The organism is Chitinophaga sp. YIM B06452, assembly GCF_039655965.1.
Lineage (GTDB): Bacteria > Bacteroidota > Bacteroidia > Chitinophagales > Chitinophagaceae > Chitinophaga.
This window is the reverse complement of the sequence record NZ_JAWLKY010000002.1, coordinates 1210340-1268010: the sequence shown is the minus strand read 5'-3', so window position 1 is coordinate 1268010 and position 57671 is coordinate 1210340. Positions and strand designations below refer to the sequence as shown.

Sequence of the window (57671 nt, the reverse complement as noted above, 5' to 3'; positions counted from 1 at the left end):
CTTACAACAACAAATACACCTTCAACGGGAGCTACCGCTACGACGGTTCTTCCATGGTGCCTGAGAATAACCGCTGGCACGGCTTTTACTCTGCGGGCGTAAGCTGGGAAGCCAAGCGTGAAGCATTCCTCGCTGATGTTGATTTCCTTGCAGCCCTGCGTTTCAGGGCCAGCTACGGCACCACCGCCAGCCAGTTCCTGAACGATTTCGCGTATCTTGCCACCTTCGAAAGGGCCTCCTATGGCGGTAATCCGGCCATCGTGCCCAATCAGCCCGGCAATGCGGACTATGATTGGGAATACGCGAAAGAGCTGAACATCGGGTTCGACATAGGTCTAACCCGCAGCAACCGCATCCGCCTGACCGCCGAATATTACAACCGCATCACCAGCAACCTGTTCATCGACCAGCGCCTTTCCTTCACAGCGGGTGTGCCTGACGAAACGCTGCCTATCAGCTCCGGCAAAATACGCAACAGGGGCGTGGAAATAGACCTGCAGGGAGACATCGTGCGCAGGGCCGACCTCACCTGGACCGTAGGCGTGAACATGGCTTACAACAAAAACAAAGTGCTGGATCTCGGCGGCGCCGATGAATTTGAGAATGGATATACCGGCATCATCCGGGTGGGCCTGCCTTTCGGAGCGCATTACGCGCCCAAATGGGCCGGTGTGGACCCGGCCAACGGCGACCCGCTGTATTATGACATAAACGGCAAGATCACCACCGACTACGACGCTGCGACTATGAGCGTTGCGGAGTTCGGCACATACATTCCTGAGCTGACCGGCGGTTTCAACACCGCAGTGACCTGGAAGAACTTCTACGCCAACGCGCTGCTAAGCTTCAACGCCAAAGTGATGCGCTACAACAACGAAGATTATTTCAACGAAAACCCCAGTTTCATCACCAGCAACCAAAGCACCCGCCTGCTGTACGACCGCTGGAAAAAACCGGGAGACAATGCCATACTGCCGCGCATCAGCGCAGACCGCAACTTCACCTCTCGCGACATACAGGATGCATCGTTCCTGCGCCTGCGCAATGCAAACATCGGCTACAACCTGCCGAAACATGTGCTCGGCAGCCTGCGTTTCGTGAAAGGCGCAACGATCTATTTACAGGGCCAGAACCTGTTCACCTGGACGAAATGGAGAGGCTTTGATCCTGAAAATGGCAATGAATACGCCCGCTTCAGCTATCCCACTCCCCGCACTTATGTGGTAGGCTTAAACGTTAACTTTTAATCTTGCGCAGCATGAAAAAATATTTGCTTTATATAACCGTCATAACCTTTGCCGCTACAGCCTGCAACAAGCAGCTGGACCTCCGCCCTTCGGATTACATTGATCCCAAAGGCGCTTACCAGAGCGTGGAGGATGTGAACCAGGGATTGCTCGGCGCTTATTCCGCGCTGAACTATTATTCCAGCATCCGTTACACCTCTTTGATCACAGACGAAAACATGCTGCCCTCCGAAAACAGCACCGGTTCTGGCTTTGCCACGCACCGCTGGCAGTACGACGGCAGTTTCCTGCATGATGCATGGAAAGACAATTACATTGCCATCGACCGGCTGAACAGGGCGCTGAGCGCTTCTTACCGCGTTGCTGTAAAGCCTTCTGAACATGAAGCGCTGGCGCAGTACCGCGGCGAGCTGCTGGCTTTGCGGGCTTATTGCCACCTGGAGCTGGTGCGCAACTTCGCGGAGAAATACGAACCCGCCGCCATGGGCGTTCCGTACATGGACAGTTCCTTCATCGGCAAGCCCGCCAGGCTGAGCTTTGCTGAAACCATGGGCAGGATCAACGAAGACCTGGCCGCTGCGAAAGGCATGATCCCCGCCGGGTTCGACGATCGCACGAGGATCAACAAAGCCGCCGTGGCCGCCTTGCAGGCGCGTGTTGCGTTGTATGAAAAGAACTGGGACAATGCCATCACCTACGCCACCGAAGCGATCGGTGCACTGCCGCTGGCCAACCGCACACAGTTCCCGCAGATATGGAAAGACAACAGCACCGCCGAAGTTTTCTGGAAGCTCAAACGCGTGACCGGCGACGAAGAGATCGGCAACTTCTACACACAGGCGGGCTTCCTGGACAATCCTGCCGGCAGGAGACTGTACTATGCCGCTTCCTACAAGCTCACCAATCTTTTCGACAAGACCAACGACATCCGTTTTTCTTCTTACATCAAGATCGATGCGGGGCGCCAGGCGGCGGGTAATGTGCCTAACGCCGTGGTGAAATATATCGCCGCGAACGCAGCCAGCAACCTGGTGGACATCAAACTGCTGCGCACCGGCGAAATGTACCTGATCCGCGCGGAAGCATATGCAGAAAAAGACCAGCCCGGTCTTGCCGCCAATGACCTGAACAGCCTGCGCGCCGCCCGCATAGCGGGTTATACGCCGCAGACCTTTGCAGACAAAGCGGCCATCATCGCCGCAGTATACAACGAACGCTTTAAAGAACTGGCTTTCGAAGGCCACCGCCACTTCGACCTGAGAAGAAGGAATTTAAATATTTCCCGCAACCCCCAGGACGCTGTGAATGCGCTCGGCGCCGTGCTGCTTACACCCAACGACCCGGAATACGTGTTCCCGATCCCCAACAGCGAGCTGCGCGCCAACCCGAATATGAAACAGAACCCGGGGTACGTGAATAAATAAGACAGGATCAAAAAACAAAGACAGGCATGCAAAGATTACTGGCAATTATTTTGATAGGGCTTTCCGCGTATGCGCAGGCCCAGACTGTAAGGCCGGCGCGGATGGTGAGCGGAAGGGTAGCGTCGCTGGGCGTTACCGGAGATACGGCAGACGTAGTAACCAAAACCCGCGGCGGCGTAGCCCTGGTGGGCGGCGGCGGCGATGTGCCCGGCGCTTTCAGGTGGATGATAAACAGGAGCGGCGGAGGAAATGTAGTGGTGATACGCGCTTCCAGCAATTATCTCTACAACAACACGATAGACAGTCTTGGCAGGGTCAGCTCCGTGGAAACCCTGCTGATCGATTCCCGCGAGCTGGCCAACAACCCGGAAGTAGCGAGAGTGATCAGGAACGCGGAAATGCTTTTCATATCCGGCGGCGACCAGTCCAACTACATGAACTTCTGGCGCGGCACCAAAACCGCTGAGGCCATCAATTACCTGCTGAATGAAAAGAAAGTGCCCGTAGGCGGCACCAGCGCGGGTTGCGCCGTGCTCACCGGCATGTACTACAGCGGCGAGACCGGCAGCGCTACCGCCAAAGCACTGCTCAATCCATACGACAGCCTAGTGACCCTTTATAACAACGATTTCCTGCAACCGCCTTTCCTGCACAACGTGATCAGCGACCAGCACTACGTGGCCCGCAAGCGGCAGGGGCGGCATATGGCTTTCCTGGCCCGCATCATCACCGATTGGAAAGTGTTTCCCAAAGGCATTGCGCCGGATGAGCGGACAGCCGTATGCATAGACGACAAAGGGAATGCGCGGGTATACGGCGAAGGGAAAGCCTACTTCCTGGCCACCAGCACCAAACATGCGCCTGAGCAATGCGCGCCGGGCAAACCCGTGGAATGGTCTGCCAACAGGGAAGCCGTGAGCGTGTATGAACTGCAGGGCGCGGAGAATGGCAATGGTCATTTTTCTGTAGCAGATTTTAACCCGGCCAAAGCGAAAGGAGGGAAATGGTATTTTTGGTGGGTGGAAAATGGTAACTTAAAAGAAAGAACAAAATAATATGCGCAACAAATATTTCGATACGATATTCTTCCTCGCATCAGCCGTATTGCTGGGCGCCTGCATGCAACAGAAGCCGGTGAGCCAGGCGGGCAATTACGTACTGGTGATCCACGGCGGCGCGGGCACCATCCTCAAAAAGAACATGACGCCTGAAAGGGAAGCGCTGGTGAGGGCTGGTCTCGAAGCCGCGCTCAAAAAGGGCTACGGCGTAATACAGGCCGGCGGTTCCAGTCTTGATGCGGTGGAAGGCGCCATCCGCATACTGGAAGACGACCCAATGTTCAACGCCGGCAAAGGCGCCGTGTTCACGCACGACGGCCGCAACGAGCTGGACGCTGCCATCATGGACGGCAGTACGCTGGCAGCCGGTTCCGTGGCGGGCGTGCGCACCATCAAAAATCCCATCTCCCTTGCAAGGGCTGTCATGGAAAAATCGGAGCACGTGATGATGGCCGGGCGCGGCGCGGAACAATTCGCTGCAGAGGTGGGAATAGAGATCGTGGACACTTCTTATTTCAGGACGGAAGAGCGTTGGCAGGGCCTGCGCAAAGCGCTGGCGGAAGATTCCGCGAAATCGAAGCTGGATCACAGCTACATTCCGCCGCATAAACTGGGCATTGTGAATATCGATAATAAATTCGGGACCGTAGGCTGCGTAGCGCTCGACAAAAAAGGCAATCTCGCCGCTGGCACTTCCACCGGCGGCATGACGAATAAAAAATACGGCCGCATCGGCGACGCCCCTATTATTGGTGCGGGCACTTATGCGAATAACCAGACGGTAGCTGTTTCCTGCACCGGCTGGGGCGAATTCTATATCCGCAACGTGGTGGCTTACGACCTTTCAGCGCTGATGGATTACAAAGGACTTACCGTGGAAGAAGCCGGCAAAGCCGTGATCAAAAAAGTAGGCGACCTTGGCGGCGACGGCGGATTGATCGCGCTGGACAAGAACGGCAATATGGCCATGCCTTTCAATACGGAAGGCATGTATCGCGGCGCTGTTACGAAAGATGGAAAAATTGAGATACTGATATACAAAAACTAACCTGCAAACTGGATAAAGGCCAGCCGTTCCCGCTTAGCGGGACGGCTTTTTCTTTGTTACCAGATGAATGCGGTGAGCCCCAGCCCGAACACAAAGTGATTGAAGCGCACTTTTTCCTGCCCGATATTCTTGAACAGGAATTTCCCGCTGGCATCCACATCGTCTACGATGTCGATATCAAAATCATGGTCTGAATCGAAATAGTTCGCATAGGCTTTAATGCCCAGGTTACGCGCGATGCGCTTTTGTATGCCCACTCCCAAGGACCAGCTGAACGTGGCTTCCGGCTTGTACCGCAGGTAAGGGAATTCGTTCATCTCCAGGAGGTCCTTCCAGGTTTCATTGAGGATCAGCACCACATTTCCATCCGCGCCCAGCGAGGAGCCCGCCAGCGCTTTACCCGTAATGAACCAGTTGTGGGGAAGCGGTACGCTGAAGAACGGCCCCAGGTGCAGGTAACGGATGCCCATTGGCTGGGTATAGTGCGCGTCGCTTATTTCGGTGACATCGGGGTCGTCTATCACAAGCCCGTCGTCGTTGATGGGAAAGCTGGTGAATGCAAATTCGCCGCCGATGCCAATGTTCCGGTGGGGGAACCATGCGCCTTCCAGGCCGAGATTGAAGCCCCGTTTAGCTTTCACCCCGTCCACTTTGCCGGTAAGGTCTTTGGTGGTAGCGGTGGCGAAGCCCATGCGCATTTCCAGGAAGCTGGGCTTGCCATCGACAGGGATGGGGTCTTTGTGCAGCACGGGCCGCTCGCCTTTGTCCTTGTATATTTTTTCAGCAATGAGGTAACCAAGTTCTGTAGAGAGAATGCCGATGCCTGCGCCTGCCAGCACATCGCTCACCCAGTGCCGGTTGTTCAGCTGCCGGCCGATAGCCGTGGCGGTAGACATGGCGTAGCCGCCTACGCTGTACAGCGGGTGCCGGTACTGCCCGTATTCCTTGTGCAGGAAAGTGGCGTTCATAAACGAATTGGCGGTATGGCCGGAAGGGAAGGAGTTGGCTTCCGAGCCATCGGGCCTCTCCACTTTCGCGGAGTATTTGATGGCATTCACGGTAATGCCCATTATAACCGCGGAAAACGCATAGGAAAAGAACGCACGCTTCAAGGTATGTTTCCCCTTTATGCCGGCCGCATTCAGCCCAAAAACGGCCACCGCGGGCACGTATTGCATATAGTCGTCGAAATGATAGCGGAAGGTCGGGATGTAACGGTTGCGCAGCTCCCGGATATTTTTTCGTTCGCCCCAGGTACTGGCGCTGCCGGCAAAGAGGATGATGGGAACGGTGGAGATACGCACGGCTTTACTTTGCCAGAAGCCTTGCGGTGCGGTGCTGTCTTCTTCCATGAGCCCCCGGGGGAAGAGGAAACTGCCGGCCTGTGCGGGTTGTGTGAATGAAGATATGCCAGGCGTCTGCTGTGAAGAGAATCGAAAAGCCTGCAACGCTGAAGCGCTGTCTGCCTGAATTTCCTGTGCGAAGGAAGACAGTACGGCAGCGGCGGCAAGGGCAGTAAGGAATAATCTTTTGCTGGAGCGGATGATCATGCGTTTTGACGGATAAGGGTTAGTAAGTAATCTGGGGATCAATCCTTAGACTTTATGGAACCGCCGCATACATCGCCTTCGTCCCTGCCTTCAAGCCATTGTTTCAGGTATTTGGTCCGGTCGATGGTGACAGCGGCTTTAGAATTATTGTAACACATCGGGCCTGCGCTTCCTCCCAGAGGATCGGGCGGATACATGGCATCGAGGTCCGCGTCTCTCAGCTGCAGCCATAGCCGCTGGGCTGTTTTGAGGTACCTGGTAAAGGCAGTGTCCGTTTTATATTGGGCAAGCACTTTCTGGTAAACCGCATTCAGATCCTTCTCCGCTTTTTGCAGGTCCTTTAAGCTGGAAGCGGTCAGATCGTATTGCGACTGGGCAAAACAAACCTGGATGGAGACCAGGAACAGGGCGGTCATTGACAGGGTTTTTAGATGCAGCATATGTAGGGTTTTCAGGGATAACAATGAAATTCCAGGATTGTTGAGCGGCTGCGCCTTCTTTTTGAAAGATGTGATCCGTCATTCCAGCACCCCTGCCGTTCACTTCAGCCCGCTTCCCTTGCAGGCCCCGCCTGTATTCAGGAGCTTTAGTCCTTTAATCACGCTTATTATGAAGAAATATTGTTTGCTTTATTTGCTCTGCATGATGATGGCGCATGCCTGCAAAAAATCCCCCGCAGGCTCCGGCCTCGTATCCCGGCCGGAGCCTGTCATATCAGGAAAAGGTATTCCCGAAGGCCCGCCTGTCCGTAAGATCATTGGCTCTGCAGGAGGATCGCTCGTGAATGCGGACGGCTCGGTAACGATCACCGTTCCCGCTGGCGCGGTTGCTGCAAATACTGAATTCGGCATTCAGCCCATTTCTAATACCCTTGGCGATTCAACCGTGCTCAACTACCGCCTGACGCCTGAAGGAACCACTTTCCCGAAACCGGTTCGCGTGGCTTTCCGGTACGACCAGCCCGGGCTTTCGGGTATGGCGGAGAACGGGATATACCTGGCTTATCAAACTGCAACCGGGGCGTGGAAAGCCGTGCCTTCCGCGCTGAACAAACAGGCTAAAACAGTGAGCGTTGCCACTACGCATTTCAGCGACTGGTCCATCGTAGGCTCGCTGAACCTTGTTCCCGGCAAAAAAGAGCTGGTTGCAATGGAGGAAACACATTTTAAGATCGAAGGAATGATGCCGATAGGAGAAGCAGATGACCTGCTGGCCCCGCTTTCCAAGATCGATCTCGACGGCTGGGTACACAATATCCGCAACTGGCGGCTCATTGCAGGGAACGGCCTGCTGAGCGATATTACCAATGAACCGCTGGTGAAAGTATTCCGTGCGCCGGAAACCATATCCACTACGCAGGTCGCGGAAGTACAGGTGGAGCTTACCGGCAACATGTGGGCGCCGGACAGTACGGCTCCCGGCGGAAGAAGGACCATCGGGCAGGTGATACTGCTCAACAGCGTTACCGTGCTCGGCGGCAATTACATGACGGGTTCCCTCGTTGAAGCCATCAATACCGACCAGGTATTTGCCTTGTATTCAGGCGGCAAGATCCATATTACAGGCCACATGCCCTGGGGTTACGTGGGGTTTGAGCTGAACGGAAGCTCAGCCCGTGCTTATGCCTGTGGAGACAGGAACCTGCCCGGCACCTGCTTTGGTGTCGTCGTCCGCGATAAAGACCCCCTGTATGGCTATGCATCGCAATATACGCGTTGCGACCCGCCGCGGGACATTGTGTATTCGGAAGGAACCCTGAACCTGAAAAAATGGGGCGGGGTAGGAGAGCCGGTGGAAGGGGAGTTCACCGGGAAAATGTATAGCGATCACTGCGATGATTTCAAGGAAAAAACGCTGAAACTGAAGTTCAGAACGATACGGGCGATGTGAGTTTCCCAGGTTAATGGAATCGCTCCGCAGCCGGATTTACCGTTGTATAGCGGCTTATGGAACAGCTGTAATGGGATTTTACTTTCGCCTGCAAACAACCGTGTAATTTCCGGAAAACAGCCATGGTTGAACTTAGAGAGGCCCAGGATGAGTGGAGTTGACGGGGACTTGATCAGGACTTGATGTGGGTTAATATTCCACCAGGAACCCTGCCCGGATTCCAAAATAAGGCACAAATGGAAGTTTTAATTTGGAATTCAGCAATTTATTGCGTAATATTGCACCCCGATTGAGAGAAATTGCCGAATAGTATAACGGTAGTACGACAGACTCTGACTCTGTTTGTCTTGGTTCGAATCCAGGTTCGGCAACTGAAGCTGGTCAAATAGTTTAAACACTGTTTGACCAGTTTTTTTTATGCCCGTACCTCAACTTTTGGCCCCTTGCCTAAAATCATCTTGTTCCCGTTCCAGTATCGTATTATCCATTAAAATCCAAGAATAACCCATTGCGCTGGCTTCCGCGGCATACTAATTTTGACCGGCATGCTATAGACAATCTTTTCACGGTATTAATCAGAACAACCAAAATAATGACATGAAGCTACCCGCTACCAACCGGGCAAGACGCCTGTTTTATCATCCCGGCCGCATGATCACAAAGTTACTTTGCTTAATTGCATTATTACTGACCTGCTCGCTGGCCTATTCCCAACAAAAAGAAAAGATCAAGATCTCCGGCACCGTAAAAGACACTGCCGGCACCGGCATCCCGGGCGTAAGCGTTTACCTGGCAGACAACAGGAGCGTGGGCACCGCCACCGACGAGAACGGCAAGTTTGTGCTGGAAGTGACGCCCGGCGCAAAGATCACGCTCTCGTCCATCGGCTTTGCCGACCAGACATTTACCGCGGATGCGCAGAACCGGCAGATGATGATCGTGCTGCGCGCCAACGAAGGCAAACTATCGGAAGTGGTAATAACGGCTTTCGGGAAAAAAGAAAGGAGGGAAGCTATTGTCGGCTCTGTAACCACCATCAGTCCCGGCAAGCTGAAGATACCTTCCAGCAACCTCACCAATGCCATGGCAGGCCAGATAGCCGGCGTAGTGGCCTACCAGCGGAGCGGCCAGCCGGGGCTGGACAATTCCTCGTTTTTTATCCGCGGCGTAACCACCTTTGGTTACAAACAAGACCCGCTGATATTGGTAGACAACGTGGAGCTGACGGCTACTGATCTCGCGCGTTTACAGGTAGATGATATCGCCAGCTTCTCTATCCTCAAGGATGCCAGTGCCACCGCGCTCTACGGCGCCCGCGGGGCGAACGGCGTTATTCTCATTACTACCAAAGAAGGGGCGGAGGGAAAAGCAAAGATCAACCTGCGCTTTGAAAATTCCATTTCACAGGCCACCCAAAACCTGGATGTGGCAGACCCGGTCACTTACATGAAAATGTACAACGAGGCCATCACCACCCGCAACCCGCTGGGCGTGCCGTTCTTCACGCAGAACGATATCTATAACCGCGAACAGACGATGGCCAACGCGCCGGGCAGCAATAAATACGTGTATCCCGCGGTGGACTGGATGAAGGAGCTGTTTAAAGACCGTACGAACAACCAGCGCCTCAACGCAAGCGTGGGCGGCGGCGGAAAGATCGCACGGTATTACATTGCAGGGTCTTACAACGTGGACAACGGTATCCTGAAAGTAAGCCCTGTCAACAATTTCAACAATAACGTGAAGCTGCAGAACTACCAGCTCCGCTCTAATATCAATATCAATATCACCCCGACAACGGAAGCGATCGTGCGTCTATCGGGCAACTTCGATGAATACAACGGACCGATCACGGCGGACGGTTCCTTCTCGTCTGACCTTTACCACAGGGCGTTACATACGAGCCCTGTGCTTTTCCCGGCGTTCTTTCCGGGCGATTCCTCCACTTTCAACACGCACATCCTGTTCGGCAACAGCGCAATGGGTACCGGCAGCGCGGGTGAAGTGGGGTATGTCAATCCTTATGCTGAAATGATGCGCGGGTACAAGGCGTTTTCCCGCTCCCGCATGTCTGCCCAGCTGGAACTGAGCCAGAAGCTCGATTTCATCACAGACGGGCTGAATTTCAGGGGCATATTCAATACCAACCGCTATTCCTATTTCGACCTGACCCGCCGCTACAACCCGTTCTATTATTCCGTGTCCGGCTACGACCGTTTCACCAATCAATACAGCCTCCGCTGGATCAATAACCAGCCGGGGCAGGCTACGGAATACCTCAGCTTTGAAGACGGGTTCAAGGATATCAATACCTTCATTTATTTCCAGGGTGTGCTGGATTACAGCAAGCAGCTCAGCAAAGAACATTTCGTGAGCGCGGCGCTGATCGGCACCCGCCAGGAACGGCTGTATGCCAATGCCATAGACCCGGCAACATCCCGGCCGAGCCTGCAATATTCGTTGCCTTACCGCAATATCGGCTTGTCTGGCCGCGCATCTTACGCATACGACAACCGGTATTTCCTGGAATTTAATTTCGGCTACAATGGTTCCGAACGTTTCGCGGCAAAGAACCGCTTCGGATTTTTCCCCACTATCGGCGCTTCCTGGGTGGTTTCAAGGGAAAAATTCTGGACAGAGAATATCAGCGCGATCATCAGCAAGCTGAAGTTCCGCGGCAGTTACGGCCTGGTGGGGAATGATGCCATCGGTGCGCAGCGCTTTTTTTATTTATCCAACGTGAATCTCAGCGGCGGAAATCCCGCGTCGTTCGGGCAGAACAATGGCGTATCGCGGCCCGGTGTGAGCATTACGAATTATCCCAACGAAGACGTGACCTGGGAAACTTCCCGGCAAACCAACCTCGCGATGGAGATCAGCTTGTTCAACAGCCTGAACATCATCGCTGAAGTATACAAACAACACCGCTATAACATCCTGATGGAAAGAGCCTCCGTTCCTTCCACCATGGGCCTGGAATCAGCCATCAGCGCTAACCTTGGCACAGCGGATTCCAAAGGCATGGACCTCTCCGCCGATTACAGCAAAACATTCAGGAGCGGTTTCTGGCTTTCCGGCAGGGCGAATTTTACATTTTCGCAAAACCGCTATGGACAATATGAACAACCCGCTTACCACGAACCCTGGCGCATCCTTTCCGGGCAGAAGATCGGCGTGAGGTGGGGTTACATCGCGGAAAGATTGTTTGTAGACGATAAAGAAGCCGCTTCTTCCCCCACGCAACTGTTCGGCTCAGGCTCCAACCCTCCCAGGGGCGGAGACATCAAATACCGCGATATGAATGGCGATGGAAAGATCACGGAAGCAGACCAGGTGTTCCTCGGCCTGCCCACCACGCCCGAGATCGTTTATGGCGCGGGCATTTCCATGGGATTCAAAGGAGTGGACCTCTCCGCATTTTTCCAGGGCTCAGGAAGAACCTCGTTCTTCATCGATCCCTCGGCAGTAAGTCCTTTCCTGGACAACCGGCAGGTACTGCAGGTGTTTGCAGACAGCTACTGGTCTGAAGAAAACCAGGACCTGTATGCAAAATATCCCCGCCTCGGTATTTCCCGCACGGATATCAACAACAACCTTCAGACCAGCTCCTGGTGGATGCGCGAAGGTTCATTCGTAAGGCTGAAGTCGCTCGAAGTGGGCTATACAATCCCTCAGAAGCTTGCCAGCAGAGCGTTCTTCACGAATTGCAGGATCTATTTCTCCGGCCTGAACCTGCTGACGTTCAGCAAATTCAAAGACTGGGACCCGGAGCTGTCCTCCAACGGCTTCAGCTATCCCCTGCAAAAGGTTTACAACATCGGCATCAATGTTAACCTTTAAACGAACAACCAAATGAAACACTTAACCAGATTATTGATCGGTATCTTAATATCATCTGCTGCTGCATCCTGCAAAAAATACCTGGATGTAACGCCGGACAATGTGGCGACTATTGACTATGCTTTCAGGAACAGGAATGAGGCTGAGAACTACCTGTTCACCTGCTACAGCACATTACAATCAATGAGCCGTTCCATCAGCGATCCGGCTTTTACCACTTCCGGCGAGATCTATTTCCCCGGCACATTAACGGAAGCCACGCTGGGCAGCCGCGACAATGAAATGGGTTTCCACCTGATCCGCGGTACGCAAACGGCAGACCGGCCCGCGCTGAACTACTGGGACGGCGAGCAGCTGGGCCAGCCATTGTTCAAAGCCATCCGCCGCTGCAATATCTTTTTGGAGAATATCCACAAACCGGCTGATCTCCCGCAATACGAAAGGAACCGCTGGGTGGCTGAGGTGAAATTCCTGAAAGCATATTATCACTATTACCTGCTGCGGATGTACGGGCCTGTTCCGCTTATACGCGAAAATCTCCCCATCAATGCAGGTACCGAAGAAGTAAGGGTAAAACGTCAGCCGGTAGATTCCGCATTCAACTACATCACAGAACTCCTTAACGAAGCCATCCCCGGGCTTCCGCCGGTGATACAGGACAATGCGCAGGGCCTCGGCAGGATCACGCAGCTCGCCGCACTGTCTGTAAAAGCCGAAGTGCTCACCACCAGGGCCAGTCCTTTCTTTAACGGCAATCCTGACTATGCAGGTTTCAAGGATAAGAACGGCACGCTGCTGTTCCCTGCCTCCTACGATGCAGGCAAGTGGAGAGACGCCATGGAAGCCTGCCGCGAGGCCATAACAGCCTGCGAAGCACGGGGTTCGGAATTGTACCGCTTCATTGCGCCGGGTAATTTGCCCGCACTGCCGGAGCCGTTAAAAAAGGTGATGGACATCCGCGGCAGCATTACCGAAAAATGGGAGCTGAATCCTGAAGTGATCTGGGCGCTGAACCCTGAGTTCGGTTTCCAGAATATGGCGATGCCCCGGCTTACCAGCGAAATGGTGCAGAACATGGGCGGCGCACCCGGAAATTTTGCCGTGCCGATCGTTATGGCGGAACTGTTTTACTCCGCCAATGGCGTGCCCATCAACGAAGATCGTACTTACGATTTCCGCAACAGGTACAGCATCATGCCCGTGCCTGCGGAAGAAAAGTATCATCTCCGCGCGGGTTATCAGACCATTAAAATGCACATGGGCCGCGAGCCACGCTTCTATGCCGCGCTGGCTTTCGACGGCAGCAATTATTTCGGGAACGGGCGTACCAATCCAGAGGATATGTACTACGTGCAGGCCCGTGGTAACACGTCTATGGCGGGACCGAAGGACAATATCCGTATCAACGTTTCCGGTTACTGGCCGGTGAAGCTGGTCAACTATCAATCCGTATTCGGTACGGAGGTGGTGGGCAGCGGTTTCCGTATTCCCCTGATCCGTCTCGCGGGTTTGTACCTGTTGTATGCGGAAACATTGAACGAAGTGAACGGGCCTTCGCCGGATGTTTTTAAGTATGTGGACATGGTGAGGGAAAGAGCCGGGCTGAAAGGAGTGGCGGAGTCGTGGAATACTTATTCCACCAATCCCGGGAAGATACAGACAAAAGAAGGCATGCGCCAGATCATCCAGCAGGAGAGAAGGATAGAGCTGTGCTTTGAAGGACGCGCAGGATGGGACCTCCGCCGGTGGAAGATCATGCAGCAGGTGTTAAGTTCCCCGCTGCAGGGCTGGAGCATCCAGGAATCCGATCCCGCGGGGTATTACCGCCAGCGCAACCTCGCCGTTCCCGTATTCGGCCTCAAAGATTATCTCTGGCCTATCAAGAACGATGGGCTGATCATCAATCCCAACCTGGTGCAGAATCCTTATTGGTAATCCATAAGACATAATACTATGCAAATAGCAAAACATACTTTCCAATTCATTTGCCTGGCCGTGCTCTTTTTTTCCTGCGGGAGAAAAGACAGCTTCAACGATATCGTGTTGCAGGACCCGACACGACCGGGCCAGGTAACCAATGTACAGGTGACCAACTATGCAGGCGGCGCGCTGATCTCCTACACCCTGCCTAAATCAAAGAACCTGCTGTATGTGATGGCGGAGTACCGCATCAATGACAGGGTGCAGCGCCAGTCCAAAGCGTCCTATTACACAGACACGATCCGCGTGGACGGGTTTGAAAAGAGCGCGATATATGATGTGACGTTGTATGCCGTGTCCAGGGCGGAAGTGAGGTCGGAGCCGGTGGTGGTGAAAGTGGAGCCGCAAACGCCGTCGTACCTGGAAGCATTCGGTACCGTTGCGATCCAGCGGGATTTCGGCGGTGTGAATGTTGCCGTGCGCAATACGAAGAAGCAGGCTATCGGTGTGATCGTGATCACCGACGATGAAACAACCGGTAAAATGCTGCCCGTAGAGCAATATTACACGGAAGCGGAAAATATCAACTTCAGCGTACGCGGATTCGATACGCTGGAACACCGTTTCGGCGTCTATATCACAGACCGCTGGGGTAATATTTCCGATACCCTCATCCAGGCTATCAAACCCATCTACGAAACACTGGTGCCGAAAGAACGTTTCTCCGAATACCGTCTCGCCAGCGACTCCCCGCTGGGCGCCACCGGCCTGGGCTGGAATACCGCCCGCCTGTGGGACAATATCCTCACCGACCCGGGATGGCATACAGAAGCAGGTCAGGGCAAGCCGTTGCAGATATGCACTTTCAGCATGGGCGCCGGCGTAAAACTCAGCCGTTATAAAATATGGGAACGCGGCGAAGCCTATGGCAACGATTATTCCTACGGCCACGGTAATCCCAAACAATGGACGCTGTGGGGTTCCAGCGCCGCCGCTCCGCGTGATGCAGAACTGCCGCTGAATTCCAATTACGGCGATGTGGTAGGCGACTGGGTGAACCTCGGGAACTTCGACTGTCCGCCGCCGCCATCCGGCAACCCGCCCGGGCAAACTACCCCGGCCGATCTCGCCGCCGTGAAAGCAGGATTTGAATTCAACATACCGCTGGACGCGCCGCGGGTGAAGTTCATCCGCCTCGCCGTGAAAAACACCTGGGGTAACGCAGACTTCGCACACGTGATGGAATTATCCTTCTGGGGAAATACCAACTAACCTTAAAAGCTGATCAAATGAAACTGAATATAATTTCCGCACTTCTCCTGCTGCTTTTTTACGGTTGCACCAAAGAAGCCACCAAATACCGCGATTACCTGCAGGGCGAAGAAAAAATTTACCCCGGCCTGCCGGACAAGATCAATGCTGCGCCCGGCAACTACCGCGTAAGGCTGTCGTGGCTCCCCAGCCCCGACCCCAGCGTGAGCAAATACCGGATATTCTGGAATAACGGCGCCGATTCCACGGAAGTGGCAGCCAACTCTCACGCACCGCAGGATACCGTAGCAGTAACGGTTTCCGGCCTGGTGGAATACACCTATTCATTTACCGTTTATTCCTACGACGAAGCCGGCAACCGCTCCATTCCCATCGAGGTGAACAACATCAAGGTATATGGAGACAGCTACCGGCAGAGCCTCACGAACCGCTTCCTGAATACGGCCAGGCCATACGAGCTGGTGCCCGGCGGCATCGTACTGTATTTTGAAACGCCTGATACGATCAACACCGGCACCAGGATCCGCTTTACCGCTACAGACGGCGCCGTGCGCACCGCGAATATCGGGCCTGAGGAAAGTTCCATCCGGCTGGACGGTTACAAGGCGGGAACGAAGATATATTATCAATCAGGCTATGTGCCCGTGCGCGCAGCGGTAGACACTTTCTACACGGCCGGGCCGGATTCGCTGGCCAATATTATTTCACCGCTCGATAAAAGTCTTTTCGCCGCATTGCGCCTGCCGAATGATGTGGGCACCTACGGCAGCAACACCGGCCTGAGCAACCTCTGGAACGGCAACACCGTGCCCACCGGCTACCCTGCTATCTTCCACAGCGACGCCAGCACGGCGCTGCCGCATCATTTTACATTCGACCTGGGGCAGGTGTATGAAGGGCTGGCGCAATTCGAAATCATCGGGAGGGATTGCTGCAATAACCCCGTGCGGTTCGAGATATGGGGGATCAATGATCTGACGGGCGCGGCCACCACCACACCGTCTAACGCGCCCGGCTGGAAAGAGGAGTCGCTGGCGAAAGGCTGGAAGCTGCTCGCTGAAGTGAACCGCGCAGACGACGGCGTTGCGCCTTTCAAAACCGCGTTTCCCGACGGCACGCCGGCGGTGCGTTACATTCGCATCCGCGTGATAAGCGTTGCCAGTGGTGATGCTTATTACAGCAACATCAGCGAGATTACTTTCTGGAAAAAATAAATACCGATCATAGTGAAACCATTAAAGCTTAGTTTATTGACGGCGCTCGCTTTCAGCTTCCTGACAGGCATGGCGCAAAACAAAACGGCAAAACCGTTGCCGCAGCTGCAACAGGAGTTTGTGGATCTGGCCTTTGGCATGTTCATCCACTACAACATTCCCACTTACATGGAAGACGACTGGGCGGACCCGGACGCGTCTCCCTCCATTTTCAATCCCCGTAAACTGAATACCGATCAGTGGGCGGAGGCCGCAAAATCAGCGAATATGTCTTACGGCTGCCTCACCACCAAACACCACAGCGGTTTTGCGATATGGGACACCAAAACGACGCCGTACAACGTGATGAACAGCCCGTTGAAACGCGATGTGGTAAAAGAATACGCCAACTCATTCCGCAAGCAGGGCCTCAAGGTAATGCTCTACTATTCCATTCTTGACACGCATCATAAGCTGCGCCCCGGGCAGATCACGCCTGAGCATATCCGGATGGTCAAAGCACAGCTGACGGAGCTGCTCACCAATTACGGCGAAATATACGCGCTGATCATAGACGGCTGGGACGCCCCATGGTCACGTATTTCATACAACGATGTGCCGTTTGAAGAAATCTACCGCCTGATAAAATCTATTCAGCCCAATTGCCTGGTAATGGACCTGAATGCCGCCAAATATCCTGCTGAAGCATTGTTTTATACAGACATCAAATCGTATGAACAGGGAGCCGGCCAGCACATTTCGAAAGAAAGCAACCGCCTGCCTGCCCTGTCGTGCCTGCCGATCAACCAGAACTGGTTCTGGAAACCTTCTTTCCCGACAACGCCCGTAAAGGATGCCGGAAAGCTGGTGAATGAGAACCTGGTGCCTTTCAACCAGGCGTACTGCAACTTCATCCTGAACGTAGCGCCCAACCGCGACGGCCTGATCGATGATAATGCAGTGGCGGCATTGAAAGAAATTGGCCGCCTGTACAAACGTCCTTCGACGCTGCCGCAGCTGCCTGCTTTTGACGCGCCTGTTATTTCACCGAACCTCGCCAAAGGAGCCGCGGCCAATTCCAGCTGGAGCAACGACATGGCCCTGATGGACTTTGCCAACGACGACGATTTCAGCACCAACTGGCATTCCCACGGCAGCATAAAAGAACCCTGGCTGGAAATAGATCTTAAAAAAGAAACCGGCTTCAATACGATCGTGATCACCGAGAACAGGGCTAACGTTTCCGCATATACGCTGGAATACCGTGTGAACAACCAATGGTACCCACTGGCGGAAGGCTCGAATGCCGCAAGGATCAAGGTGCACCGGTTCAGCAGGGTGTGGGGAGACAGGGTGAGGATAAAATTCAGATCTTATAAAAGGCCGCCCGCCATCGGCGAGTTCGGCATATATAACGAAAGACGCTAGTCATTCTTTTTCCTTAGTAACCTGTACTGTTCGGGCGATACGTCCATCAGTTTCTTAAACAGGCGGGAGAAGTAATAAGGGTCGTCGTACCCGATCGCCTTCGCAACGTCCTTGATCTTGATGGAAGCGTCGTACAGCAGCTGGCATGCCTTCTGGATCTTCAGTTGAATGAAATAATCTATAGGAGACATGCCGGTTGCTTTCCTGAACAGGTTGGAGAAATGGGAATGGGAAAGCTGGTACCGCAGGGCGAGATCGTCTACCGCCAGTTTTTCGTCCAGCCTGCCGCGCATGTAGAGGATGGTTTCGGTGACCATATCAGGGGCGGCGGTATCCGTTTGTTTTATGTGTTTGTCCGGGTACAGGAAAGTAGCCAGGAAATGATGCAGGCAGAGATTGGCATTCATCAGGTTGTCTTTACTGTAGCCCATTTCAAGGCTTTCATAAATATTCCCCCATATCTGGATGGATTTTTCATTGAAAGCGATATCCCTGGCCCCGTCGCGCTCGGTGATCTTCAACATGGTGTTGAAAGCGTTCATATCGGGGCCGGTGAAATGCACCCAGTAGATCGTCCAGGGATCATTGTCATCCGCTCCATAGCGCAAATACTGTGTGGTAGCCGGGATGTGGATGAACTGGTTCGGGCCTACAGGGTATTGTTTGTTGCCGATGGTGAACCAGCCTTTGCCGCGCAGGCAGTATACCAGGATATTGTCTGCACAGCCATTGCGTCGCTCGCGGTAATGATAGGCTGCTTTGGGAAAATAACCGATGTGTGTGATATAGATCTGGTGAAAGGGAGGATTGGTTTTATACACTGTATTGGGCAGGCTGATCAGCTTTTGCCCTTCGAACCCATCCTTTCTTTTCTGTGGAAGCGTATGCATTAAAAATAATGTTATAATCTGGCCGGTCTAATGTAATGTTTTGGCAACTCATGGCAGAATGCTTGCTGGCATTGGGTTGCGTCTAAAAGTAAATAAAAATCCGGAGATGTGAGTACCGCTCCTGTAAAACCGGATAATCCATCAAGGTTGGCGAATACTCTATTTTACAGGTCGTGTTTCAAAGATATCTTAGCGGATTCTAATTCCTGTTATGATAAAGAAGATCGAAGTTTACGACAGGCGGTTCCCGCTGAACAAGGGCGCAGGCAGCGATGCTATTCACCGCGACCCGGTATATTCCTACGCAGTTACCGAACTGCACGACAGCAGCGGGATAAAAGGAACCGGTTTTGCCTTTACCCTGGGCGAAGGGAACGACCTGGTGTGCAGGGCTGCGCAGTTTTACGCCGCCCGGCTCCAGGGGAAGGATATTGAAGAAATAATGGCAGACTTCGGGAATATTTTCCTGCAGCTTTCCAACGAACAGCAATTCCGTTGGCTCGGCCCGCACAAAGGTGTTGTGCATCTCGGGCTGGCCTCCGTTACCAACGCTTGTTTCGACCTTTGGGCGAAAAAAAGAGGGCTCCCGCTCTGGAAGCTGCTTACCAGCCTCAGCCCCGCGGAGATCGTACAAACGCTGGACCTTTCTTACCTGGAAGATGTAATGACGAAGGAAGACGCTCTTGCGCTCCTGGAAGATCACATGCATAGCAGGAAAGACCGCGAACAGATCACCGTCACCGGCTACCCGGGATATGATACTTCCGTGGGCTGGTTCAACTACTCAGACGAAGAGGTGCGGGAAAATTGCAAAAAAGCCGTGGACAAAGGTTTTACAGCGATGAAATTGAAAGTGGGGTCGGCAGATGCCGAGCGCGATATCAGGCGGGCGCACATCGTGCGCGAAGCGGCCGGCGGCCATGCCCGCATTATGCTGGACGCAAACCAGCAATGGACGCTTCCCCGCGCGCTGGAAGTCTGTAAAGCGCTGCAGTCCATGCAACCATATTGGATAGAAGAACCTACTCATCCAGATGACATCCTGGCGCACAGGGTGCTTGCGGAGCAACTGGCGCCCACGAAGCTGGCCCTTGGAGAACATGTGCCCAACAGGATCATCTTCAAGAACTACCTGCAAATGGCCACTGCCGGGTTTATACAGGTAGACGCCGTACGCGTGGGCGGCGTCAGCGAATTCATCACCATCAGCCTGCTGTGCCGTAAATACGGCGTGCCGGTGGTGCCGCATGTAGGCGATATGGGACAGCTGCACCAGCACCTCGTACTGTTCAACCACATCGCGATAGGGCATGAAGCCCTTTTCCTGGAGCATATCCCTCACCTGAAAGAGCATTTTGTGCACCCGGTGAACATACAGGATGGAAAGTACATCACACCCACTGATATCGGCAGCAGCTGCGACCTGAAAGCATAAACACACCCGCTATGATAAGTAACCTGGACCTCACGATCGCCGCTCTTTATATCCTCGCCATCCTGGCCATTGGCCTGTGGGTGGGCATGAAAGGGCGCGCGGGCGCCAACGAATATTTCCTCGCGGGTAAAAGCCTTAAATGGCCGGCTATCGGGCTGGCGCTGTTTGCTACGAATATTTCTACCGTGCATCTCGTAAGTCTTGCCCAGAGCGGATTCGATTCAGGCTTACTGAACGGAAATTTTGAATGGATGGCGGCTTTTGTGCTGGTAGGATTAGCATTGCTTTTCGCGCCATTCTATATCCGCTCGGGCGTTTCCACCCTGCCCGATTTCCTCGAACGGCGGTACGACAAAGCCTGCCGTGACTGGCTGGCCGGTATTTCCGTCGTGTCTGCCATTGTTGTGCATATTGCCTTCTCCATGCTGGCGGGCGGTATTGTGCTGAAAACATTGTTCGGGATGAACATGTACCTCAGCGTGATCATTATTTCGCTGATCACCGCGGTGTATACGATCACGGGTGGCCTTAAAGCCGTGGTGATCACCGAATCGATACAGACCGTGGTACTGCTGGCCGGCGCGGTGATCATCAGCATTGCCGCCTATTACCGGATGGGCGGATGGAATAACATGACGGCCGTGCTCGCGGCAGGAGGTGAAATGGAACGCCTGTCTATGCTGAAACCGCATGGCGACAGCAGCAATATGCCATGGTACGCCGTTTTTCTTGGGTATCCTGTGATCGGTATCTGGTATTGGTGTGCAGACCAGACGATCGTGCAGCGGCTGCTCGGCGCGCGCAGCGAAGATCATGCCCGCACGGGCGCATTGTTCTGCGGCTTCCTGAAGATATTGCCGGTGTTCATTTTCGTGTTACCCGGGTTGCTGGCATATACCCTGGCAAAATCAGGACTCCTCGATTTAAGCAGTATTACCACATTCATCAACGGGAAGGAAGTAGTGGAAAGTAAGGGCATTTATACGCTCATGATCACACAGCTGCTGCCTGTCGGGCTGACCGGCATCCTGGTGGCCGCGCTTTTATCAGGGCTGATGAGCCAGGTGTCCGGCGCGCTGAATTCCATTTCAACCATTGTGACCTATGATTTTTACCAGCGCTACCATCCTTCGGCAAGCGATAAGAAACTCGTCAGGACGGGCCGGCTGGTGGCGGGAGGGGCGCTGCTGGTATCCTTGTCCTTATTGCCGCTGTTGAACAGTTATGAAAGTATTTTCGTGGGCCTCAATGATATCATCGCGCATATTGCGCCGCCTATTACCTGCGTTTTTGTGCTCGGCATTTTCTGGGAGAAAGCCTCCGCCAGGGCTGCCAGGTATACCTTGTGGGCGGGCTCCGCATTGGGCGTGGCGGTGTTTGCCGTGAATAAACTCTATCCATTTACAGCGCTGGCGCAGGTGCCGTTTATGATGATGGCCTTTTATCTCTTTTGTTTTTGCGCAGTGCTGCAGGTATTATTGTCATTCCGTTATCCCGTGCGGCACACAGCAGAAAGCGCCGCGCTTTTCTGGCGTTCGCCGCTGGACCCGCTTCGCTCACCAGGCTGGCGCGGCCTTGCGAACTACAAGGTATTGTCTGCCGCGCTGCTTACCCTGATGATCGTATTATACATCGTTTTTAAATAATAGATGATGAACAGGAAATATTTATTGGGTTTCATTTGCATAAGCCTGCTGGCTGTAGCACAGGCTTGCAGCACGGATACAAAGGCCCGGCGCTTCGGTTCCGTTACCGGCCTGAAGCAGGAAAAGATGGCCTATTACAAAGAACTGCACGCCAAAGCCTGGCCGGGCGTGCTCAAGACCATCCGGGAATGCAACATCCGGAATTACTCGATCTACCTGCAAAAGATAGACAGCGCATATTACCTCTTCAGCTATTTCGAATATACCGGGAAGGATTTTGAAGCGGACATGAAAAAGATGGCCGCCGATACGCTGACGCAGCGCTGGTGGAAAGAAACCGCGCCCTGCCAGCAGCCGCTGCCCGAAGCGGCGGCAGCCGGCAAAACGTGGACAGACATGGAAGAAGTATTTCACACAGATTAGGACGAACAACTTATGCAACAGCTGAAAGATAAAATAATACTGCTGACCGGCGGTTCCATGGGCATAGGGCATGCCTGCGCGCTCAAATATGCGGAAGGCGGCGCAAAAGTGGTAGTGGCTGCAAACGACCGCGGGTCGCTGGATCACACCATGGAAATACTGGGAATGGATCACCTGGGGATTTTCTGCGACGTCACCAACGCTGATGATGTGAAAGAGGCTGTCCGCAAAACGCTGCAACGTTATGGCCGGATAGACGCCATTCACAATAACGCGGGCATTGCCCAGCCCTCCAAGCCGCTGCACGAAACCAGCGAAGCAGAATGGCAGCAGGTGCTGGATACGAACCTGAAAAGCGTGTTTCATACCTGCCGGTTTGGAATTGAAGCGCTGAAGCAGACGAAAGGTTCCATCCTGAATACCAGCAGCCTGGTGGGCACTATCGGCCAGGAGAACCATGCCGCCTATTCAGCCACCAAAGGCGCTATGGATGCGCTCACGAAATCCATGGCGATCGACTATGCCGCCTGGCAGATAAGGGTGAACGCCGTGGCCCCCGCCGGCGTATGGACACCCATGCTGCGGAAATGGAGCAGGGAACAAAGCAACGGCGCTTCCGGCGAGGATTATCTTAATAATATCCATTTACTGGGTTATTGCCCCGAGGCGGATGTGATCGCAGACGCCTGTGTGTTCCTGTTGTCGGACAAAGCCCGTTTTATAACCGGGCATATAATGCCGGTAAGCGGCGGGGCAGAGCTGGGTTACCGGAAAGTAATGCCGCGTTAAAAAAATATTGCCCCTGTCGGTTTTGTTCTATTTTCCCGCTTACCGCCGTCCTAGTTTTGTATCATAAAATTTACAAACCATGATAGCAATTACAGGAGCCACCGGCAATTTAGGCAAAGCCACTATTTCATTTTTACTGAAAAAAACAGCGCCCGCCAATATCGTGGCGGTAGTCAGGGACGCTGCAAAAGCGCAGGACCTGGCGGATGCAGGCGTACAGGTGCGGGTAGCGGATTATAATGACCCCGCCTCGCTGCGAAAGGCATTCGAAAATGCAGACAAAGTGTTGCAGATATCAACCGCCAGTTACGGGGAACCGGCCATGCGCGAAGAAAGCAATGTTGTGCAGGCCGCGAAGGACCAGGGCGTGAAGCACATCGTATACACCAGCACGCTGAAACCAGGCGAGGACGTACATTTCCTGGCCGCCCGCACCTGCAACAATACAGAGCGCGCCATTAAAGCTTCCGGCATGGATTACACCATTTTCAGGAACAGCATGTATTTTGAGACCATCCCCCTGTTCATCGGCAGCGCCATGGAAGACGGGCAGGTATATTATCCCGGCGGCGCGGGCAAAGTGAGCTTCGTGTTCAGGCCCGATATCGCGGAAGCGCTTGCCAATGTGCTTATCAGCGAAGGCCACCGGAACAATGTATACAATATCACCGGCAGCGAAGCCTGCAGCTTTGGCGACATTGCAGACCTGCTGCGCGCTGAAAAAGCCATGGATGCCGCGTATTTCGACATCCCGGCAGACGCTTACCGGGCGGAGCTGGTGAAATTTGAAATGCCCGTTTCCGAGATCGACTTTTATATGAGCATGGCCCACAGCATCAAAGCGGAAGAATTCTCACAAACGGACGACATGCTGGAAAGGCTGCTGCAGCGCCCGCGCCTCAGCATCCGCGAGTTCATCCGGGGTATCTGATTCATTTAGAATATAGACCGGGGCTGCTTTACAGGCGTAAGGCGGCCCTTTTTCATTACGACAACGATCCCACTGGTTTTGTCGTGAATTGTATCTTTTGCAGGAATGGATTTGCTGTTCCTTTGCCGTCAAATAATCACCCCAAAAAATGCAAAAGATATTCAACCCCCGGATCATTACCCTGCTTATGCTCATGGCGGTTTTCAGCTGTAAGAAATCCGCGAAGGACGATGCACCGCAGCCGGACCTTCCATCCAAAGGCACCGTTTACCCCAAAGGCACGCCGGACGGTGATCCTGCTCAGAAAACCATCGGGCCGGAAGGCGGCACACTGGCCATAGAGAGCGGGCGGCTTACGCTTACGGTGCCTCCCGGCGCAGTGGCCGCCGCCACGGTGTTTTCCATGCAGCCTGTTACCAAAACGCTGCCGCACAGTCCCGGCAAGGGTTACAGGCTGCTGCCCGAGAATGTGACTTTTACCAAACCAGTAACGCTCACGATGCAGTACAACGATGAAGACCTTAAAGGAACCGCCCCGCAGGCACTGTTCCTGGCCTTCCAAAGCAACGACGGCATCTGGCGTTACGATCCCCTCACCGCGATCGATGAAACAGCTCGCAAGCTCACCGTGGAAACCACGCATTTCAGCGATTGGGGTATTTTTGCGGAATTCGAGCTCACAGTGCCCAGAACGGTAAAGCCCGGCAATAGTGTTGAATGTATGTTGTGGAGCCCCTTCGCGATACCGCCGCTTGGCGTTGAAAAACCGCATCCGCTGGAGATCTATGACATAGGCCCGCTGAAGAACCCGGCCAATATCCGGAACTGGAAATTATCCGGTGAAGGCGCGCTGAAACCTGGGGCAAACAAGGTGAACGCTACTTACACCGCTCCTGCAAGAGTACCGCAGAAAAACCCAGTTCGCATCAGCGTGGAAGTATGGAATTTTATTCCTCCGCAGTACCGGCAGCGCACGGGCGGCACCGGAAAGGCCATTATCTGGGAAGACGTAATGATCGGCGAAGAAACCTATTTCAGGGGGCAGCTGGATGGCGCCGCTTTTAGCCTGCATCCGGAGAAAATTCACTTTACGCGTGCAGACGACCTGATTATCGTGCAGGGCATCTTTGAGGATGGCAAAACACTTACCTTTTCAGGTTATATCAACGGTAAGATCGAGAGAAGTTATCCCTTCAGGGTAGATGATGATCCCGGCAGAGCCGTCGGGGTATTTGTTGAAGGGCCTAACAAGGCGTATTTCCACCGCTGGTATCCCTGCGATGCAAACCCGGTTGTTTCCCCCGGTTCCGTTACCCTCATTAAGCTGACCAGCTCGGATAATGTGGAATACCTGGAGGGAGAATTCAGCTGTACGCTTTACCGGGAATTCGGCAGTTGCCCTTTCAGGTTTGCCGTTGAGCGTAAAATATCGGGCCATTTCAAAGTAAGAAGAAGCGGGTGATCATTTAAGATCAGGCTAATCCAGGGCGGCCGGGTTGCATTACCCGCGCCGTCCTTTTCTGTTGTATAAAATCTTTGCCCTGATGTACATAAAAACGAACAAACCCTGCGGGATGCTTGTTTTGACTATATTCCCGCACAAATTCACGCATACATTATGGGACAACTGATCACCGGCATCCACCACATTACGGCAATGGCCGACAGCTCGCAAAAGAACATTGATTTTTATACCGGCATCCTGGGGCTCAGGCTGGTAAAGAAAACCGTGAACTTTGACGCACCCGATGTGTATCATTTTTATTATGGAGACGAGGCGGGCAATCCCGGCAGCATACTCACCTTTTTTCCTTTTCAGGGCATCAGCAAAGGCCGCCGTGGCAAGGGAATGTTGAACACCACCGCTTTTTCCGTTCCTGTGGCTTCATTGGGTTATTGGCAGGAAAGGCTGGCCAAATTCGGCGTTACCGCAAAGCCGCCGCAGGAAAGGTTTGAAAAGGAAACAGTGATATATTTTGAAGATCATGACGGCCTGGGCCTCGAGCTGGTGTTCAACGACGCAGACGCACGCCCCGGTTTCACATACGGCCATATCCCCGTGGAGCATGCCATCAAAGGGTTTTACAACGTGGAGATATGGGAAGAAGGATACGAAAGAACAGCCGCGCTGCTCACAGAACAGATGGATCACAAGCTGATCGCTGAAAGCGGCAACCGCTTCCGTTTCGCGGCCACCGATTCGCCGGGGAATTATGTGGACATCCTCTGCTCCCCGGACAGCCTGCGTGGTCTTGGCGGTGGAGGCACCGTGCATCACATCGCTTTTGCAACACCCGATCACGCAACGCAGGAAGCGGCCCGCGAAAAGCTGCGCATGATGAATCCCACACCTATCCTGGACCGCAGCTATTTCACCTCCATTTATTTCCGCGAACCCGGCGGCGTATTGTTCGAAGTAGCCACTTCAGGCCCCGGCTTTGCCATCGATGAAACAAAGGAACATCTCGGGGAAGCGCTGAAACTACCGCCGCAATATGAGCCCATGCGCCCTGAGCTCGACCAGTCGCTGCCGCCGGTTTTCATTAACATCAATAATTTCAGGTGATATGCATCAGAAGAAGATATTTACAGGCGGAAAAAAATTATCCGAAGCAAAACGTGCGCTCGTGCTGGTACACGGCAGGGGCGGCAGCGCGGAAGATATCCTCACGCTGGCGGATCACCTGGCCGTAAAAGATTTTGCGCTGGTAGCGCCGGAAGCCTCCGGCAACACCTGGTACCCCTATTCTTTCCTGGCGCCGCCCGCACAGAACGAGCCCTGGCTGTCGTCTGCCATCGCGGTGCTGGGAGAAGTGGTGAACGATATTGTTGCGGAAGGGATAATGAAAGAAAATATTTACTTCACCGGCTTTTCGCAGGGCGCCTGTCTTACGCTGGAATTTGTAACGCGTAATGCCTCGAAATACGGAGGGGTAGCGGCTTTCACCGGCGGTCTCATTGGCGACCGCATCTATCCTGAAAATTATAAAGGAAGTTTTGAACAAACGCCGGTGTTCATCGGCAGCGGCGATCCGGACGCGCATGTGCCGGTAAAAAGGGTCGAAGAAACTGTTGCCATCATGGAATCTATGGGCGCGAAAGTAACGCTGCAGCTGTATCCCGGCCGCGCGCACACCATCAGCCTCGATGAGCTTGCATTGGCAGATAAACTCGTGTTCAATACTGCATCATAAGCTCCTGGAAACATTCCAGGTATTGGCCCACATGATACCCGTCCATCAGCGCATGGTGCACGTGGATAGACACCGGCATGCTGCGCTGGCCGGCCGTTTCCGTCATTTTTCCGAAAGAGATCTTGGGAATGCTGTCCTTAAAAGAAAAGCTGCGCGCATGCGACAGTGCCGTGAATTTTACCCAGGGAATGGAAGAATAGTGGATCACATTCTCGCCGGATACCGCGGGGATGAGGCCGGTGCTTTGCTGCACTTTTTCTATTTCCTGCTGCGCGGAAGCCAGGAATACGGCAAAGTCTTCATGGTAATCCATATAAGCAAAACCAAAAGTGCCGTCCGGCCGGTTGATAGTGGGAGAGGCGTGCACCGCGTCATATTCCCACACTTCCCCGTCAGTGATCCGGTAGCGGAAAGGCGCTACCTGGTTGGCTGCTTTCAGCGAGCGGTGAAGGTAATACAGGAAGAAGGAAACACCCTGCGCTTTGGCCGCATCGTAGGCGTGCGTGCAGTCTACTTCAGTGCAAAGACCGAAGTACGGCTCTTCAAACCGGCTGAAGAAATTAAAATGATCCCGGCGGGACCATTGCTGGAGGTCTAATTTTTGTTTCATGCCAACAATACGGGTAAGATCTCTGAAATAGTGTTCAACTGGCGGAATTGCTCATGTTCCACATGATGGTCCACTTTTTCGTGGGTCCAGGTAACATGGTAGGGAATATGCACCGCATGCCCGCCGATGGCCAGCACGGGCATTATGTCTGATTTGAGGGAATTGCCGATCATGAGGAATTCTTCCGGCTTGCAGTCCAGGTGGCGGATGAGCTTTTGATAGTCTTTCTCCTGTTTGTCGCTCATGATCTCGATATGATGGAAATAATGGGAGAGGCCTGATTTGAGCAGCTTCCGTTCCTGGTCCAGCAAGTCGCCTTTTGTGGCCACTACGAGCCTGTATTTTCCCTTCAAAGCCTTCAGTACATCTTCTACTCCCTCCAACAGCTCCACGGGTTTATTGAGCATTTCCTTGCCCGTTTCGATGGCTTTCATGATCAGCTCAGGACTGGCGGTGTTGTTCGTTACGCGGATGATCGTTTCGATCATGCACAGCATAAAGGCTTTGATGCCGTAGCCGTAAAGCGGGAGGTTGGCCATTTCCGTCTTGAAAAGCTCCTGCGAGGTGGAGTGCATGGGCAGGTAATCTTCCAGCAGGGCGCAGAACTGCTGTTCCGTTTCCTGGAAATAGGGCTCGTTCACCCATAACGTATCGTCTGCGTCGAATGCTATAACCTGTATGTTAGTCATGGTGCCTTATATCTTTTGGTAATTGTCCGAAATGTTTTTTGAATGCTTTGGAAAAGTTAGCCGTTTCGCTGTACCCCAGTGAATCCGCTACGTCGAATACCGAATGGGAGGTATTCCTGAGCAACTGGAGGGCATGGTTCATTTTCAGTTCGTTAAGATAACCAAAAACGGTGGTGCCGAACAATTCCCTGAAGCCTTTCTTCAGCTTGAAGTCGTTCAGCCCGCAATACCGCGCTACTTCCAGCAGGGAAAAGGGTTCCAGCATATGATCCTTTACAAATTCCCGCGCCGCGTACAATCTTTCCCGGTCCGCCTGCCTGATGCGCGGCGGGCGCAGGCCCTGCAATTGCTGCGCCTGTTCCATCTGCAGCAAAAAGATATCTGTGATGCGCGATTCCAGGAAAAGCTGTTTCATAAAACCGCTGTAACGGCCATATTGCAGGTCCGATATGGCTGCCATCTGCCGGCCGGTAACGGGCATGGGCCGGGAAGTGAGGCTGGCGGCCTCGCCGTTGCGCACGCTGTCCCAGAAACGGTCCGAAAAACCGTTTTCGTCGGACATGAACCGTTCAAAGAATGGTTCTTTCATTTCAATGCTCAGCAGCCTGATCACCGGGCTGCTGATGCTGTAATACCCGTGGAATTCAGGCGTGTAGAAGATCGTATGCTGCGCGTCGCCGAGCGTGGGCGACACGGGGTTGTCGTAAGAATGCGCCCTGCTGCTGCCTTCCAGGCAGAAATACATGTCCAGGAAAGGTTCCGTGCGGTCGTCTTCCCTTTTCACTTCCTTCTGCTGGAACCCGCTGGCGAAAATGATGCTTACCCCTTCGAATGAAGCGGTCATTACTTCGGAATCGGCATGCTCTTCCGTATGCCGGAATTTGTTTTCTGTGAGTGTGTATTGTGCAGGCATGGCGTTCAGCGTAAGTTAGGCGAGTGGTCAAAAAACAAAAGGGCATCAAATATAAGCCATTTTTGTTTAGGCCCGCCGTTTTACAGCATGAAAATCGATAGAACGTAAACTATGGCAAAAGTGACCACCCCCATGATAATTGTTGCGCCGGAGTAAACTTTCAGCATAGGGTTCATCTCCAGGCCGGAAAATTTGCTGATCACCCAGAAATAGGCGTCGTTGGCATGAGACACCATCATGGAACCGCCCCCGAGCGCCAGCATGCACAACAGGCGGCCCATATCACTGTCAAGCCCGAGCACGGGCAGCAATGGCTGTATGATGAACGCGGCGGTGATGATGGCTACCGTGCTGGAGCCCTGCGCGGTTTTCAGCAATACGGCAAGCAGGAAGGGGAATATGATGCCGATGTGGCCCAGTTGCAGCGAGGAGGAAAAGTGATCGCCGATCTTCGTGGTGGCAAGTATAGCGCCGAAAGCGCCGCCCGCGCCGATGATCACGAGAATACCGCCGGCTTTTTCGGCGGCTTCGGTCATCAGGTGACTTACAGCTGCGCGTTTCCAATCTTTCCCCGTATAAAAAGCAAGCAATACGCCCACTGCAAGGGCTATCACCGGGTCGCCCAGCACATGCAGCACGCCGCCTCCTTTTTTCAGGTCGGTAAAAGCGCCCATGGCAATCAGCACAATGGGCAGTATGATCGGCAGGAACGCTTTCCAGGCGGGCGTATCCGGCAATTCCTCCGGTTCGTGATCTTCGGAATTATCCGCAACAGGTATTCGTTTCCCCATAAACGCCGCCCACCAGCAGCCCGCCACCGCGGCGGGAATAGCTACCAGCGCGCCGGTGAGTATCAGCTTCCCGATATCGGCGCCGATAATGCCCGCGGCAGCCGTAGCGCCGGGATGCGGCGGTATCAGGCAATGCACGGCATACAGGCCCGCCGCCAGCGAAACAGACATCACCAGGATGGAAGCCCCGCTGCGCCTGGCTACGGAACGGTTCAGCCCGCTCAGTACAATGTATCCCGAGTCGCAGAAAATTGGCAGTCCCACGATAAAACCTGTGATCCCCATGGCCGCCGCCGCCCGTTTTTCTCCCACGATCTTCAGGATGGCAGCCGCCATTACCCGCGTGGCGCCGGTGTATTCCAGTATCACGCCCAGCATGGTGCCCAGCATGATGATAAAGCCCAGGTTGCGCAGGATGTGCCCGAACCCGTCTTTCATCGTGTTGATGATATCCGCGAAGGATAGCTGAACGCCCAGTCCTACCACAAAACAGGCGAGGAACAGCGCAAAAAAAGCGTGTACCCTGAACCGTACGGTCAGCAAAACAATGAGGCCAATGCCCGCTGCGAGAGACAGCAGTACCTGCAGGAAGGATGTGGTCATAACCACAATATAATGATAAATCCCGGTCAGATCAGGTCAAATGCCTGCGCGAAACGTGTGATGTCGTAAGAGGATTGCGCGTTGAGTTTGTTCTTGATGTTGCGGCGGTGCGTGGACACCGTTTTTTCTGAGATATTGAACGTGGCCGCGATATCCGCGGAATTATTGCCTAATGCCATCAGCCGCAGTATTTCCTTTTCGCGGTGCGTGAGCGCGGCGAACACCTGTTTGTATTTGCGGAGGAAATTATTTTCTTCCAGCAGCCGGTTCACTTTTACGGTGATGTGATGTTCAGGATGGATGGGCATGGCCAGCGTAATGCAATGGGTGGGCATGCCTTTTTCGTTGCGCATGAATATCCGCGTGGCGCTCAGGTACCATTCCCAGTCGAGCCCGGGATGCGCGCGCACCTGCTGAAAGAAAGACACGAACGCATCGTCGCGGTTCTCGTTGATGAGCTGCATGATGCGGGGAAGGTAATCATCCATTTCCTGCGGATTAAAAAAACGGTGATGGTATTCAGGCCCCATGGCGCGGAGCTCGGCCATGTTAGTTTGCAGGATGGCCTGCCCTTTGGGCGACATATACTCTACAGATTGTGTATCGAGGTTGTGGACAATGATAACAGCAGGAAATTCTTCCCCCATTCTTTCCAGTGCTGCTATTTTCTGATACAGGGATTGCGCCGGATTGCTCATATGCACAAGGTACACAGAAAGTTATGCATCGGGAAGCCCTGGAAGGAAATTATCTCAGTTATTGCCGGGGTACAGCAGTTTGTTGCGCACCAATAAGCATGCGCCGATGATGCCGGCCTTTTCGCCGAGGCGCGACAGCACCAGCTGGGTATCGTTATTCACCAGGCTGAGGGAATATTTATTGATGGCGCTTTTGATGGGCAGGCGGATGTAATCCCCGGTGGTGGCGATGCTGCCGCCGAGGATCACCAGTTCGGGGTTGAACAGGTTGATGAGCATGGCAATGCCTTTGCCCAGCTTTTCGCCGATCTCGGCTACCAGCTCAATGGCCAGCATATCGTCGTTGTTGGCGGCATGAATGATGTCTGCCAGCGTGATCTGTTCCGGTTGTTTGTGTTTGCGCATCACCACGGTGGAGAAACCCGCTTTTAGCTTTTCCTGGAATTTGCGTACCAGCGCCTGCCCGGAGGCTTCGGTTTCGAGGCAGCCCTTTTTGCCGCAATGGCAGATCACTTCGTTGTTGAAGAAAGGGATATGGCCAAACTCGCCGGCGAAGCCGGATTTGCCGTAATACAACTGGCCGTTGATGAGGATGCCGAGGCCAATGCCATGGTCCAGGTTCACAAAGAGCACGTTCTTTTCATTGTTCACCGTACCGCTGCTGAATTCGCCGTAGGCCATGGCGCGGGAGTCGTTTTCAAGGAAGGTCCTGATGCCGATGCGCGCTTCTATCACCTTGCTCAGCGGCTCTTCATCGAAATGGAAGAAGCTGTAGCTGTAGCCTGTGGCGTAATTGATGCGGCCTGAAAGGTTCACGCCGACGCCCAGTATCTTTTCGCGGCCTACTGGCAGCTCGTCCGTAAAGCGGAGGATGATCTTGCACAGTTCATCCAGCGAAGCAGCCGTGTTTTGCAGGTCATAGGGGATCTTTTCCGAAAATTTGACCAGGTTGCGCTTGAAATCAAGCAGGCCTATATTAATATGGTATTTTTTTACTTCCACACCGATGAAAAAACCGGCGTCAGGAGCCATGCCGTAGAGATTGGGCTTGCGGCCGCCGGTGCTGTCCACCTTCCCGTAATCGTTCACCAGCCCTTCCGCCAGCAGCTCGTTCAGCAGGTGGGTTACCTTAGGGGTGGAGGCATTCAGCTCCTTCGCCAGGTCCGCAATGGTGGCATTATTGATATTGGTGAAATATGCGATGATCTTTTTCTTCAGGCTCAGGTTCTTGTAAGCCACTCCGCCCAGGGTCTCATTATTCAGTTCTTCAAAGAAAGTACTCATTGTTGGGGAAGGTGTTTTTAAAATGATTCTTCCCACAAATATATTCTTTTTAAAAAAAATTAAAAACAAATTCTGTTTAATCCAGGGTTTGGAAAGGAAGCAGCTATAAACCCAAAATTGCCTTAGAGGGAATAATAGGATTTTGTTTTCAGCCTAAACTTAAAGTTAGAATAGGGTTAATTATTTTGCAGTTAAAAAAATAAATTAAAAAGTACTTGTGTTTTAATAAAAATTATTCTTATTTAGTGGAGTCATTTTAAGAATTAGATAGTACACCTTATACCATCTCAATTTTTAACGCTAACGCCTACACGTTTTTTGCTGTTCCGTGCAACAGCGGTCAATCAATATCGCCGGATGAATGCGGGCGCCGGCGCCCGGGGAAAATTAGATCACGTAATGAACAGAAGGATGCGCATCAGCACTCAGTGTGTAATATTATTATTCAGCCTGGTTTTTAGTGCGAAGGCCCAGCAGCAAACGGACCTGCTGATCGTGGGCGGCGGCGCCAGCGGTACCATGGCGGGCATCCAGGCGGCTAGAATGGGCGTCCAGGCGTTTATTATAGAAGAAACGGACTGGCTCGGCGGCATGCTCACATCTGCGGGCGTATCGGCGATAGACGGCAATCACCGCATGCCTTCCGGCCTCTGGGGCGAATTCCGTGCGCATCTGTATCATTATTACGGCGGCCCGGAAAAGGTTTTCACCGGCTGGGTGAGCAATACGCTTTTTGAACCGCATGTAGGCAATCATATCCTGAAGCAAATGGCCGCAAAGGAACCGAAGCTGGAGATCAGCTACCAGACCAGGTTTCAGTCGATAAGAAAAGAGAATGGCCGCTGGCGGGTAACTGTACAAAAAGGAAGGAAGACTTATTATATTGAAGCAAAACTGGTCATCGATGCCACGGAGCTTGGCGATGTAATGGCGGCCGCCGGCGCGAAATACGACATCGGCATGGACGCCGCCGCCGAAACCGGCGAAGCGCAGGCGCCTGCTCAGTCCAACGACATCATCCAGGACCTTACCTATGTGGTGGTGCTGAAAGATTACGGTAAAGGCGCCGACAAAACCATCCGCAAGCCGGAAGGCTACAACGCGGAGGAGTTCAGGCACAGCTGCGACGTGTCCGACCCCGCATCATTCGATTCGCCGGACAATAACTGCCACAAGATGATGCAGTACGGCCGCCTTCCGAACAACAAATACATGATCAACTGGCCCAAAAGCGGCAACGATTATTACCTGAACATCATCGAAAAAACGCCCGCTGAAAGGGCCGAGGCGCTGAAAGCCGCAAAGCTCCACAGTCTTCGTTTTATCTATTACCTGCAAAACGCGCTGGGCTATAAGAACCTGGGCATTGCAGATGATGAGTTCCCCACTGCAGACAAGCTGCCCATGATACCTTATCACCGCGAAAGCCGCCGTCTGAAAGGAGAAGCGCTGCTCACGGTGAATCATGTGGCCAAACCCTACGAACAGCCGCAGCCGCTGTACCGCACCGGTATTGCCGTTGGCGATTATACCATCGATCATCACCACGAAAAAAATCCTTCCGCGCCGAAAATTGACTTTGTGAAAATACGCGTGCCTTCGTACAACGTGCCGCTGGGCAGCCTCTTGCCGAAGGATACAGACGGCCTCATTGTAGCGGAGAAAAGCATTAGCGTGACCAATATCGTGAACGGCGCCACCCGCCTGCAACCTGTCGTGCTGGGCATTGGCCAGGCGGCCGGGGCATTGGCCGCCACTGCGTTGAAACATAATACAGAACCGCGTAAAGTATCCATTCGCGATGTGCAGCAGGCGCTGCTGGACAGCAAAGCTTATATCATGCCTTTCATAGACGTGCCGGCGGAAAGCCCGTACTTCGCTGCCATCCAGCGCGTTGGCGCAACGGGTATCCTCAAAGGCACAGGCGTACCTTACCAGTGGGCGAACCAAACCTGGTTTTACCCGGAACGGATCCCTTCACGCTATGATGTAGTGGAAGGCCTGCGCAGCTACTACGAGCCGCTGCGCACTTTCTGGGGCGCTTCCGGCGAACCGCTCACCCTGCAATTCCTGCTGGAGCTGTTCGAAAAATGCGGGAAAAAAATAACGTTTCAACAAGCGGAAGCCGATTGGGGAAAATTATCCTTACCTGGTACACCTGCTGCGGATATGAGGCTCAACCGCGCCGCCACCGCAGTACTTATCGACCATTATCTTGATCCTTTCCGGCGCAGTATCAACTTTGCCGGGCAATTACAATGAAAACGAACGGACTAAACGAATAAGATGAAATACAAAAAATTAGCACTGGGCCTGTGTATGCTGATGGGATGCGGCATTACTGCCAATGCACAGAAAGCACATCCCCGCAAGAATATCCTCTGGTTCGACGCTACGGCCAATTTCAAACGTTTTTCTTTCAGGGATTCCATTACATATTACCTGGAAAAATCGAAGGACGCTGGCGTGACCGATGTGGTGGTAGACCTGAAGCCGATCACCGGCGAAGTGTTGTACCCCAGCAGGATAGCGCCTGTGATGAAAGAATGGAAAGGCGAATATGAAAGCGGGGTGAAAGACCTTTCCTGGGACATGCTCACCGTATTTCTCGAAGAAGGCCACTGCCTGGGCCTGAAAGTGCATGCCAGCACAAACGTTTTCGTAGCCGGCCACAATCACTTCAACCGCGGGGTGGTGTACAGCGATCCTTCCAAAGCCAGCTGGCAAACTATCAGTTACCTGCCGGGTAAAGGGTTTACGAAGATCACTGAGCAGAAGAACAAATATTCCGCCATGCTCAACCCCGCCAACCGGGAGGTGCAGAAATATGAGCTGTCTATCCTCAAAGAACTGGTAACCATGTACCCCGAACTGGACGGCATCATCCTGGACCGCGTGCGTTACGATGCCCTGGCCACGGACTTTTCAGACTATTCCCGCAAGGCGTTCGAAAAGCATATCGGGAAAAAAATAAGCCGCTGGCCGGAAGACATCCTCTCTTACACCACAGGCGAAAAACCGGAAAAAATTAAAGGCCCGCTCTTTAACCAATGGATCGAATGGCGTGCCAGGGTGATCCATGATTTCGTGTACGAAGCCCGCAGCGTCATCAAAAAATCCAACCCGAAGATCAGTTTCGGAGACTACACCGGCAGCTGGTACCCTACGTATTATGAACTGGGCGTGAACTGGGCCAGCAAGGACTACGATCCTTCCAAAGAATTTTCCTGGGCCACGAAGAAATATAAAAAATACGCCTACGCCGAAGCACTGGACCTTTTCACCACCGGCAACTACTATTTCGAAGTGACCAAAGCGGAGAAGGACAGGATAGACACCGCCAGCGTGAACCGTACCGAAGCTGCGCAAACAAAGGCCGCGGAAGACTGGTATACCGTGGAAGGCTCTGCTGACCTGGTGAACAGGCTCACCCGCGGCAAAATACCCGTGTATGCGGGGCTTTACGTAGAACAATATAAAGGTCACCCGGAACAATTTGTGAAAGCCATGAAAATGTGCCGTGCAAAATCAGGCGGCGCCATGGTCTTCGATATTGTGCATATCATCAATTACGGCTGGTGGAAAGAACTGAAGGAAGGATTAAAGAACTAAAAGCAAGGCCATGATCCGCGAACTGCCGGTTTTCGCCGGCAGTTTGTTATGCCATTCAACTATGAACAGAAGCAACAGTCTTGACGCCCTCCGCGGCTTTGCCATACTGGCCATGGTGCTCAGCAGCAGCATTGCGTTCGGCATACTGCCGGCATGGATGTATCATGCGCAAACGCCGCCGCCTTACCACCAGTTCAACCCTGAACTGCCGGGCATTACCTGGGTAGACCTTGTGTTCCCTTTTTTCCTGTTCAGCATGGGCGCTGCTATTCCGCTGGCTTTCCGGAAGAAAATAGAAGAGAAGGAGCCTGTGTATAAATTGTTGTGGCATATGCTGCAAAGGTTTGCCCTGCTGGTATTCTTCGCCATCTTCACGTTGCATGCCCGCGCCTGGGTGCAGTCCGGTACGCCGGGTGTAACGGAATACCTGCTGTCCATTGCGGCTTTTGTGCTGTTATGTTTTATGTTCATCCGGATGAAGTCCGTGATCCCGAAGCTGGTGGCTTTTGCTTTGGCATTCGTTTTTCTTTATTATAAAAAGACAGACGTTTCCCGCAGCGATGTGATCATTATCGTGCTGGCAAATATGGCGCTATTCGGCACGCTCGCCTGGTGGCTCACTGTAAAGCAGCCGCTGCTGCGGCTGGGCGTGCTGCCGTTCATCGCCGCCGTGTTCCTTTCCGCTCAAACGCCGGACAGCTGGGGCAAAGCGGTGTACGACTGGAGCCCGCTCCCCTGGGCTTACAAGTTCTATTATCTCAAATACCTGTTTATCATTATACCCGGAACCTTTGCCGGGGAGTGGCTGCAAATGGCCCTCCCCGCCGATGCATGGGCAGACAGGCGCAGGTGGCAGCTCATAGCAGGCGGTACGCTGGCGTTGGTGCTTATCAACCTCGTGTTCCTTTTCAACCGGCAGCTGGTATTGAACCTTGTGCTGAACATCGCGGTGGGAGCGGCTATGCTGTTCCTTGCACGGAAGATGCTGAGCCCCATTCCGTCGTGGATGAACTACCTGCAGGCCGGTGTGTATCTTTTGTGGCTGGGCCTGTTCTTCGACTGCACGCAGGGCGGCATCAAAAAAGACCCTTCCAACTACAGCTATTATTTCGTGACCGGCGGGCTGGCGTTCCTGGTGATATTGGGTTTCAGCATCCTGGAGTATTATGGCCACTGCAACCGTTTGATAAAATACCTGGCCGCCAACGGCAGGAACCCGATGGTAGCATATGTAGCGGGCAACCTGTTGCTCATACCAGCCATGCACCTCAGCGGCGTGATGCCGGTGTACAAGGCCATGGATGCGAACGTTTGGCTGGGAGTATTGAAGGGCCTGCTTTTCACGGGGATCGTTTCGCTGATCACCCTCTTTTTTGTAAACCGAAAATGGTTCTGGAAAACATAAAAATAGATAGATGTCATTAAGCGTACTGGACATAGGGATCATCGTCGGCTACATGATAGCCATCCTGTTCCTCGGTTTTTACATAGCCAAAAAGGCTTCCAAAGACCTGCAGAGTTACTTCCTGGGCGGTAATAAAATGAAGTGGTACATGCTGGGCCTCAGCAATGCGTCCGGGATGTTCGATATTTCCGGCACCATGTGGACGGTGAGCATCCTGTTCATCTACGGCCTGAAGAGCGCTTTCATTCCATGGCTGTGGCCGGTATGGAACCAGGTATTCGTGTTCGTATATCTCGCCATCTGGATGCGCCGCTCCAACGTAATGACCGGCGCGCAGTGGATCACTTTCCGCTTTGGCGACGGGAAAGGCGCGCGGCTTTCGCATATCATCATCGTCATTTTTGCAATCGTTAGCGTGATCGGGTTCATCGCTTATTTCTTTGAAGGCATCGGCAAGTTCTGTACTTCCATTCTCCCCTGGGACCTTGCGGTGCAGATCGGTTCGCTGCATTTGTCGTCGGAAAGGAGCTATGCGCTTATCCTTTGTATCCTTACCACGCTATACACCATCAAAGGCGGGATGTATAGCGTGGTAGCCACCGAAGTGATGCAGTTCGTGATCATGACCATCAGCTGCTTCGTGATCGGGTATATCGCTTACACGTCGGTGACGGCGGAGCAGGTGCAGGCTGCTATCCCTTCCGGCTGGACAGACCTGTCTTTCGGCTGGAACCTGGGGCTGGACTGGGCGGGCACGCCTTTCCCCGGCGTAAATGAAAAGATCGCCGGCGACGGGTTCGGATTGTTTGGTATACTGATCATGATGATGCTGTTCAAAGGCATCTTTGCGTCGATTGCCGGGCCTGTGCCGAGTTATGATATGCAGCGCGTGCTGAGCACCCGCACACCCGGCGATGCGGCTAAAATGAGCTTCACGACCATCTGGGTGATGTACATACCCCGTTACCTTATGGTGGCGGCGTTCGCCGTGCTGGCGCTGGTGTATATGCAAACGGAGCTGGGCGCGCAGGGCGGTAATATCGATTTTGAAAAGATCGCGCCGCTGGCCATTGCCAAATTTGTGCCGGCAGGATTCAAAGGTCTACTGCTGGCGGGTTTGCTGGCCTCGTTCATGGGAACGTTTTCCGCTTTTGTGAACGCGGCGCCGGCCTATATCGTAAACGATATTTATAAAAAATATATCAACCCTGGCAGCTCCAACGAAAAGCTGATCCGCATGAGCATTATTTCTTCGATGGTGCTCGTGTTCATCGGTATCCTGTTCGGCTTTATGGGCGCTTCGCTGAATAAGCTCACGCTTTGGATCACCTCGGCGCTGTATGGCGGCTATGCGGCGGCCAACTTCCTGAAATGGATCTGGTGGCGCTTCACCGGCTACGGTTATTTCTACGGCATGCTGTTCGGCCTCATCGGCAGCACCATCAAGCTGTTTTTCTTCCCGGAGATCGTGGACATCTACGTGTTTCCCATCATCCTGCTGTTCTCCTTCGGCGGCTGCATCCTGGGCACTTACCTCTCGCCGCTGGTAAACCGCGAGGCCGTGAAAACGTTTTATAAACAAACGAATCCCTGGGGCTTCTGGGGGCCGATCAAAAAAGAAGTGCAGGCGGAAGATCCGGGCTTTGTGCCGAACAGGGACTTCAAACGCGATATGTTCAACATTCTTACCGGTATTGTATGGCAGATGGCACAGGTGGTGATACCGGTTTATTTTATGATCCGTGAAAACTACCAATTGCTAGGCTGGACCATCATCTTCATCGCCACTACCTGGCTGCTGAAGAAAAACTGGTGGAACCGTTTGAAAGATGTAGACGAAAAATATCAAAAACAGGCAGCATGAAACAATCGTTCATATTGACGGCATTGACGCTTCTGGTCACTGCAAAAGCAGGTGCACAGCAGGTGGACAGCTCTTACAATAACAGCCATTACAAAGAAAGGATGGCGCTGTTTGCCAAACTCCCGGCACAGAAGAAAGCTATCGTTTTCCTGGGCAACAGCATTACCGAAGCAGGCAGATGGAACGAGATCCTGCCGGGCCGGCCTGTACAGAACCGCGGCATCAGCGGCGACGTTACCTTCGGCGTGCTGGCCCGTTTGCCGCAGATCATCGCCGGTAAACCTGCAAAGGTTTTCATGCTGATTGGTGTGAATGACCTGAAACGCGGCACGCCGGTAGAAGTAATCGTCCGCAATTACGAACGGATCACCGATATGCTGAAAGCCGGTTCACCTAAAACGAAGATCTACCTCCAGAGCGTGCTCCCGGTGAATGACACGATCCTGGTTGAAGGTTTCAAAAAGGTGACCAATGCCAATGTGGCTTTGCTGAACAAGGCCCTGCAAAGGATTGCCGAAGAGAAAGGCTGCACGTACGTGAACCTGCATGATGTATTTGCCGGCCCTTCAGGCCAGCTGAAAAAAGAAGAGACGCCGGACGGGCTGCACCTGAAAACAGGTGCCTATTTTGCATGGGTCCATTATTTGCAAAGCAAAAAATACCTGTAATATAGATTGGGTGAGCTGGTAAAAAACAAAAAAACAATTGCAGTATGAAAATAACCGGAACTTTCCTGGACGAGATCAGTCACGATATACCCCACCAGAACTGGGGCAGGGAAGAGTGGGACCGCGATTTCGGGCATATGAAAGCCATCGGCATCGACACGGTGATCCTTATCAGAAGCGGCTACCGGCGGTTTCTCACCTATCCTTCCGCATACCTGCAAAAGCAGTTCGGCTGCTATGAGCCGCCGGTGGACCTGGTGAAGATGTACCTCGAGCTGGCAGACAAACACGGCATGCAGTTCTGGTTCGGCCTCTACGACAGCGGCGTGTATTGGGACAGCGGCAATATGCAGCACGAAATAGACGTCAACCGATACGTGATAGACGAAGTATGGCGGCAATACGGTCACTATAAAAGTTTCCGCGGCTGGTACCTCAGCATGGAGATCAGCCGCGGAACGAAGGGCGCGGTGAAAGCCTTTTCCACGCTGGGCAACCAGTGCAAGGCAGTGAGCGGTGGGCTTCCTACTTTCATTTCCCCATGGATAGACGGAAAAAAGGCCGTGATGGCTGCTTCCGCGGGCCTTACGAAAGAAGATGCCGTTTCCGTACAGGAACACGAAAAGGAGTGGAGCGAAATATTTGAAGGCGTACGCGGCGCCGTGGATGCCGTTGCTTTCCAGGACGGGCATATCGATTACCATGAGTTGCCGGAGTTTTTCGCTGTCAATAAAAAGATGGCGGATAAGTTCGGCATGCAATGCTGGACCAACGCGGAATCCTTCGACCGCGACATGCCCATCAAGTTCCTGCCCATCAAGTTCGAAAAGCTGCGGCTCAAGCTGGAAGCCGCGCGTCTTGCGGGGTACGACAAAGCCATCACTTTTGAATTCTCACATTTCATGAGCCCGCAGTCTGCCTACCTGCAGGCCGGGCATTTATATAACCGATACAAGGAATACATAGCCGGATTAAAATGAGCCATCCAGATTCAATGAAACAAATAGCCGAACAATATAAACGGGAATTATTGGACAACGTACTGCCGTTCTGGACCGCTCATTCGCGCGATGAAGAGAACGGCGGCTTCTTCACCTGCCTGGACCGGCAGGGTAAGGTATTTGATACCGACAAATTCATGTGGCTGCAGGGCCGCGAAGTATGGATGTTTTCCATGCTGTACGACAAAGTGGAGCCGCGCAGGGAGTGGAAGGATATGGCGCTGCTCGGCGCAAAATTTATGGAACAGCACGGCCGCGATGCGGAGGGCAACTGGTATTTTTCCACTACCCGCGAAGGCAGGCCGCTTATCCAGCCTTATAATATTTTCTCCGATTGCTTTGCCGCCATGGGGTTTGGCGCTTTATACAAGATAGAGGAGAACCCTGTTTACCATACCATTGCCAAAGACACTTTCGAAAACATACTCCGCCGCAGGAACGACCCGAAGGGGAAATACACCAAGAATGTGCCGGGAACCCGCAGCCTGAAGAACTTCGCGCTGCCGATGATCCTTTGCAACCTTTCGCTGGAGCTGGAGCACATCCTTGGCAGCGAAAAAGTGAACGAATTTATCCCCGAAGTGCTCGGCGAGGTGATGGACGTTTTTTACCATAAAGAAACGGGCCTCGTATTGGAGAATGTATTGGCAGACGGCAGCTTTTCAGATAGTTTTGAAGGCCGCCTTCTCAATCCCGGGCATGCCATAGAAGCCATGTGGTTCATCATGGACCTGGCCCTTCGCCTCAACGATCCCGCGCTGGCGCAGAAAGCCTGCAACATTGGCCTGAAAATGCTGGAATATGGCTGGGACCAGCAGTATGGCGGTATCTTCTATTTCATGGACCTGCACAATCATCCCCAGCAGCAACTGGAATGGGACCAGAAGCTCTGGTGGGTGCATCTTGAAACGCTGGTGTTCCTGGCCAAAGGCTGGCAGCTTACCGGTAACGAAGCCTGTAGAACCTGGTTTGATAAAGTGCATACCTATACCTGGGAGCATTTCAAAGACAAGGAATATCCCGAATGGTTCGGCTACCTCAACCGGCAGGGCCAGCCTTTGCTGCCACTGAAAGGCGGTAAATGGAAAGGCTGCTTCCACGTACCCCGCGCCCTTTACCAGGTGTGGCAAACGCTGGAAAAAAAGCCATCTTTTCATTCCCAGGCCGTAATTGTTTAATTTAGGCGGATCACAACAACCACAATCATGAGATGGATATTTGTATTAATGCTTTTTCCCTGCATCACGCAGGCCCAGGAAAAGATCACTTATGCAGTTAAGGGCAGCGACACCCTTTACATGGATCATTACGAGCCCGCCGCAAAGCCCAACGGTATGAGCATCATGTTCGTGCACGGCGGTGCATTTACCGGCGGCAGCCCGGTGAACCAGAAGCCTTTCGCGGAAGGCATGCGCAAAAGAGGATACAATGTGTTCGTGATCTCTTACCGCCTCTACCTGAAAGGCGGCGATTTTGGCTGCAACACCGCTACGCCGGTGAAGCTCAAGGCTATCAGCACAGCGGTGGAAGACGCCGCCGATGCCGCGAAGTATATCCTCACCAACGCGTCCACGCTTGGCGTCGATACGTCGAAGTTCTTTATTTCAGGAAGCAGCGCAGGCGCTGAAACGATCCTCCAGCTGATGTATAATCCCTGGGCCACGGCAGACAAAGCGCGCTACGATTATTTCGCCACGCCCCGCTTCAAAGGCGCGCTGGTGTTTGCCGGCGCTCTCATAGATATCAATACGCTGAAGCAGGACAACTGGGTGCCCATGCTGCTGATGCATGGCACGAAAGACCAGCTGGTGCCTTACGGCACGGCGGCTCACCGCTTTTGCCGCGCCAACAACGATGGCTGGCTGATGATGTTCGGCGGGAAGACCATCCTGGAACAGGCCCGCCAATGGAACAAACCGGCCGTTCTGTATACGTACGCGGGCAGGGGGCATGAAGTGGCCGGCTTTATGTTCCGCGAATTCGACAAGATCGACGCCTTTATGCAGGACGTGGTAAAAGGGAAAAATATTAAACCGGAAGATATAGTGGTGAATGAGCCTGCGAAGTAGATCGCTCTCTTTATTTTTTTGAAAGCCCCGCCATTTCCGGCGGGGCTTTTTTGATGGGTATAGCTGTGCAGATGATTATTTTAAAAAAAGGGCCAGGGCAGTAATGCCCCGGCCTGCCGTTACCTACTTACTGTTTACTCTAAGGAGTCAATACGCGTTCTGAAAAGAATGTATAAGCATATAGATAGGCGATTGCTGTTAGTGCAGCGTAATACTTTTTGTTTCTGATGTATGAGCTGAAAATATGCCTAAAGCCCCGTTGGAAATGTTGCCTGGCGGATTGTTCGGCGTAGTTCCGCCGCCGGGGCCGCTGTCGCTTATCAGCGCTAATGTTTTGTAAAAGAGCGCCACTTTTTTATCTATACATTGCATGTTTATTTTTATCAGGTCTCCCGCTTTAAACTCCAGGTCATCGTCATTTATTTCCAGCCGGTCGGTGTTTACCACCCCGTTCCTTATCACATCATTTTGTACCAGGTGCTGGTTGACGAGTTTATCGTTTAACGACAGCACAAACCGGTAGTTATTGCCTATGGCGGCAGGGTCTTTGTATACAGGTATCAGGTTGTATTCGGTTTCGCCGGTAACGGTAAGTTTCTCCAGCTTAATGGAGTCGAACGGCACCCTTTGCGGCATGATGCTTTGTGCGGTATATGTTTGGTTTTCCGCCTGCACGGTCAGCGTATACGTTCTGCCCTGAGCTCCCTGTAGAGTACTGGTGCTGTATGTTCCATTTCCTTTCGGGGTAAGGGTCTCACTGTTCCCGGCATCGTCGCTGATGGTAACTGTTGCATTATCAATTGTCGGATACTTTCCTGTTTCCGGCAGGCTGATGGATTTAGTGATCTTTACAAAATACGGCCCGGCTTCATTTGTGATGTTGCCTTCGATCACGATCCGGGATTGATTGCTTTTGTAATCCAGGGTCACTGTTTTTTCACAGCTCGCAAGAAGCATTGCGGCGAATATTATGCTGACAATATTTTTCATCGTACTTGTTTAGAATTTGAAATTATAGGTTATGCTGGGCACCCATTGGAAGAGCGAGGTTTGCACTGCATCTATTTTTTGCGGGTTCTCCTTGTTTTCTTTGAAGGTTATGCTGTATGGATTAAGGCGGCCGTATACATTGTACAACCCAAAATTCCATGATCCCTGGAACCTCCGTTTGGACGGCCTTTCGTAAGTGGCGCTGATGTCCAGCCTGTGAGTGGCGGGCATCCTGTCGGCATTTCGTTTGCCATACTGGTACATCACCATGTCATTCAAAACATATTTACCCGTGGGGAACGTAACGGCATTGCCGGTAGTGTAAATAAATGTGCCGGACAAGGTCCATCGGGGCGTAAGGGTGTAAACGCCTACGAGTGACAGGTCGTGCGTACGGTCCTGCTTGGCATTGTACCATTCCCCGTTGTTGATGCCGTTTATTTGCCTTTCTGTTTTGGAAAGGGTGTAGCCGAGCCATCCTGTGAGCTTCCCGGTTTTCTTTTTCAATAAGATCTCCAGGCCATAAGCCCTGCCTTTGCCGAAAAGCAATTCTTTTTCTATATCAGGAGCGGTGTTCAGGTCAACCCCGTCCCTATAATCTATCTGGTTTTGCATGGATTTATAGTAAACTTCCGTGTTCAATTCAAAGGCATTACCATAAAGGTTCTTGCTGAACCCCAGGCTCACCTGGTCGGCTATCTCCGGCTTTATATTGTAGCTGTTCCCGATCCATTGGTCGGTGGGGCTGCCGCCGGTGGAGTTGCTCATCATGTGCAGGTTCTGGGTATTTCGGGCATAACCGATCTTCAGGCTTGTGGTGCTGCTTAGCCCGTAACTCATGGATATTCTTGGTTCCAGGTTGTAATAGGTCTTCCCGGTTTTCCCGGCTGCTAATTTTACCGAATCAACCAGTTCATTGTGCCGGTAGATATTGTAAGTATCGCCTCCCAGCACATTGTAAAAAGAAAACCGCAATCCATAGTCCACATTGATCTTTTCGGACACTTTCCAGGAATTGCTTGCATATATGGCACTCTCTAATCCTTTACGGCTTTTTTTATCGCTTACAATACCCGTTCCTCCTGCTCTTGTAGGGGTGATGGTGTGATGCATCACGTTAAAGCCAAGGCGTATCGTGTTTTTGGTGTTTAGATAATAGGTGAAATCCTGCTTCAGGTTCAGGTCTTTGATGTGGGAATTGAAATTGGTCCTGCTGCCATCAGTTTCAAAATGGACATTAAAATCATAATTGCTGTAAATGAAAGAAGTATTGGAGAATAGGCGGCTGTTCAATATGCTGTTCCATCTTAACGTAGCCGTGGTGTTTCCCCAATTGCTGCCGAATGTTTTGGATACGCCTAATACATCTTTTCCGAAATAGCCGGAGAAATAAAGCTTGTTCTTACTGTTAATGGCCAGGTTGGCCTTGGCATTCAGGTCGTAGAAGTATAGTTTCACATCCTTCATATCATCAGAAAGCCTTGCAAACAGGTCGGCATAGGTGCGCCTGCCGGAAATGATGAACGATGATTTTTCTTTTTGAATGGGGCCTTCCACTGTCAGCCTGCTGCTGATCAGGCCGATGCCGCCGCTTACCTGGTAGTTCCTGTTATTGCCTTCTTTCATTTTGACGTCCAGTACTGATGAAAGGCGGCCGCCGAACTGCGCGGGGCTATTGCCTTTGATGATAGTGGCGTCTTTGATGGCGTCGCTGTTGAAAGTACTGAACATGCCGAGCAGGTGCGATGCGTTGTATACCGGCGCTTCGTCCAATAATATCAGGTTTTGGTCGGTAGCACCGCCTCTTACGGAAAAACCGTTACTCCCTTCGCCGTTGGATTTTACGCCGGGCATCAGTTGAATGGTCTTTACCAGGTCTTTTTCACCAAATACCACCGGCAGTTTCGCAGCCATTTTCATGTCCAGTACTTCCGTACCCATGGTAGCTTTTGTGATGTTGTCGTTATCTTTTTTGGAGGTGATCACCACTTCCTGCAAACTGCTTTTGTCAGACATGTTAATGTTTACAGTGGCATTCGCTTCCAGTTTAACGGGAACCAGTTCCTGCTTGTACCCGACATAAGAAAAGCGCAAAGTATAGTTGCCCTTGGGAAGCGAGATGGAGTAAAAACCATATTCATTGGTAATGACCCCTATGGTTGGTTTTTCCACCACAACCACCGTTACGCCTATGAGTGTTTCGCCTGAAGAACCCTGTTTCACCGTGCCGCTTACGGTATATTTTGATTGTGCCTGTAACAGCGTTGCGCAGCATGAAAGAAGGAGGCTTAATACAATTATCCTGGTTTGCATTCGACAATCATTTTTTGTGATTACAATGCAAATATGAAGTCCAAAATATACGTGCTGAAATTTTTGAGAAGAAGGGAAAGATTTATGCGAAGAACGAGGGGCTTTTCAGGAGGAGTAACGGTTGAAGAACTCATCAGCATAAGTTCTCCCAATAGGAAACTCTTTATCGCCGATGAAAATAGTCGTTCCCCTGACGGATTCAATTTTACTGAAAGGTAATATGAAACTGCGATGCACGCGAATGAAGTCAGCTGAATGCAGCTTCTCCATCATGTCTTTCATGGGCATTCTCGCTACAATGGTCTTGCGGTCTTTGATATGAATTTTGAGATAATCGGCTAACCCTTCAATGTACAGGATGTCGGCTAACGGGATCTTTACCAGGCTGAAGTCGGCCCGGATAAAGATGCTTTTATCTGCGTGATGGTCTTTTTTGTTGATGTAGTCAAAGTACTCCTGTGCTTTAGTGATGGCCTGTGTGAAGCGTTTTTGATTAATGGGTTTCAGCAGGTAATCGATGGCGTTCAGCTCGTAGCTGACCACAGCGTATTCGCTGAAGGCGGTAGTGAAGATCACCATGGTGTTTTGCTGCAAAGACTTCACCAGGTTAATGCCGGTCATGGCAGGCATTTGTATGTCGCAAAAGATCAGGTCTGCCGGGAATTTCCGCAGATGTTTCAGCGCCTCGCTGGGCTGCGTGAAAGTTTTCTGCAGATGGATGCTTCCGCTTTTATCGCACAGCGATTGGATCACTGTAAGCGCTAGTGGTTCATCGTCTATGGCAATGGCGTTTATCATTGTAAGTTGATATACAAAGAAACGAAAAATTCCTTTTCTGTATCATTGATAACCAGCAGGTGTTTTGAAGGATAGATCAGGTTCAGGCGATGTTTGGTGTTTTCAATTCCCAACCCGCTCCTTTCGGAAATATCCCGCTGGACATTCACTTTATTATTGACCACCCTCAGCTGGAATTCTGTTTTGTTCATGGCCGTTTCTATCCTGATGTGGCTTTTTTGTTCGGAGTTCACGCCATGTTTAAAGGCATTTTCGATAAAAGGGATCAGCAGCATGGGAGCGATCCGCAGATCCGGGATGTTTTCCAGGATATAGTATTCCAGTTTCACGCTCCTGTCCAGGCGTATTTTCTGCAGTTCGATAAAGTTGCTGATGTAGGTTATTTCATCTTCCAGCAAAACGAAGTCCTGCTGTGTATCCTTCATGGTGTAGCGCATCATTTCCGAGAGCTTGTCCACCATATCCGCCGTTTTGGGCGAGGTGTCTATGGCCGTTGCGTAGATGTTGTTCAAAGTATTGAACAGGAAATGGGGATTGATCTGTGATTTGAGGGAAGCGATCTGCGCGGAAAGCTTTTCATTCTCGATCTGCTTCAGCCTGTTATAAGCTGTCCATAAAATGGACGAGGCGATAGACAGGAGCCACAACAGGAGGGCGTTCACGACAATAACAGGAAATATCTTTTCAATGGCCGGCTTAGTTTGGGGCAATATGCCGGGATTGAACCCGGAATAGAAGAATATCAGGCTGGAAAGCAGGAATACGGAGACGATTGCCAGCAGCAGGAATGAAAAATAGAGCCAGTATTTCTTGGCCAGCAGGTACCTGGGAATGAGGAAAAAGTAATTGAAGTAGAAGATGATGATCAATACGGCGCTCAAAGCAAGGCAAAGCCAAAGATATTTTTTACCGGACGAAGGATCTAAGGTATCGAAAACCTGGTCGGTTGAAACGTAAGGGACAACCAGCAGCAATACCCAAACCAGGGCATGTGTAGCAATGGTGAAACGTGTGACTTTCATAATTATGATGAAAATAATGCGCGAAACAAAGGTATGTCTCTTTCCCGTCAAAAAATATGAGAAGAAGGAGGGCGGTTTGTAGAAGAATGAATAAAGTATTTGAGAAAAGGAGGGGTTTATCAGAGCAATTTTGCCAGTTCTTCCGGATCGGGCAGAATATCTTTCATGGAGCTGGGTACTTCTGTTGTTAGCTTATATGTGCTTACTCCCATTGGTTTGTTGATGGACCGTATGGCATATTCTACTACTGTATTGCTTTTCTCTTTGCATAAAACGACCCCAATGGATGGAAGCTCATGTGGCAATCGTACTGTGTCATCCAGCACATTCAGATAGAAGTTCAGCTGTCCTGCGTCCTGGGGCTGAAACTTCCCGGTTTTCAACTCAAATGCCACAAGGCATTGCAGCAGGCGGTTATAAAAGAGCAGATCCACGAAGAATTCCTGGTCATCGACCATAAGCCGGTGTTGATTGCCAATAAATGCGAAACCTTTGCCGAGTCCCAGTATAAACTTTTTAATGTTGGCTACCACTTCGCTCTCAAGGATCCGTTCGCTTCCCGGTTCTGTTGCGACAAAATCGAGCAGGTACTCATCCTTGAAAGATGCGGCTGTTTGCTGCCGTACTTCTTCCGGCAGGCTGAAATCGAAGTTGTGGGAGATCTTACCTTGTTTTTGGAAATACCCTGAATCAATGTGAAAGTCCAGCATGCGGAAAGACCATTGGTTTTTGTAGGCCATTGTCATGTAAAACCATCTTTCCGCGTGATTTTTTATTGATAGTAACCTGAAATGCAGGGAGAATCCAAGCCCTTTAAATATTTCTAAGAACGTATCCACATTTACGTACTGAGAAAAGGTGGGGCTATTGGAACAAAGTTCATTTTTTTCTAATTGGTTCAACACTGTTGAACCAATTAGAAATGGTTGTAAATCAGGGTATGATTGATAAAATATCCGCATCTTCTTCAGGTTCTGAGCACTAAACCCTTTCAGTCCCGGAATCTTCCGCTGAAGATCATCCGAAATCTGGTCAAGGATTTTGGCGCCCCATCCCGCGGCTAAGATTTTTTCATCCAGTGTTCTACCAATACGGTAATACAATAATAATTGCTGTTCATTGACAGCGCGTGCAGCCTGGTAGCGGCTTTTGCGTATGTCCTGCGCCAGGTCGGCCAGGAGACTTTGATAGATTTCTGTTTGCATAGTAATAGATAGACAAGAAAATGCACCTAAAAAGGTGAAGCGAAACAATGGGAACTTCTCCGGAATCCGGAGAAGTTTTATAAGAGAGCAGTCATAAGGGTATTATTCTGATGTATTCATTATCAGTATATTATATTAGATTGAATAATGAAGTAGAATAGGTTGGATGAAAGCCAATAAATGAATACTTGAATCACATTACTATAGCGCTCCGAAAAAAAGAGATATTTTCTCCCCCGAACAATGTATTTTGAGGGCCACCTATAACATTCTGTCACTGTTTATGAAAGTATCCGGGTTCACCTTTGTGCGAAACGCTGTTAAATTTGACTATCCTGTAATGGAATCTATCCGTTCCATCCTCCCGCTTTGCGACGAAGTGATCGTAAGCGTGGGCGATTCGGAAGATGAAACGCTTGCGCTCATCGAATCCATCAACTCTCCCAAGATCAAAATATTCCATTCCGTTTGGGACGATTCACTGAAAGAAGGCGGCCGCATCCTGGCGGTGGAAACAGACAAAGCTTTCGCGCATGTAAATCCCGACAGCACCTGGGCCTTCTATATCCAGGCTGATGAAGTGCTGAATGAAAATGATTACGACGCCATCCGCGCGGCCATGGAGCAGCACAAGGATGACAAAAGGGTGGAAGGCCTGCTGTTCAGGTACCATCACTTCTATGGCAGCTACGACTATCTCGGCGATTCACGTACCTGGTACAACCAGGAGATCCGCATTGTGAGAAACCTCAAAGACATCCGCTCCTACAACGACGCGCAGGGCTTCCGCATCAACGGCAGGAAGCTGCGCGTAAAGCCCGTCAACGCCTACATCTACCACTACGGATGGGTGAAAGACCTGCTGCACGCTATGAATAAATGGAAGAATACAGCCAAATTATACCATGGCAACCACCCGGAAAAGATCAAGCACGTGATAGAAGCCGAATGGTTCGACTACTCCGGCATCGATTCGCTGAAGCACTTTACCGGCAAGCATCCGGCTGTAATGAAAGACCGTATCGCCGCCAGGAACTGGGAGTTTGAGCACGATGTGAACAAGAAAAAGTTCAAAAGCTTTAGTAAAAAGCTGCTTTACTGGATCGAGCAAAAAATGGGCAAACGCCTGTTCGACTATAGAAATTACAAACTGATAAGATAAAAAAAAGAGCCCGGCCGGGCTCTTTTTCATTTATGATGATTTGCGTATCTCGATCTTGTAATCCCCTTTCACACCCTGCGTTTTCCCTTTCAGGATGATCCTTTCCAACCCGCCGGGCCAGCTTCTTTCCAGCCTTGGATCTTTGTTGTCGATGTGCTCGCTGCTGGCTTCCAGCTGGCGGGTGTTGTAGCTCATGTTCAGCGTGAAGTTCTGGCCGGTGAGTTTGATCACGCCGGGCACGGAGGCATCCACTTTGCAGGCGGTGAGGAAGTGCAGCTCAGGCGCTGCCACGAAGGAATCCAGCACGAAGGCGTCGGTGATGGTGAAGGATTTGCCGCGTTGCAGGGCGTACCCTCTTTTCCAGGACCTTACTTTGGCTTCGGCAGGGTACGCCGTTGCAATGTCTGCTGTGAAACTCACCTGCTTGGCGGTTGCGGAAAACGCTGCGGATGCGGCTTTGAACTCGCGGCCATTCTTTTGCTGCACGCCGTTGATCAGCGGCAGGTTGTGGTAGGCGGACTGCATGGTCCAGATCTTGTACCGGTCAGGGCTAAAGGTCTGGCGCACGTAAGTGCCCACGCCCGCATCCACGAGGCAGGGCAGGCCGTTGTAGTAGAGAATGAAAGTGCCCACATCGTTGTGGTTGTGCGATTCGGCGTTGTGCCCGCCTTTGCCGGCAAAATAGAAACCTTGTTTGCTGCCGGGGTATTCCCGCGCAATGGCCACCTGGTTGTCCGGGTACCAGGCATGGTCTGTAAGCGGCTCACGCGCGGGGCTGGCCATGATCTCCTTCATGGTGGTGAGGTCTGTGATCACGGCTTCGATGGTGCCGGAGGAAGGATGTTCATCCATTTTTTCCTTCTGTGCATAGAACGCGCCGAAGCCCATCATCACCGGATCGCCGATGGCTTTGCCGTAGCGGTACACCATGCCTTCGTTGATGCCGCCTTTAGCGCTGGCGTCCGCGAAGTTGACGAAATACGGGTCGTTGATATACACATTGGCGATGTATTGGCCTATGTTTTTGATCAGCGGGTGGGAGAAAACATTGAGTTTGCCGCGGGTAGCGCGGTGCAGCAGTTCAAGGCATTCAAAATATTTGCCACCGGCATGGCTCCAGTAAGAAGGGCCTTCGTCGCAGGCGCCGTCAGGATGGTACCAGTCTGTGAACCGGTCTATGGACTGCATGGCTTTGTAGATGTTCTTCGAACGGGCAGCGGGGTCTTCTTCCAGCAGCAGGATGCACTGCATCACGTTGTAGTTGATCCAGGGGTTCCAGTTGTTCTGCGGGCGGTCGTTGAAGCCCTGCCACCAGAAATCATTCCTTTTGTAATAAGGCGCCAGGATCTTGTTGCGCACTTCATAGCGGATGCGCGCGGCAATGAGCGGGTTTACTTCGTCCAGCTTTGCGCGGAAGAAATGATGTACCCAGGCCAGCAATGCGCCCGCATCGGCCGAGCCCAGGTCTATCACCGGGTTGGTAACGTCCGGCACCAGGTCTTTGCCGCGGGTAACGGGAAGGTGGGCGCTCAGTACCCAGGAACTTTGCTCGCAAACAGCCCATATGCCGTTGATCAGCTGGTCGGTGAACCGGCCTTTCCCTTCAACCAGTTCTGCCAGCGCAAGGGCCTGTAAAGCGCCCTTACGGTCGCTGTTCGGGTTCTGCATAATGTTGCGGTCGCCCGTGCGGGTGAATTCCATGTAATCGGTGGCTTTCACAACGCCCCAGTTGAATTTAAGCTGGTCTTCCCCGCGTTTGATGAGCTCGCTGCGGATGGAAGCGGGCAGGCCGTCCCAGAATGCGCGGTCGGAATAGGGGGGAAGGGTCACCCAGTCCTGGTTGTTGACGAGCATGCCGCTCAACTGTGCCTCAGAGTAGCTGCGGGTAAGCAGTTTTTGGTGATCCTGCGCATAGGTAAAGACTGGCAGCAGGAATGCCAGTAAGACAAGTGTTTTCTTCACGTGGATAAATTTGATACAAAATAGCACCAAATTCCGTGAGATCAAACAGGTTTATCTTTCCTTCAGCCTGTTCAGGTTGATCTTGAATGTTTGCCCCACAGGCAGGCTCTCATCCAGCACCACCACGTGCCGCGGGCCCCATTCCTCCACCTTGTCTGCCGCGATGATGTAGGATTTGTGTATGCGCACGAAGTGGACGTCGGGCAGCAGCTTTTCCATTTCGGCGGTGGTGGCGTTCACGATCAGGCATTTGTTTTCGAGGTACACTTTTACGTAGTTGCCCATGCTCTGCACGTAATAGATGTCCATCGGGTCTACCGTGGTTTGGGTGCTGCCGGTCTTGAGCACCAGCGGCTCTACGGGTGGCGCGCTCACGGGGGCTTCCTGCTGGAGTATCTTGTTCACCGCTTTGAGGAAACGCGGGAAACTGATGGGTTTGAGGATATAATCCACCACATCGTACTCGTAACTTTCCAGCGCAAATTCGCTGTAAGCGGTGGTGAGTATGATCTTCGGGTGATTGTTGTTGAGTGTTTTCAGGAGGTCCAGCCCGCTCAGCTCCGGCATATTGATGTCCAGGAATACCACATCCACTTTCTCGCGGTGGAGGAAGTTGGCGGTTTCCATGGCATTGTAGCAGTGCCCTACCACTTGCAGGGCCTGTACTTTTTCAATATGAGCTTCCAGCACGTAGTGCGCCCCGGGTTCGTCATCTACGATCAGGCAACGGAGTGTTTGCATGGCGGTCCAGTGTTAAGATTAGTTCTGTATAATAGATATTGTTCTCTTCATGCGTAATGAGGGTGTGCCGCTTGGAGTAAGCCAGTGCCAGCCGCTGTTTCACGTTATTCAACCCCACGCCCGTCGAAGATACGGATTGTTTGTTGTCCGGCACGGTATTGCGGATCTTCATATGCAGCGTTTCTCCCTTTATTTCCAGCTCTACTTTGATGTAGCTGGCGCTCATGCTGGAAGGGGCGTATTTGAACGCGTTCTCCACGAAAGCGATCAGGATCAGCGGGGTGATGAGCAGGTCTTTTTCATGGCCCTTTTTCTTGAAGTTCACCTGGCAGCGCTGCCGCACGCGTGCTCTTTCGAGGTGCACGTAGTTGCGGATAAATTGCAGCTCGTCTTCCAGCGGCACGAATTGTTTGCGGGAGCTTTCCAGCTGGTAGCGCATCAGCTCGGAAATGCTGAGGATCAGCTCGGGCGTTTTGTTGGGATAGCGGAGACTTACCCCGTAAAGATTATTGAGCGTGTTGAAGAAAAAGTGCGGGTTGAGCTGGCTTTGCAGGTACTGCAGCTCTTTTTCCCTCAGCAGGAGCGAATTGCGCAGCTCCATGGTTTGCAGGGTGGCGCCGCGGTAAAGGAACCAGAGGCCGATGCCGATCAGCAGGCAGGCCAGGGCAAACACGAAATCCCCGATCCAGAGCATGTCCATGTCGGTCTTGAACACCTCCACACGCAGGGTATAGGTCACAAAGGTGGTCACGGCCAGCCCGCTGCAGATCACGCCAAAGTATTTCCAGTAATGCCTTTTGATGATGAGCAGCTGAAGGGCGTACTTATTGTGCAGCGCGGCCATGATGTAAACAAACACCAGCGACACGCTCTGGTAAAGGTAAAGGTTGGAATTGCTGATAGGTTCATATTGCAGGTTGATGAGCAGGTTCACTCCCAGCAGCACTATCAGGAACAGAATATTGACTACCCAGCTGTTATTGAATATGTTCTTAAAAGCCATACAAATGGCAAATTAAGGCGATCCCGGAGTAAATGGAGCGTTTTTTCTGATATCCCGCATTCGTCATTTCCCACGCGGGTTTGGTCAGCTGGTTTTGGTGGTGAACTTTTCAAGTCGCAGCTTTGTGTCCTGAAACAATTTCAGCCGCCATTCCCAAACTGGATTTGTTAGTTAGTCTCAACCCATTGTTAACCATTTAACCGCCAGGGGCGGGCCTTCAGCCGGCCTGCCCCTTTTTTTTCAGCACCTGTTTCATGTTCTTCCTGCCCGTGCTTTTCAAACCAAGCAGGTGGCTCAGCAGCACCACCGGCACTACCAGCGCGGGCAGCAGTATATAAGGAAAACGGGTGACGGCGGTATTGGGCTGGCCGAAGCCCAGTTGCTGAATGGGGGAAGGAGCGGAAAGAATGGCCAGGGTAACGATAATGGTGAGAAAAACAAGTCCTGCCGCATTCCAAATCCTGTAAAAATACCGGTTGATCCCTTTGCCGGAATACCAGCGGTATGCCAGCAGCGCGAAGGCAGACAGCCCGATGAGGATATCGAAATTCCAGCCTTCGAAGGTCATGATGCGTGGCACTTTCCCCTCCAGGAAAAGCCCGTACAGCACGATCTCCACCGGCACCCGGAGGCTGTGAACGGCCAGCAGGTAATTCTGGCTCAGCTTACCTGCATCCAGGCGCCGGTAGAGGTAGATCACGTATAAGATAGCCGGCAGGTTCACGCCCAGCATCAATTTTGGCAGCCCCAGCTTTTCGTCCCGGAAAAATCCCGTCAGCGACACGGCCGCCACCAGCACGGCCCATAGCGTGAGAACGGCCAGTACACGGGCATTTCTGCCGGCGCCCAGGTAAAAAAGCAGGATGGCTGCAGCCACGATGGCGAGGAAAAATGCGCTGAGCATAACAAAATTTTAATGATTGAACTGCCGCAGGTGATGATCGGTGTGCTTAAAAACATACTGCCCGATCTGGTCGCGGGTCATTTCCCCGAAAAAAGGATGAACGAATGCGCGGACTGCCGAGCGGTCATAAGCATTCAGCAGGTTGATCCATTTTTCTTTCTCCGCTTCAAAATTGCCGCTGCCGCTGATCTTGAACTCAGGATGGGTGGGCTGGTTCTTTTTCATCGGGCTTTCATCTTTCAGGATGCCGCGAAGCGCCATGGGACCGAACAGGCGGCCGATGAAAAGGCGCTTGTACGTTTTCATGCCCAGGAACATTTCTTCGCTTTTCGTGCAGTGCCGCAGCATCTGGTAAGCAGTCATTTTGCCCCACAATGCGGTACTGTCGGGCGAAAGGGATTGTATCCTTTCTTTCAGCTGGTGAAGGGTCGGTTGATCGAATATCGTTTTCATGATCCGGGATTTTACATGGGGAGGATGTTTCTTACTTCCACGGTACCGCCCATTTTCAGGATGGGGCAGCCTTTGGCCATGGTGAGCGCATCGTCCAGGCTTTCGGCCTTTACGATCATGTTACCGCCCAGGGTTTGGTTGCCGGTAATGTGAATGCCTTCTTCCACGGACATGTCTGCGCGCAGCTGCCTGCCGTCAAAGCCAAGCTGGCTGGTGCTTACGAGCTTCGCCTGTACGGCGATGCCGCTGATCCAGGAGCCCCATTGCTGTTTTTGCGCGGCCAGTTCCGCGTCTGTGGGCCGGTAGCTGAAATCGGGCTGAAACCTGAAGAGGAGCATAAAATCCTGTAGCTTTTCCATTGTGTAAAGGTTTAGGGTGAATAGATGGTGTAAAGCTACAGGCAATGAAAAAGATTTCTCTTGCCATATGGCAAGAAAGGGGAACAGGGCCGTTATTCGCTGGAAATTTCTTTCCGTATCCTGCTCAGCGAAGTATCCGTAATGCCCAGGTAAGTGGCGATCTGCTTGAGCGAAACGTTCTGGAATATCTGTGGTTTTTCCTTCAGCAGCCGCTGGTAACGGTCTTTCGCCTGGTCTGCGATCATGGAGATGTTGTGGCTCTTTAATTCGAAATAACTTTGTACCAGCCGCTTGCGGCCCGCTTCCCTGAAGGATTCTATGCTGTGGAAGAGCTGCTGGAAGGTCTCAAAATCCAGTTGCCAGCAGGTGCAGTCGGTCAGCGCCTGGATATTTTCCCGCGTGGGCGTGCGGAGAAAAAACGAGGTCCAGTCGATCACAATATCGCCTGTTGTGTAAAAATCGGTGCTGATGTCCTTCCCTTCCGTATCTACGGCGAAAGAGCGGGCATAACCCTGCTGGATGAACCAGTAATGCTGGGCGGTTTTGCCTTCGGCCAGCAGGAAATCATTCTTTGCAAAGCTCACTTCCCGGAACTGCGGGATGATCTGTTCCAGCTCCTGTAGGGTGAACAGGCCTTCTTTAAATACGTTGGTGAGGAAATGTTTTTCCATAGTCAGGTTTTAGGTAACGGCGATCGTATCAAATATAGCAGGAAAAAATCATAGAAATCTCGAAAAACCGTCATTGCGAGGAGCAGTAGAGCTAAAGCGGGGCGCGACGAAGCAATCTCTTGCACTGGATTGATATACCCGGTGTTTGGAGATTGCTTCGTCGCGCCCCTGCACAAAATTTCTCGCAGCTCCTCGCAATGACGGACTTTTTATAAATCATTTTTAATATTTTTCATTAAATTGCCTTAAAACATGAATATTTTCTATATAATGGTCTAGTGTTTTGAATTTTGAAATTAGTTCCTACATTTGCACCGGATTACAATTATGAACAACAACGTACATACACATCATCACCATACTTACCAAACCGGTAGGCAGGGGGTGCTGTAGTATTACCTTACAGATATTCACCATCAAAGGCTTACCGGACACGGTAGGCCTTTTTTGTTTCAGTCAAAAATGCCAGGATGAAACCGAAGGTTCCATTAGGCCCGTAAAAGAATAAAAATGAACTAATGAGGCCGTGAGGCCCCATCAGACCTATAAAAAAGACAAATAATTACTGATGAAACTGCGAATTGCCATTCAGAAATCCGGCCGCTTACACGAAGATTCTATCAAACTGCTGAAAGAATGTGGGATAGACATCAACAACGGCGTGAACAAACTCAAGACAGAAGCCACCAACTTCCCCCTGGAA

At 52.1% G+C, this 57671-nt stretch carries 49 protein-coding genes and 1 tRNA gene (2 of these 50 running past the window's edge); 29 read left to right on the top strand and 21 right to left on the bottom strand.

Going from position 1 to position 57671, the window contains the following annotated elements; all coding sequences use genetic code 11:
• The 4 genes in view from R3I13_RS14925 to R3I13_RS14910 are tightly spaced (at most 26 nt apart) and all read left to right on the top strand, a layout consistent with a single transcriptional unit that may run on beyond the window.
• Positions 1 to 1247: the 3' end of a SusC/RagA family TonB-linked outer membrane protein gene (locus R3I13_RS14925; RefSeq protein WP_346318768.1), read on the top strand. It extends 2047 nt beyond the left edge of the window; only the last 1247 of its 3294 coding nucleotides appear in the window; its start codon lies off the left edge, out of view; the stop codon is at positions 1245 to 1247.
• An 11-nt stretch (positions 1248 to 1258) separates the two neighbouring features.
• Positions 1259 to 2671, top strand: a complete 1413-nt coding sequence (locus R3I13_RS14920; RefSeq protein WP_346318767.1) for a RagB/SusD family nutrient uptake outer membrane protein — start codon at positions 1259 to 1261, stop codon at positions 2669 to 2671.
• A gap of 26 nt (positions 2672 to 2697) precedes the next feature.
• The gene (locus R3I13_RS14915) at positions 2698 to 3726 is read left to right on the top strand and encodes a cyanophycinase (RefSeq protein WP_346318766.1); all 1029 of its coding nucleotides are present in this window, start codon (positions 2698 to 2700) and stop codon (positions 3724 to 3726) included.
• Between the two features lies 1 nt (position 3727).
• The gene (locus R3I13_RS14910) at positions 3728 to 4777 is read left to right on the top strand and encodes an isoaspartyl peptidase/L-asparaginase (protein WP_346318765.1); all 1050 of its coding nucleotides are present in this window, start codon (positions 3728 to 3730) and stop codon (positions 4775 to 4777) included.
• A gap of 56 nt (positions 4778 to 4833) precedes the next feature.
• Here R3I13_RS14910 and R3I13_RS14905 read toward each other — a convergent pair whose 3' ends face one another.
• Positions 4834 to 6327, bottom strand: coding sequence for a phosphatase PAP2 family protein (locus R3I13_RS14905; RefSeq protein WP_346318764.1), 1494 nt, complete (start codon positions 6325 to 6327; stop codon positions 4834 to 4836).
• Between the two features lie 38 nt (positions 6328 to 6365).
• Positions 6366 to 6767: a lysozyme inhibitor LprI family protein gene (locus R3I13_RS14900; protein WP_346318763.1), complete on the bottom strand. Its 402-nt coding sequence runs from the start codon at positions 6765 to 6767 to the stop codon at positions 6366 to 6368.
• A 169-nt stretch (positions 6768 to 6936) separates the two neighbouring features.
• Here R3I13_RS14900 and R3I13_RS14895 point away from each other — a divergent pair, with 169 nt between their 5' ends.
• The 7 genes from R3I13_RS14895 to R3I13_RS14865 all read left to right on the top strand — a co-directional run bounded on the left by R3I13_RS14895 (position 6937) and on the right by R3I13_RS14865 (position 17870).
• Entirely contained in the window at positions 6937 to 8217 is a 1281-nt protein-coding gene (locus tag R3I13_RS14895) for a hypothetical protein (RefSeq protein WP_346318762.1), read from the top strand.
• A 300-nt stretch (positions 8218 to 8517) separates the two neighbouring features.
• Positions 8518 to 8588, top strand: a tRNA-Gln gene (locus R3I13_RS14890).
• 280 nt (positions 8589 to 8868) lie between these two features.
• The gene (locus R3I13_RS14885) at positions 8869 to 12057 is read left to right on the top strand and encodes a TonB-dependent receptor (protein WP_346318761.1); all 3189 of its coding nucleotides are present in this window, start codon (positions 8869 to 8871) and stop codon (positions 12055 to 12057) included.
• Positions 12058 to 12069: 12 nt separating this feature from the next.
• Positions 12070 to 13992 carry a RagB/SusD family nutrient uptake outer membrane protein gene (locus tag R3I13_RS14880; RefSeq protein WP_346318760.1) on the top strand — a complete coding sequence of 641 codons (1923 nt, stop codon included), beginning with the start codon at positions 12070 to 12072 and terminating at the stop codon, positions 13990 to 13992.
• 18 nt (positions 13993 to 14010) lie between these two features.
• The gene (locus R3I13_RS14875) at positions 14011 to 15249 is read left to right on the top strand and encodes a DUF4959 domain-containing protein (protein ID WP_346318759.1); all 1239 of its coding nucleotides are present in this window, start codon (positions 14011 to 14013) and stop codon (positions 15247 to 15249) included.
• 17 nt (positions 15250 to 15266) lie between these two features.
• Positions 15267 to 16463 carry a DUF4998 domain-containing protein gene (locus R3I13_RS14870; protein ID WP_346318758.1) on the top strand — a complete coding sequence of 399 codons (1197 nt, stop codon included), beginning with the start codon at positions 15267 to 15269 and terminating at the stop codon, positions 16461 to 16463.
• 12 nt (positions 16464 to 16475) lie between these two features.
• Entirely contained in the window at positions 16476 to 17870 is a 1395-nt protein-coding gene (locus tag R3I13_RS14865) for an alpha-L-fucosidase (protein WP_346318757.1), read from the top strand.
• On the opposite strand, the gene R3I13_RS14860 is transcribed toward R3I13_RS14865, so the two are convergent.
• Positions 17867 to 18760: an AraC family transcriptional regulator gene (locus R3I13_RS14860; RefSeq protein ID WP_346318756.1), complete on the bottom strand. Its 894-nt coding sequence runs from the start codon at positions 18758 to 18760 to the stop codon at positions 17867 to 17869. The two genes, R3I13_RS14865 and R3I13_RS14860, sit on opposite strands and share 4 nt — an antisense overlap.
• 211 nt (positions 18761 to 18971) lie before the next feature.
• On the opposite strand from R3I13_RS14860, the gene R3I13_RS14855 reads away from it, so the two are divergent.
• The 8 genes from R3I13_RS14855 to R3I13_RS14820 all read left to right on the top strand — a co-directional run bounded on the left by R3I13_RS14855 (position 18972) and on the right by R3I13_RS14820 (position 27178).
• Entirely contained in the window at positions 18972 to 20195 is a 1224-nt protein-coding gene (locus R3I13_RS14855; protein ID WP_346318755.1) for an enolase C-terminal domain-like protein, read from the top strand.
• Between the two features lie 11 nt (positions 20196 to 20206).
• Positions 20207 to 21841: a sodium:solute symporter gene (locus R3I13_RS14850; protein ID WP_346318754.1), complete on the top strand. Its 1635-nt coding sequence runs from the start codon at positions 20207 to 20209 to the stop codon at positions 21839 to 21841.
• A gap of 6 nt (positions 21842 to 21847) precedes the next feature.
• Positions 21848 to 22264, top strand: coding sequence for an L-rhamnose mutarotase (locus R3I13_RS14845; protein ID WP_346318753.1), 417 nt, complete (start codon positions 21848 to 21850; stop codon positions 22262 to 22264).
• Positions 22265 to 22276: 12 nt separating this feature from the next.
• The gene (locus R3I13_RS14840; protein ID WP_346318752.1) at positions 22277 to 23053 is read left to right on the top strand and encodes an SDR family oxidoreductase; all 777 of its coding nucleotides are present in this window, start codon (positions 22277 to 22279) and stop codon (positions 23051 to 23053) included.
• A gap of 79 nt (positions 23054 to 23132) precedes the next feature.
• Positions 23133 to 23984, top strand: a complete 852-nt coding sequence (locus tag R3I13_RS14835; protein ID WP_346318751.1) for an SDR family oxidoreductase — start codon at positions 23133 to 23135, stop codon at positions 23982 to 23984.
• 148 nt (positions 23985 to 24132) lie between these two features.
• A complete protein-coding gene (locus tag R3I13_RS14830; protein ID WP_346318750.1) occupies positions 24133 to 25446 on the top strand; it encodes a hypothetical protein in 1314 nt (437 codons plus the stop codon).
• A 156-nt stretch (positions 25447 to 25602) separates the two neighbouring features.
• Positions 25603 to 26550, top strand: a complete 948-nt coding sequence (locus tag R3I13_RS14825) for a ring-cleaving dioxygenase (RefSeq protein ID WP_346318749.1) — start codon at positions 25603 to 25605, stop codon at positions 26548 to 26550.
• Position 26551: 1 nt separating this feature from the next.
• A complete protein-coding gene (locus tag R3I13_RS14820; RefSeq protein WP_346318748.1) occupies positions 26552 to 27178 on the top strand; it encodes a dienelactone hydrolase family protein in 627 nt (208 codons plus the stop codon).
• Here R3I13_RS14820 and R3I13_RS14815 read toward each other — a convergent pair.
• The 6 genes from R3I13_RS14815 to R3I13_RS14790 form a co-directional block, all read right to left on the bottom strand.
• Positions 27162 to 27788: a chloramphenicol acetyltransferase gene (locus tag R3I13_RS14815; protein ID WP_346318747.1), complete on the bottom strand. Its 627-nt coding sequence runs from the start codon at positions 27786 to 27788 to the stop codon at positions 27162 to 27164. The genes R3I13_RS14820 and R3I13_RS14815 overlap by 17 nt on opposite strands.
• Entirely contained in the window at positions 27785 to 28477 is a 693-nt protein-coding gene (locus R3I13_RS14810) for an HAD family hydrolase (protein ID WP_346318746.1), read from the bottom strand. The genes R3I13_RS14815 and R3I13_RS14810 overlap by 4 nt, the downstream gene beginning before the upstream one ends.
• Positions 28470 to 29390 (bottom strand): AraC family transcriptional regulator, encoded by a 921-nt coding sequence (locus R3I13_RS14805; protein ID WP_346318745.1) that lies wholly within the window; start codon positions 29388 to 29390, stop codon positions 28470 to 28472. Before R3I13_RS14805 ends, R3I13_RS14810 begins: the two co-directional genes overlap by 8 nt.
• A gap of 80 nt (positions 29391 to 29470) precedes the next feature.
• Positions 29471 to 30784, bottom strand: a complete 1314-nt coding sequence (locus tag R3I13_RS14800; protein WP_346318744.1) for a GntP family permease — start codon at positions 30782 to 30784, stop codon at positions 29471 to 29473.
• 26 nt (positions 30785 to 30810) lie between these two features.
• Complete coding sequence (locus R3I13_RS14795; RefSeq protein ID WP_346318743.1) at positions 30811 to 31482, bottom strand: helix-turn-helix transcriptional regulator; 672 nt, start codon at positions 31480 to 31482, stop codon at positions 30811 to 30813.
• Positions 31483 to 31536: 54 nt separating this feature from the next.
• On the bottom strand, positions 31537 to 32766 hold the full coding sequence (locus R3I13_RS14790) for an ROK family protein (RefSeq protein ID WP_346318742.1): 1230 nt from the start codon (positions 32764 to 32766) through the stop codon (positions 31537 to 31539).
• 399 nt (positions 32767 to 33165) lie between these two features.
• Here R3I13_RS14790 and R3I13_RS14785 point away from each other — a divergent pair, with 399 nt between their 5' ends.
• The 8 genes from R3I13_RS14785 to R3I13_RS14750 all read left to right on the top strand — a co-directional run bounded on the left by R3I13_RS14785 (position 33166) and on the right by R3I13_RS14750 (position 43385).
• Positions 33166 to 35028 carry an FAD-dependent oxidoreductase gene (locus R3I13_RS14785; protein ID WP_346318741.1) on the top strand — a complete coding sequence of 621 codons (1863 nt, stop codon included), beginning with the start codon at positions 33166 to 33168 and terminating at the stop codon, positions 35026 to 35028.
• Between the two features lie 24 nt (positions 35029 to 35052).
• Positions 35053 to 36378, top strand: a complete 1326-nt coding sequence (locus tag R3I13_RS14780; RefSeq protein WP_346318740.1) for an alpha amylase family protein — start codon at positions 35053 to 35055, stop codon at positions 36376 to 36378.
• A 61-nt stretch (positions 36379 to 36439) separates the two neighbouring features.
• Positions 36440 to 37783 (top strand): DUF5009 domain-containing protein, encoded by a 1344-nt coding sequence (locus R3I13_RS14775; protein WP_346318739.1) that lies wholly within the window; start codon positions 36440 to 36442, stop codon positions 37781 to 37783.
• Positions 37784 to 37793: 10 nt separating this feature from the next.
• On the top strand, positions 37794 to 39647 hold the full coding sequence (locus tag R3I13_RS14770; protein WP_346318738.1) for a sodium:solute symporter family protein: 1854 nt from the start codon (positions 37794 to 37796) through the stop codon (positions 39645 to 39647).
• On the top strand, positions 39644 to 40315 hold the full coding sequence (locus R3I13_RS14765; protein WP_346318737.1) for a GDSL-type esterase/lipase family protein: 672 nt from the start codon (positions 39644 to 39646) through the stop codon (positions 40313 to 40315). Before R3I13_RS14770 ends, R3I13_RS14765 begins: the two co-directional genes overlap by 4 nt.
• A 44-nt stretch (positions 40316 to 40359) precedes the next feature.
• A complete protein-coding gene (locus tag R3I13_RS14760; RefSeq protein ID WP_346318736.1) occupies positions 40360 to 41295 on the top strand; it encodes a DUF4434 domain-containing protein in 936 nt (311 codons plus the stop codon).
• A gap of 14 nt (positions 41296 to 41309) precedes the next feature.
• The gene (locus R3I13_RS14755) at positions 41310 to 42494 is read left to right on the top strand and encodes an AGE family epimerase/isomerase (protein WP_346318735.1); all 1185 of its coding nucleotides are present in this window, start codon (positions 41310 to 41312) and stop codon (positions 42492 to 42494) included.
• A gap of 27 nt (positions 42495 to 42521) precedes the next feature.
• Positions 42522 to 43385: an alpha/beta hydrolase gene (locus R3I13_RS14750; RefSeq protein ID WP_346318734.1), complete on the top strand. Its 864-nt coding sequence runs from the start codon at positions 42522 to 42524 to the stop codon at positions 43383 to 43385.
• A 198-nt stretch (positions 43386 to 43583) separates the two neighbouring features.
• Here R3I13_RS14750 and R3I13_RS14745 read toward each other — a convergent pair whose 3' ends face one another.
• The 5 genes from R3I13_RS14745 to R3I13_RS14725 all read right to left on the bottom strand — a co-directional run bounded on the left by R3I13_RS14745 (position 43584) and on the right by R3I13_RS14725 (position 49713).
• Entirely contained in the window at positions 43584 to 44375 is a 792-nt protein-coding gene (locus R3I13_RS14745) for a DUF4249 domain-containing protein (protein WP_346318733.1), read from the bottom strand.
• Positions 44376 to 44384: 9 nt separating this feature from the next.
• Positions 44385 to 46688, bottom strand: coding sequence for a TonB-dependent receptor (locus R3I13_RS14740; RefSeq protein WP_346318732.1), 2304 nt, complete (start codon positions 46686 to 46688; stop codon positions 44385 to 44387).
• 105 nt (positions 46689 to 46793) lie between these two features.
• Positions 46794 to 47486, bottom strand: coding sequence for a LytTR family DNA-binding domain-containing protein (locus R3I13_RS14735; RefSeq protein ID WP_346318731.1), 693 nt, complete (start codon positions 47484 to 47486; stop codon positions 46794 to 46796).
• Entirely contained in the window at positions 47483 to 48508 is a 1026-nt protein-coding gene (locus tag R3I13_RS14730; protein ID WP_346318730.1) for a histidine kinase, read from the bottom strand. Before R3I13_RS14730 ends, R3I13_RS14735 begins: the two co-directional genes overlap by 4 nt.
• A gap of 119 nt (positions 48509 to 48627) precedes the next feature.
• Positions 48628 to 49713, bottom strand: coding sequence for a PDDEXK nuclease domain-containing protein (locus tag R3I13_RS14725; RefSeq protein ID WP_346318729.1), 1086 nt, complete (start codon positions 49711 to 49713; stop codon positions 48628 to 48630).
• Positions 49714 to 50053: 340 nt separating this feature from the next.
• Here R3I13_RS14725 and R3I13_RS14720 point away from each other — a divergent pair, with 340 nt between their 5' ends.
• A complete protein-coding gene (locus R3I13_RS14720) occupies positions 50054 to 50875 on the top strand; it encodes a glycosyltransferase family 2 protein (protein ID WP_346318728.1) in 822 nt (273 codons plus the stop codon).
• Positions 50876 to 50905: 30 nt separating this feature from the next.
• Here R3I13_RS14720 and R3I13_RS14715 read toward each other — a convergent pair whose 3' ends face one another.
• From R3I13_RS14715 to R3I13_RS14685, 7 genes are all read right to left on the bottom strand, one after another.
• Positions 50906 to 52837 (bottom strand): heparinase II/III family protein, encoded by a 1932-nt coding sequence (locus tag R3I13_RS14715; RefSeq protein WP_346318727.1) that lies wholly within the window; start codon positions 52835 to 52837, stop codon positions 50906 to 50908.
• 51 nt (positions 52838 to 52888) lie between these two features.
• Positions 52889 to 53578, bottom strand: coding sequence for a response regulator transcription factor (locus R3I13_RS14710; RefSeq protein WP_346318726.1), 690 nt, complete (start codon positions 53576 to 53578; stop codon positions 52889 to 52891).
• On the bottom strand, positions 53547 to 54581 hold the full coding sequence (locus R3I13_RS14705) for a histidine kinase (protein WP_346318725.1): 1035 nt from the start codon (positions 54579 to 54581) through the stop codon (positions 53547 to 53549). The genes R3I13_RS14710 and R3I13_RS14705 overlap by 32 nt, the downstream gene beginning before the upstream one ends.
• Positions 54582 to 54798: 217 nt before the next feature.
• Positions 54799 to 55485, bottom strand: a complete 687-nt coding sequence (locus R3I13_RS14700; RefSeq protein ID WP_346318724.1) for a hypothetical protein — start codon at positions 55483 to 55485, stop codon at positions 54799 to 54801.
• A gap of 9 nt (positions 55486 to 55494) precedes the next feature.
• Positions 55495 to 55938: a DUF1569 domain-containing protein gene (locus R3I13_RS14695; RefSeq protein ID WP_346318723.1), complete on the bottom strand. Its 444-nt coding sequence runs from the start codon at positions 55936 to 55938 to the stop codon at positions 55495 to 55497.
• Between the two features lie 11 nt (positions 55939 to 55949).
• The gene (locus tag R3I13_RS14690; RefSeq protein ID WP_346318722.1) at positions 55950 to 56297 is read right to left on the bottom strand and encodes a YciI family protein; all 348 of its coding nucleotides are present in this window, start codon (positions 56295 to 56297) and stop codon (positions 55950 to 55952) included.
• A 92-nt stretch (positions 56298 to 56389) separates the two neighbouring features.
• Entirely contained in the window at positions 56390 to 56968 is a 579-nt protein-coding gene (locus tag R3I13_RS14685; RefSeq protein WP_346318721.1) for a Crp/Fnr family transcriptional regulator, read from the bottom strand.
• Between the two features lie 568 nt (positions 56969 to 57536).
• Here R3I13_RS14685 and hisG point away from each other — a divergent pair.
• On the top strand, positions 57537 to 57671 hold the beginning of the coding sequence (gene hisG / locus R3I13_RS14680; RefSeq protein WP_346318720.1) for an ATP phosphoribosyltransferase. The gene runs 720 nt beyond the window's last position; the window shows 135 of its 855 coding nt (coding positions 1-135); the start codon lies at positions 57537 to 57539; the stop codon falls past the right edge of the window.

Coding starts and splice junctions, on each gene's coding strand:
- R3I13_RS14805 (WP_346318745.1), bottom strand. CDS start 29,390: ATGCCTGCACAATACACACTCACAGAAAACAAATTCCGGCATACGGAA.
- R3I13_RS14770 (WP_346318738.1), top strand. CDS start 37,794: ATGTCATTAAGCGTACTGGACATAGGGATCATCGTCGGCTACATGATA.
- R3I13_RS14745 (WP_346318733.1), bottom strand. CDS start 44,375: ATGAAAAATATTGTCAGCATAATATTCGCCGCAATGCTTCTTGCGAGC.
- R3I13_RS14910 (WP_346318765.1), top strand. CDS start 3,728: ATGCGCAACAAATATTTCGATACGATATTCTTCCTCGCATCAGCCGTA.
- R3I13_RS14705 (WP_346318725.1), bottom strand. CDS start 54,581: ATGGCTTTTAAGAACATATTCAATAACAGCTGGGTAGTCAATATTCTG.
- R3I13_RS14870 (WP_346318758.1), top strand. CDS start 15,267: ATGAAACTGAATATAATTTCCGCACTTCTCCTGCTGCTTTTTTACGGT.
- R3I13_RS14810 (WP_346318746.1), bottom strand. CDS start 28,477: ATGACTAACATACAGGTTATAGCATTCGACGCAGACGATACGTTATGG.
- R3I13_RS14710 (WP_346318726.1), bottom strand. CDS start 53,578: ATGCAAACACTCCGTTGCCTGATCGTAGATGACGAACCCGGGGCGCAC.
- R3I13_RS14880 (WP_346318760.1), top strand. CDS start 12,070: ATGAAACACTTAACCAGATTATTGATCGGTATCTTAATATCATCTGCT.
- R3I13_RS14785 (WP_346318741.1), top strand. CDS start 33,166: ATGAACAGAAGGATGCGCATCAGCACTCAGTGTGTAATATTATTATTC.
- R3I13_RS14740 (WP_346318732.1), bottom strand. CDS start 46,688: ATGCAAACCAGGATAATTGTATTAAGCCTCCTTCTTTCATGCTGCGCA.
- R3I13_RS14915 (WP_346318766.1), top strand. CDS start 2,698: ATGCAAAGATTACTGGCAATTATTTTGATAGGGCTTTCCGCGTATGCG.
- R3I13_RS14775 (WP_346318739.1), top strand. CDS start 36,440: ATGAACAGAAGCAACAGTCTTGACGCCCTCCGCGGCTTTGCCATACTG.
- R3I13_RS14815 (WP_346318747.1), bottom strand. CDS start 27,788: ATGAAACAAAAATTAGACCTCCAGCAATGGTCCCGCCGGGATCATTTT.
- R3I13_RS14845 (WP_346318753.1), top strand. CDS start 21,848: ATGAACAGGAAATATTTATTGGGTTTCATTTGCATAAGCCTGCTGGCT.
- R3I13_RS14850 (WP_346318754.1), top strand. CDS start 20,207: ATGATAAGTAACCTGGACCTCACGATCGCCGCTCTTTATATCCTCGCC.
- R3I13_RS14750 (WP_346318734.1), top strand. CDS start 42,522: ATGAGATGGATATTTGTATTAATGCTTTTTCCCTGCATCACGCAGGCC.
- R3I13_RS14725 (WP_346318729.1), bottom strand. CDS start 49,713: ATGCAAACAGAAATCTATCAAAGTCTCCTGGCCGACCTGGCGCAGGAC.
- R3I13_RS14690 (WP_346318722.1), bottom strand. CDS start 56,297: ATGGAAAAGCTACAGGATTTTATGCTCCTCTTCAGGTTTCAGCCCGAT.
- R3I13_RS14905 (WP_346318764.1), bottom strand. CDS start 6,327: ATGATCATCCGCTCCAGCAAAAGATTATTCCTTACTGCCCTTGCCGCC.
- R3I13_RS14720 (WP_346318728.1), top strand. CDS start 50,054: ATGGAATCTATCCGTTCCATCCTCCCGCTTTGCGACGAAGTGATCGTA.
- R3I13_RS14760 (WP_346318736.1), top strand. CDS start 40,360: ATGAAAATAACCGGAACTTTCCTGGACGAGATCAGTCACGATATACCC.
- R3I13_RS14835 (WP_346318751.1), top strand. CDS start 23,133: ATGATAGCAATTACAGGAGCCACCGGCAATTTAGGCAAAGCCACTATT.
- R3I13_RS14795 (WP_346318743.1), bottom strand. CDS start 31,482: ATGAGCAATCCGGCGCAATCCCTGTATCAGAAAATAGCAGCACTGGAA.
- R3I13_RS14885 (WP_346318761.1), top strand. CDS start 8,869: ATGATCACAAAGTTACTTTGCTTAATTGCATTATTACTGACCTGCTCG.
- R3I13_RS14895 (WP_346318762.1), top strand. CDS start 6,937: ATGAAGAAATATTGTTTGCTTTATTTGCTCTGCATGATGATGGCGCAT.
- R3I13_RS14790 (WP_346318742.1), bottom strand. CDS start 32,766: ATGAGTACTTTCTTTGAAGAACTGAATAATGAGACCCTGGGCGGAGTG.
- R3I13_RS14685 (WP_346318721.1), bottom strand. CDS start 56,968: ATGGAAAAACATTTCCTCACCAACGTATTTAAAGAAGGCCTGTTCACC.
- R3I13_RS14800 (WP_346318744.1), bottom strand. CDS start 30,784: ATGACCACATCCTTCCTGCAGGTACTGCTGTCTCTCGCAGCGGGCATT.
- R3I13_RS14730 (WP_346318730.1), bottom strand. CDS start 48,508: ATGAAAGTCACACGTTTCACCATTGCTACACATGCCCTGGTTTGGGTA.
- R3I13_RS14875 (WP_346318759.1), top strand. CDS start 14,011: ATGCAAATAGCAAAACATACTTTCCAATTCATTTGCCTGGCCGTGCTC.
- R3I13_RS14780 (WP_346318740.1), top strand. CDS start 35,053: ATGAAATACAAAAAATTAGCACTGGGCCTGTGTATGCTGATGGGATGC.
- R3I13_RS14700 (WP_346318724.1), bottom strand. CDS start 55,485: ATGCTCAGCGCATTTTTCCTCGCCATCGTGGCTGCAGCCATCCTGCTT.
- R3I13_RS14860 (WP_346318756.1), bottom strand. CDS start 18,760: ATGCATACGCTTCCACAGAAAAGAAAGGATGGGTTCGAAGGGCAAAAG.
- R3I13_RS14820 (WP_346318748.1), top strand. CDS start 26,552: ATGCATCAGAAGAAGATATTTACAGGCGGAAAAAAATTATCCGAAGCA.
- R3I13_RS14855 (WP_346318755.1), top strand. CDS start 18,972: ATGATAAAGAAGATCGAAGTTTACGACAGGCGGTTCCCGCTGAACAAG.
- R3I13_RS14735 (WP_346318731.1), bottom strand. CDS start 47,486: ATGATAAACGCCATTGCCATAGACGATGAACCACTAGCGCTTACAGTG.
- R3I13_RS14825 (WP_346318749.1), top strand. CDS start 25,603: ATGGGACAACTGATCACCGGCATCCACCACATTACGGCAATGGCCGAC.
- R3I13_RS14830 (WP_346318750.1), top strand. CDS start 24,133: ATGCAAAAGATATTCAACCCCCGGATCATTACCCTGCTTATGCTCATG.
- R3I13_RS14755 (WP_346318735.1), top strand. CDS start 41,310: ATGAAACAAATAGCCGAACAATATAAACGGGAATTATTGGACAACGTA.
- R3I13_RS14920 (WP_346318767.1), top strand. CDS start 1,259: ATGAAAAAATATTTGCTTTATATAACCGTCATAACCTTTGCCGCTACA.
- R3I13_RS14695 (WP_346318723.1), bottom strand. CDS start 55,938: ATGAAAACGATATTCGATCAACCGACCCTTCACCAGCTGAAAGAAAGG.
- R3I13_RS14900 (WP_346318763.1), bottom strand. CDS start 6,767: ATGCTGCATCTAAAAACCCTGTCAATGACCGCCCTGTTCCTGGTCTCC.
- R3I13_RS14840 (WP_346318752.1), top strand. CDS start 22,277: ATGCAACAGCTGAAAGATAAAATAATACTGCTGACCGGCGGTTCCATG.
- R3I13_RS14765 (WP_346318737.1), top strand. CDS start 39,644: ATGAAACAATCGTTCATATTGACGGCATTGACGCTTCTGGTCACTGCA.